This is a genomic window from Kribbella sp. NPDC051952 (assembly GCF_040680855.1).
Classification (GTDB): domain Bacteria; phylum Actinomycetota; class Actinomycetes; order Propionibacteriales; family Kribbellaceae; genus Kribbella.
This window is the reverse complement of sequence record NZ_JBFAXQ010000012.1, coordinates 1-56,416: the sequence shown is the minus strand read 5'-3', so window position 1 is coordinate 56,416 and position 56,416 is coordinate 1. Positions and strand designations below refer to the sequence as shown.

Annotated in this window: 55 protein-coding genes, 1 tRNA gene and 1 riboswitch (1 of these 57 cut by a window edge); of the genes, 32 read left to right on the top strand and 24 right to left on the bottom strand. The window is 67.7% G+C overall.

Going from position 1 to position 56,416, the window contains the following annotated elements; all coding sequences use genetic code 11:
* On the bottom strand, nucleotides 1–784 hold the 5' portion of the coding sequence (locus AB0L70_RS22360) for a hypothetical protein (protein ID WP_363687025.1). The gene continues 113 nt to the left of window position 1, outside the view; 784 of the gene's 897 nt are visible here — the first part of the coding sequence; its start codon is at nucleotides 782–784; its stop codon lies beyond the left edge, outside the window.
* A 126-nt stretch (nucleotides 785–910) separates the two neighbouring features.
* Nucleotides 911–1,327 (bottom strand): MarR family transcriptional regulator, encoded by a 417-nt coding sequence (locus AB0L70_RS22355; RefSeq protein WP_363687023.1) that lies wholly within the window; start codon nucleotides 1,325–1,327, stop codon nucleotides 911–913.
* Nucleotides 1,328–1,379: 52 nt separating this feature from the next.
* Between AB0L70_RS22355 and AB0L70_RS22350 the strand changes: the two genes are divergently transcribed.
* Nucleotides 1,380–1,973: a TIGR03086 family metal-binding protein gene (locus AB0L70_RS22350; RefSeq protein WP_363687021.1), complete on the top strand. Its 594-nt coding sequence runs from the start codon at nucleotides 1,380–1,382 to the stop codon at nucleotides 1,971–1,973.
* Nucleotides 1,974–2,010: 37 nt separating this feature from the next.
* On the top strand, nucleotides 2,011–2,499 hold the full coding sequence (locus AB0L70_RS22345; RefSeq protein ID WP_363687020.1) for a GyrI-like domain-containing protein: 489 nt from the start codon (nucleotides 2,011–2,013) through the stop codon (nucleotides 2,497–2,499).
* A 4-nt stretch (nucleotides 2,500–2,503) separates the two neighbouring features.
* On the opposite strand, the gene AB0L70_RS22340 is transcribed toward AB0L70_RS22345, so the two are convergent.
* The 3 genes from AB0L70_RS22340 to AB0L70_RS22330 form a co-directional block, all read right to left on the bottom strand.
* The gene (locus AB0L70_RS22340) at nucleotides 2,504–2,998 is read right to left on the bottom strand and encodes a hypothetical protein (RefSeq protein WP_363687018.1); all 495 of its coding nucleotides are present in this window, start codon (nucleotides 2,996–2,998) and stop codon (nucleotides 2,504–2,506) included.
* Nucleotides 2,999–3,093: 95 nt separating this feature from the next.
* On the bottom strand, nucleotides 3,094–4,497 hold the full coding sequence (locus tag AB0L70_RS22335) for a PLP-dependent aminotransferase family protein (RefSeq protein WP_363687016.1): 1,404 nt from the start codon (nucleotides 4,495–4,497) through the stop codon (nucleotides 3,094–3,096).
* Nucleotides 4,498–4,509: 12 nt separating this feature from the next.
* A complete protein-coding gene (locus AB0L70_RS22330; RefSeq protein WP_363687014.1) occupies nucleotides 4,510–5,778 on the bottom strand; it encodes a PQQ-binding-like beta-propeller repeat protein in 1,269 nt (422 codons plus the stop codon).
* A gap of 162 nt (nucleotides 5,779–5,940) precedes the next feature.
* On the opposite strand from AB0L70_RS22330, the gene AB0L70_RS22325 reads away from it, so the two are divergent.
* Entirely contained in the window at nucleotides 5,941–6,846 is a 906-nt protein-coding gene (locus AB0L70_RS22325; RefSeq protein WP_363687012.1) for a hypothetical protein, read from the top strand.
* A gap of 65 nt (nucleotides 6,847–6,911) precedes the next feature.
* On the opposite strand, the gene AB0L70_RS22320 is transcribed toward AB0L70_RS22325, so the two are convergent.
* Nucleotides 6,912–6,984, bottom strand: a tRNA-Lys gene (locus AB0L70_RS22320).
* A gap of 140 nt (nucleotides 6,985–7,124) precedes the next feature.
* On the opposite strand from AB0L70_RS22320, the gene AB0L70_RS22315 reads away from it, so the two are divergent.
* Complete coding sequence (locus AB0L70_RS22315; protein WP_363687010.1) at nucleotides 7,125–7,766, top strand: hypothetical protein; 642 nt, start codon at nucleotides 7,125–7,127, stop codon at nucleotides 7,764–7,766.
* Nucleotides 7,767–8,142: 376 nt separating this feature from the next.
* On the top strand, nucleotides 8,143–8,808 hold the full coding sequence (locus tag AB0L70_RS22310; protein ID WP_363687008.1) for a G5 domain-containing protein: 666 nt from the start codon (nucleotides 8,143–8,145) through the stop codon (nucleotides 8,806–8,808).
* Here the strand turns inward: AB0L70_RS22310 and AB0L70_RS22305 are convergent.
* A complete protein-coding gene (locus tag AB0L70_RS22305) occupies nucleotides 8,805–9,323 on the bottom strand; it encodes a YceI family protein (protein WP_363687006.1) in 519 nt (172 codons plus the stop codon). The genes AB0L70_RS22310 and AB0L70_RS22305 overlap by 4 nt on opposite strands.
* Before the next feature lie 83 nt (nucleotides 9,324–9,406).
* On the opposite strand from AB0L70_RS22305, the gene AB0L70_RS22300 reads away from it, so the two are divergent.
* Nucleotides 9,407–10,351 carry a DUF5937 family protein gene (locus tag AB0L70_RS22300; RefSeq protein WP_363687004.1) on the top strand — a complete coding sequence of 315 codons (945 nt, stop codon included), beginning with the start codon at nucleotides 9,407–9,409 and terminating at the stop codon, nucleotides 10,349–10,351.
* Here the strand turns inward: AB0L70_RS22300 and AB0L70_RS22295 are convergent.
* On the bottom strand, nucleotides 10,348–11,334 hold the full coding sequence (locus AB0L70_RS22295) for a hypothetical protein (RefSeq protein ID WP_363687002.1): 987 nt from the start codon (nucleotides 11,332–11,334) through the stop codon (nucleotides 10,348–10,350). The genes AB0L70_RS22300 and AB0L70_RS22295 overlap by 4 nt on opposite strands.
* 97 nt (nucleotides 11,335–11,431) lie before the next feature.
* A riboswitch (TPP riboswitch) is annotated at nucleotides 11,432–11,542 on the top strand.
* Between AB0L70_RS22295 and thiS the strand changes: the two genes are divergently transcribed.
* Nucleotides 11,533–11,736 carry a sulfur carrier protein ThiS gene (gene thiS / locus AB0L70_RS22290; RefSeq protein WP_363687000.1) on the top strand — a complete coding sequence of 68 codons (204 nt, stop codon included), beginning with the start codon at nucleotides 11,533–11,535 and terminating at the stop codon, nucleotides 11,734–11,736. (Overlaps the previous riboswitch by 10 nt.)
* Nucleotide 11,737: 1 nt before the next feature.
* Nucleotides 11,738–12,511, top strand: coding sequence for a thiazole synthase (locus tag AB0L70_RS22285; RefSeq protein ID WP_363686998.1), 774 nt, complete (start codon nucleotides 11,738–11,740; stop codon nucleotides 12,509–12,511).
* Nucleotides 12,512–12,589: 78 nt separating this feature from the next.
* Here the strand turns inward: AB0L70_RS22285 and AB0L70_RS22280 are convergent, their stop codons facing one another.
* Nucleotides 12,590–14,446 (bottom strand): DUF6807 family protein, encoded by a 1,857-nt coding sequence (locus AB0L70_RS22280; RefSeq protein ID WP_363686996.1) that lies wholly within the window; start codon nucleotides 14,444–14,446, stop codon nucleotides 12,590–12,592.
* 91 nt (nucleotides 14,447–14,537) lie between these two features.
* On the opposite strand from AB0L70_RS22280, the gene AB0L70_RS22275 reads away from it, so the two are divergent.
* Nucleotides 14,538–14,927, top strand: coding sequence for a RidA family protein (locus AB0L70_RS22275; protein ID WP_363686994.1), 390 nt, complete (start codon nucleotides 14,538–14,540; stop codon nucleotides 14,925–14,927).
* Here the strand turns inward: AB0L70_RS22275 and AB0L70_RS22270 are convergent.
* Nucleotides 14,924–15,796: a serine hydrolase gene (locus AB0L70_RS22270; RefSeq protein WP_363686992.1), complete on the bottom strand. Its 873-nt coding sequence runs from the start codon at nucleotides 15,794–15,796 to the stop codon at nucleotides 14,924–14,926. The genes AB0L70_RS22275 and AB0L70_RS22270 overlap by 4 nt on opposite strands.
* Nucleotides 15,793–16,674, bottom strand: a complete 882-nt coding sequence (locus AB0L70_RS22265) for a LysR family transcriptional regulator (RefSeq protein ID WP_363686990.1) — start codon at nucleotides 16,672–16,674, stop codon at nucleotides 15,793–15,795. Before AB0L70_RS22265 ends, AB0L70_RS22270 begins: the two co-directional genes overlap by 4 nt.
* 117 nt (nucleotides 16,675–16,791) lie before the next feature.
* On the opposite strand from AB0L70_RS22265, the gene AB0L70_RS22260 reads away from it, so the two are divergent.
* Complete coding sequence (locus AB0L70_RS22260; RefSeq protein ID WP_363686988.1) at nucleotides 16,792–17,736, top strand: MBL fold metallo-hydrolase; 945 nt, start codon at nucleotides 16,792–16,794, stop codon at nucleotides 17,734–17,736.
* On the opposite strand, the gene AB0L70_RS22255 is transcribed toward AB0L70_RS22260, so the two are convergent.
* Both AB0L70_RS22255 and AB0L70_RS22250 read right to left on the bottom strand, forming a co-directional pair.
* Complete coding sequence (locus AB0L70_RS22255) at nucleotides 17,726–18,463, bottom strand: GNAT family N-acetyltransferase (RefSeq protein WP_363686986.1); 738 nt, start codon at nucleotides 18,461–18,463, stop codon at nucleotides 17,726–17,728. The genes AB0L70_RS22260 and AB0L70_RS22255 overlap by 11 nt on opposite strands.
* A gap of 61 nt (nucleotides 18,464–18,524) precedes the next feature.
* Nucleotides 18,525–19,934 carry a PLP-dependent aminotransferase family protein gene (locus tag AB0L70_RS22250; protein WP_363686984.1) on the bottom strand — a complete coding sequence of 470 codons (1,410 nt, stop codon included), beginning with the start codon at nucleotides 19,932–19,934 and terminating at the stop codon, nucleotides 18,525–18,527.
* Nucleotides 19,935–19,981: 47 nt separating this feature from the next.
* Between AB0L70_RS22250 and AB0L70_RS22245 the strand changes: the two genes are divergently transcribed.
* From AB0L70_RS22245 to AB0L70_RS22235, 3 genes are read left to right on the top strand one after another with little or no spacing between them, the layout of a single operon-like run.
* Entirely contained in the window at nucleotides 19,982–21,268 is a 1,287-nt protein-coding gene (locus AB0L70_RS22245; RefSeq protein ID WP_363686982.1) for an FAD-binding oxidoreductase, read from the top strand.
* Nucleotides 21,269–21,284: 16 nt separating this feature from the next.
* Nucleotides 21,285–21,629, top strand: coding sequence for a DUF1622 domain-containing protein (locus AB0L70_RS22240; RefSeq protein ID WP_363686980.1), 345 nt, complete (start codon nucleotides 21,285–21,287; stop codon nucleotides 21,627–21,629).
* A gap of 34 nt (nucleotides 21,630–21,663) precedes the next feature.
* Complete coding sequence (locus AB0L70_RS22235) at nucleotides 21,664–22,164, top strand: tetratricopeptide repeat protein (protein WP_363686978.1); 501 nt, start codon at nucleotides 21,664–21,666, stop codon at nucleotides 22,162–22,164.
* Here AB0L70_RS22235 and AB0L70_RS22230 read toward each other — a convergent pair whose 3' ends face one another.
* The 3 genes from AB0L70_RS22230 to nhaA form a co-directional block, all read right to left on the bottom strand.
* A complete protein-coding gene (locus tag AB0L70_RS22230; RefSeq protein ID WP_363686976.1) occupies nucleotides 22,165–23,013 on the bottom strand; it encodes an SAM-dependent methyltransferase in 849 nt (282 codons plus the stop codon).
* Nucleotides 23,014–23,116: 103 nt separating this feature from the next.
* Entirely contained in the window at nucleotides 23,117–23,554 is a 438-nt protein-coding gene (locus AB0L70_RS22225; RefSeq protein WP_363686974.1) for a rhodanese-like domain-containing protein, read from the bottom strand.
* A 65-nt stretch (nucleotides 23,555–23,619) separates the two neighbouring features.
* Nucleotides 23,620–25,506, bottom strand: a complete 1,887-nt coding sequence (gene nhaA, locus AB0L70_RS22220; RefSeq protein WP_363686972.1) for a Na+/H+ antiporter NhaA — start codon at nucleotides 25,504–25,506, stop codon at nucleotides 23,620–23,622.
* Between the two features lie 229 nt (nucleotides 25,507–25,735).
* On the opposite strand from nhaA, the gene AB0L70_RS22215 reads away from it, so the two are divergent.
* Together AB0L70_RS22215 and AB0L70_RS22210 are read left to right on the top strand one after the other, a co-directional pair.
* Nucleotides 25,736–26,881: an ROK family transcriptional regulator gene (locus AB0L70_RS22215; RefSeq protein WP_363686969.1), complete on the top strand. Its 1,146-nt coding sequence runs from the start codon at nucleotides 25,736–25,738 to the stop codon at nucleotides 26,879–26,881.
* A 36-nt stretch (nucleotides 26,882–26,917) separates the two neighbouring features.
* Nucleotides 26,918–27,586 carry a GNAT family N-acetyltransferase gene (locus AB0L70_RS22210; protein WP_363686967.1) on the top strand — a complete coding sequence of 223 codons (669 nt, stop codon included), beginning with the start codon at nucleotides 26,918–26,920 and terminating at the stop codon, nucleotides 27,584–27,586.
* On the opposite strand, the gene AB0L70_RS22205 is transcribed toward AB0L70_RS22210, so the two are convergent.
* On the bottom strand, nucleotides 27,530–28,051 hold the full coding sequence (locus tag AB0L70_RS22205) for a CGNR zinc finger domain-containing protein (RefSeq protein ID WP_363686965.1): 522 nt from the start codon (nucleotides 28,049–28,051) through the stop codon (nucleotides 27,530–27,532). The genes AB0L70_RS22210 and AB0L70_RS22205 overlap by 57 nt on opposite strands.
* A 110-nt stretch (nucleotides 28,052–28,161) precedes the next feature.
* On the opposite strand from AB0L70_RS22205, the gene AB0L70_RS22200 reads away from it, so the two are divergent.
* The 7 genes from AB0L70_RS22200 (at nucleotide 28,162) to AB0L70_RS22170 (ending at nucleotide 35,622) form a co-directional block, all read left to right on the top strand.
* Nucleotides 28,162–28,830 (top strand): hypothetical protein, encoded by a 669-nt coding sequence (locus AB0L70_RS22200; RefSeq protein WP_363686963.1) that lies wholly within the window; start codon nucleotides 28,162–28,164, stop codon nucleotides 28,828–28,830.
* A gap of 71 nt (nucleotides 28,831–28,901) precedes the next feature.
* Entirely contained in the window at nucleotides 28,902–29,396 is a 495-nt protein-coding gene (locus tag AB0L70_RS22195; protein ID WP_363686961.1) for an NAD(P)H-dependent oxidoreductase subunit E, read from the top strand.
* Complete coding sequence (locus tag AB0L70_RS22190) at nucleotides 29,393–30,895, top strand: NADH-quinone oxidoreductase subunit NuoF (protein ID WP_363686959.1); 1,503 nt, start codon at nucleotides 29,393–29,395, stop codon at nucleotides 30,893–30,895. The genes AB0L70_RS22195 and AB0L70_RS22190 overlap by 4 nt, the downstream gene beginning before the upstream one ends.
* Nucleotides 30,892–33,714 (top strand): formate dehydrogenase subunit alpha, encoded by a 2,823-nt coding sequence (gene fdhF, locus AB0L70_RS22185; protein ID WP_363686957.1) that lies wholly within the window; start codon nucleotides 30,892–30,894, stop codon nucleotides 33,712–33,714. The genes AB0L70_RS22190 and fdhF overlap by 4 nt, the downstream gene beginning before the upstream one ends.
* On the top strand, nucleotides 33,711–33,938 hold the full coding sequence (locus AB0L70_RS22180) for a formate dehydrogenase subunit delta (RefSeq protein ID WP_363686955.1): 228 nt from the start codon (nucleotides 33,711–33,713) through the stop codon (nucleotides 33,936–33,938). Before fdhF ends, AB0L70_RS22180 begins: the two co-directional genes overlap by 4 nt.
* Entirely contained in the window at nucleotides 33,935–35,137 is a 1,203-nt protein-coding gene (locus AB0L70_RS22175) for a molybdopterin molybdotransferase MoeA (protein ID WP_363686953.1), read from the top strand. The genes AB0L70_RS22180 and AB0L70_RS22175 overlap by 4 nt, the downstream gene beginning before the upstream one ends.
* A gap of 5 nt (nucleotides 35,138–35,142) precedes the next feature.
* Entirely contained in the window at nucleotides 35,143–35,622 is a 480-nt protein-coding gene (locus AB0L70_RS22170; RefSeq protein WP_363686951.1) for an SRPBCC family protein, read from the top strand.
* Nucleotides 35,623–35,859: 237 nt separating this feature from the next.
* On the opposite strand, the gene AB0L70_RS22165 is transcribed toward AB0L70_RS22170, so the two are convergent.
* The 3 genes from AB0L70_RS22165 to AB0L70_RS22155 are packed head-to-tail and all read right to left on the bottom strand — an operon-like array spanning nucleotide 35,860 to nucleotide 37,909.
* The gene (locus AB0L70_RS22165) at nucleotides 35,860–36,288 is read right to left on the bottom strand and encodes a MerR family transcriptional regulator (RefSeq protein WP_363686949.1); all 429 of its coding nucleotides are present in this window, start codon (nucleotides 36,286–36,288) and stop codon (nucleotides 35,860–35,862) included.
* 28 nt (nucleotides 36,289–36,316) lie between these two features.
* Nucleotides 36,317–37,351, bottom strand: a complete 1,035-nt coding sequence (locus AB0L70_RS22160; RefSeq protein WP_363686947.1) for an aminotransferase class V-fold PLP-dependent enzyme — start codon at nucleotides 37,349–37,351, stop codon at nucleotides 36,317–36,319.
* Between the two features lie 9 nt (nucleotides 37,352–37,360).
* On the bottom strand, nucleotides 37,361–37,909 hold the full coding sequence (locus tag AB0L70_RS22155) for a sigma-70 family RNA polymerase sigma factor (protein ID WP_363686945.1): 549 nt from the start codon (nucleotides 37,907–37,909) through the stop codon (nucleotides 37,361–37,363).
* Between the two features lie 150 nt (nucleotides 37,910–38,059).
* On the opposite strand from AB0L70_RS22155, the gene AB0L70_RS22150 reads away from it, so the two are divergent.
* From AB0L70_RS22150 to sthA, 9 genes are all read left to right on the top strand, one after another.
* The gene (locus AB0L70_RS22150; RefSeq protein ID WP_363686943.1) at nucleotides 38,060–39,103 is read left to right on the top strand and encodes an aldo/keto reductase; all 1,044 of its coding nucleotides are present in this window, start codon (nucleotides 38,060–38,062) and stop codon (nucleotides 39,101–39,103) included.
* A 61-nt stretch (nucleotides 39,104–39,164) separates the two neighbouring features.
* Entirely contained in the window at nucleotides 39,165–39,359 is a 195-nt protein-coding gene (locus AB0L70_RS22145; protein WP_363686941.1) for a hypothetical protein, read from the top strand.
* 63 nt (nucleotides 39,360–39,422) lie between these two features.
* Complete coding sequence (locus AB0L70_RS22140) at nucleotides 39,423–40,433, top strand: LacI family DNA-binding transcriptional regulator (RefSeq protein WP_363686939.1); 1,011 nt, start codon at nucleotides 39,423–39,425, stop codon at nucleotides 40,431–40,433.
* Nucleotides 40,434–40,506: 73 nt separating this feature from the next.
* A complete protein-coding gene (locus AB0L70_RS22135) occupies nucleotides 40,507–41,793 on the top strand; it encodes an extracellular solute-binding protein (RefSeq protein ID WP_363686937.1) in 1,287 nt (428 codons plus the stop codon).
* 13 nt (nucleotides 41,794–41,806) lie between these two features.
* On the top strand, nucleotides 41,807–42,751 hold the full coding sequence (locus AB0L70_RS22130) for a sugar ABC transporter permease (protein WP_363686935.1): 945 nt from the start codon (nucleotides 41,807–41,809) through the stop codon (nucleotides 42,749–42,751).
* Nucleotides 42,748–43,575: a carbohydrate ABC transporter permease gene (locus AB0L70_RS22125; RefSeq protein ID WP_363686933.1), complete on the top strand. Its 828-nt coding sequence runs from the start codon at nucleotides 42,748–42,750 to the stop codon at nucleotides 43,573–43,575. The genes AB0L70_RS22130 and AB0L70_RS22125 overlap by 4 nt, the downstream gene beginning before the upstream one ends.
* Before the next feature lie 27 nt (nucleotides 43,576–43,602).
* Nucleotides 43,603–45,105, top strand: coding sequence for an alpha-N-arabinofuranosidase (locus tag AB0L70_RS22120; RefSeq protein ID WP_363686931.1), 1,503 nt, complete (start codon nucleotides 43,603–43,605; stop codon nucleotides 45,103–45,105).
* A gap of 25 nt (nucleotides 45,106–45,130) precedes the next feature.
* Nucleotides 45,131–45,748, top strand: coding sequence for a TMEM175 family protein (locus AB0L70_RS22115; protein WP_363686929.1), 618 nt, complete (start codon nucleotides 45,131–45,133; stop codon nucleotides 45,746–45,748).
* Nucleotides 45,749–45,759: 11 nt separating this feature from the next.
* Nucleotides 45,760–47,169 (top strand): Si-specific NAD(P)(+) transhydrogenase, encoded by a 1,410-nt coding sequence (sthA, locus tag AB0L70_RS22110; RefSeq protein ID WP_363686927.1) that lies wholly within the window; start codon nucleotides 45,760–45,762, stop codon nucleotides 47,167–47,169.
* Here the strand turns inward: sthA and AB0L70_RS22105 are convergent.
* Together AB0L70_RS22105 and AB0L70_RS22100 are read right to left on the bottom strand one after the other, a co-directional pair.
* Complete coding sequence (locus AB0L70_RS22105; protein ID WP_363686925.1) at nucleotides 47,138–47,596, bottom strand: GNAT family N-acetyltransferase; 459 nt, start codon at nucleotides 47,594–47,596, stop codon at nucleotides 47,138–47,140. The genes sthA and AB0L70_RS22105 overlap by 32 nt on opposite strands.
* 15 nt (nucleotides 47,597–47,611) lie before the next feature.
* A complete protein-coding gene (locus AB0L70_RS22100) occupies nucleotides 47,612–48,292 on the bottom strand; it encodes a siderophore-interacting protein (protein ID WP_363686923.1) in 681 nt (226 codons plus the stop codon).
* 113 nt (nucleotides 48,293–48,405) lie between these two features.
* On the opposite strand from AB0L70_RS22100, the gene AB0L70_RS22095 reads away from it, so the two are divergent.
* Complete coding sequence (locus AB0L70_RS22095) at nucleotides 48,406–50,991, top strand: GNAT family N-acetyltransferase (RefSeq protein WP_363686921.1); 2,586 nt, start codon at nucleotides 48,406–48,408, stop codon at nucleotides 50,989–50,991.
* 1 nt (nucleotide 50,992) lies between these two features.
* Here AB0L70_RS22095 and AB0L70_RS22090 read toward each other — a convergent pair whose 3' ends face one another.
* Both AB0L70_RS22090 and AB0L70_RS22085 read right to left on the bottom strand, forming a co-directional pair.
* The gene (locus AB0L70_RS22090; protein ID WP_363687427.1) at nucleotides 50,993–51,499 is read right to left on the bottom strand and encodes a hypothetical protein; all 507 of its coding nucleotides are present in this window, start codon (nucleotides 51,497–51,499) and stop codon (nucleotides 50,993–50,995) included.
* On the bottom strand, nucleotides 51,496–56,145 hold the full coding sequence (locus AB0L70_RS22085; RefSeq protein WP_363686919.1) for a hypothetical protein: 4,650 nt from the start codon (nucleotides 56,143–56,145) through the stop codon (nucleotides 51,496–51,498). The genes AB0L70_RS22090 and AB0L70_RS22085 overlap by 4 nt, the downstream gene beginning before the upstream one ends.
* Between the last annotated feature and the right edge of the window lie 271 nt (nucleotides 56,146–56,416).

Below are 56,416 nucleotides of genomic sequence, written 5' to 3'. Positions count from 1 at the left end.
CCTGCGGCAGGCCGATATCGTCGTACCCAGGCTTGCCCTGGAGCACGTTGGCGGTCATCTGGAGCAGACCGACACCGAAGTACGCCGTGATCCCCGCGCCCAGGCCGACGCCCGGCACGAGCAGCATCCAGCGGGGGAAGATCCGGCCGGCGCGATAGACCAAGAGCAGCGGTAGAGCGATTCCGGCCAGCACGAAGCCGCCTTCGAAGATGATCCGCGCGAGGTTTCTGTCGGCCGGCATGGTGCCGGAGCCGACCACCGCCTGTGCGGCCAGCCTGGTCAGACAGCCGCCAACAGCGAGCCAGGCGGGCCAGTGCGGCGTCGTCGCGGGACGCGGCAGGCCGGTGCAGCGCAAGCAGGTCGGGTCGAGCCTGCGTTGGTAGCTCAGGGCGGTCGCACCGAGCAGTGCGGCGCCTCCCAGCGCGGCGAACCGGCTGAGCATGCCGAGTGGATCGAACGGGATCCCCATGCCGGGGAGAACGCCGGCGACCAGATCGAGCAGGGCGAAGGCGGCCGCTGCGACCCAGCCGGCCGCGAGCACCCACAGCGATCGGATCAGCAGCCGAGAGCGAGGTAGCCGGCTGAGGGCGATCACTGCGGCGACGGTCACGACGCATCCGAGTACTGCGATCCAGTCGGGGACCAGGAGGTCGCGGCCGGGGAGCTTCCACTGCGGTGCGTGGCCGGTGGCGAACCAGAGGCGCAGGCAGCCGTACGACACCGCCCAGGTCAGGGCGGGTCGGTTGGGTTTCGTTCTTGCGGGTGTGTCGACGGCCGTTGCCATGTGGCCAGTTTGTGTGGCGGTGCCCGGCGGGTGGATCACTCTTGCGGGTGAACCGCCTCCATCGGAGGCGTGACGTCAGCGAGCTTCGGGGAGGGCGTGTCAGCGGGCTTCGCGGAGGGCGTGAGGTCAGCGGGCTTCGTGGAGGGTGCGGAGGGCGCGGAGGAAGGCCTCGCGTTCGATCCGGGTGAGTTTGGCGAGCAGCCGGTCTTCCTGGAGGTGGATGGCTCTGCGGACGGAGCGGCGGATGCGGCGGCCCTGGGTGGTGATCGAGAGCAGGCGGACCCGGCGGTCGGCGGGGTCAGGCGTGCGCTCGATCAGGCCGGCGTCCTGGAGCTCGTCGAGGGTGCCGATGATCCGCGACTTGTCCGCGCCGATCGCCTCGGCGAGGGCGGCCTGCGTACGCACGGGGGTCTCGTCGAGTGCGGTGAGCACGGAGTATCCCCACATCGAGACCTCGTGCTCGGCGAGCACGGGCAGCTCGAGCGCGATGAGCGTCCGCACCAGCGGATACAACATCGCGGCCAGGTCGGGGCGATCACTCATAAGCGCGAAGATAGCACTGGCGCAATCATATGCGTGCGCCTATGATCTACGCATGCCTACAGTTGATTACGTATCCCTGGATGCTCATGCGGTGCGGACGAGCATCGATGTCGTCTTGCGCGCCACCTCTGAGGACCTTTCCAAGCCGACCCCATGCCGGGCCTGGACCCTGTACGGTCTGCTCGCCCACATGGCCACCCAGCACTACGGCTTCGCGGCCGCCTCCCGGGGCGAGGGCGAGCCGGAGATCTGGAAACTCCGCGACCTGGGCGACGACCCGGTGAAGGCCTACATCACCTCCGCCGAGCACGTGCTGGCCGCGTTCGCCGAGGAGGGCGTGACCGAGCGCGAGTTCCCGCTCCCGGAGTTCGGCGCCGGCCTGTCCTTCCCCGGTCACCAGGCGATCAGCTTCCACTTCATCGACTACGTCGTACACACCTGGGACGTCGCCAAGTCGCTCGGCACGACGGTCGCGTTCCCCCCGGAGGTCCTGGAAGCCGCCCAGTCGGTAGCCCAGGTAGTCCCCACCGGCCCCGTCCGCCTGGCCCCCGGTGCCGCCTTCGCCGCCGACATCCCCTGGTCCACCGACAACCCCCTGGACAACATCGTCGCCCACCTCGGCCGCTCCCCCCACTGGCCGAACTGATCGCCTAGAGTCGGATCACCGCAGAGGAGGGTTCCGCTTGGAGATCCTGACTCCACCGCACGTCGACGACCGGCCTGACGTCGCCACCCTCGGCATCACCGTGGTCACGCCGTTCCGCGGGATGCTCGGGGTGCGCGACCAACTGCTGACCGAACTGATCGACTGGCTGGACCGGTCACAGGTCGAACCGCGCGGGCATTTCTTCCTCCGGCTGCACACGATCGACATGAACGGGCCGATGGAGCTCGAGGTCGGGGTGAGCGACGCCGTACACGACGGTGACAACCGGGTCCGGCCTGGTGTGCTGCCGGCCGGACGATATGTGTCCCTCACCTATCGAGACCACTCCCTGCGAGCCAACCGCGCCTTGCTGGACTGGGCATCCGACCAGGGACTCACCCTCGACCGGGACACGGTTCCGGCCGGGGATCGCTTCGGTTGCCGGTGCGAGACCTACCTCACCGATCCACGAACCCAGCCCCGCAAGACGCTGTGGGATGTGCAGTTGTCGATTCGGCTGGCCTGACTGTTCAGCTCTTGGAGCGGCAGACCTCGCCCTGGATGCGGGTGACGAAGTGGTCGGTTTGCCAGTGCTGGCCGAGGTAGGCGTAGCCGGTTGCGCCGGCGTACCGGCCGGTGCCGCCGGTGAACTCCTGGGTGCCGCCGGCGTGGCCTGCGCCCGTGGTGGTGTCGACGTTGCCGATGCTCGTCTCGAGTGCGGTCAGCGTCGACCCGTCCTTGAAGGTGTACGTGAGCGTCCCGCTGACCGGGCGGTAGGTGGGTGCCGTCGCCGGTGGTTCGCCGCGGGAGCCGAGGATGAACACGGTCGTCCCGTCGAACCCGTGCTTGCCGCGGACGGTCCCGGCCACACAGACCTGGGTCGGCGGCGGGCAGCCCACGTCGACGACCTTGTCGTAGATCGTCGCGTCGATCTGCTCGCAGCGGGGTGACGCGTTGGCCAGGGACGAGCCGGCCACCGTGCCGACCACGGCGACGGCGATTGCGGCGATGCGCAGGGATCTCATCGAACCTCCTCGTAGCGATGTCCGCGGCAGCCTAGGAACGTGGCCGACCCGGTGGAGGTACCGATTTCGGTATTCCTGCGCCAGTCCAATCTCGATCAGATAACGCGCCGCAGTACGGCGAGCGCGGCCGGGATCCGGTCCACCGGGATAGCGCCGTACCCGAAGACGAAACCGTTCGGGCTCCGGCGTTCTATGCCCCAGCGCGAGATCGTGCCGAGGTTCACGCCGGCTTTGAGCGCGCGGGCGGCGAGCTCGGTGTCCGACGGTTGGGCGGGGGTGAGGAGCGCGGCCAGATGAGTGCCGCCACTGGACTCGATCGGGTCGAGTACGTCGGTGAAGTTCTCACGCAATGTGTTGATGAGCAGATCATGGCGGCGTTCATACGATCGCCGCATGCGCCGGAGGTGGTGGGCCAGGTCGCCTTCCTCGATGAAAGCGGCGAGGGCGGCCTGTAGGTGACCGGCCGTGCCGTAGTCGGCGACGAACTTCGCGCGACGAGCGGCTTCACCCAGCGTCGCCGGGATGCCGAGGAACCCGACCCGCAGCGCAGGCAAGAGCGTCTTGGAGAAGGAGCCGACGTACAGGACGCGTCCCTCCGAGTCGATGGCCTGCAGCGGCGTGAGCGGCCGCCCGGTGAACCGGAACTCCGAGTCGTAGTCGTCCTCGACAATCGCCGCGTCGTGCTCGGCTGCCCAGGCGAGCAACGCCGTACGACGTGCTTCGGACATCGGCATGCCGAGCGGGAATTGGTGCGACGGCGTCACGTACACCAGCCGGGTGCGGTCCGGGATCTGGTCGACCACCAGGCCCTCGCTGTCCACGGGCACTCCGACGACGTTGGCGCCGTACGCGAGGAAGCTTCGGTAGGCGGGCAGATACCCGGGATCCTCGACCGCAACGGTGTCCCCCGGCTCGAGCAGCACGCGCGCGGCGATGTCGAACGCCTGCTGCGCACCGGTCGTGATCACGAGCTGCTCCGGTGCGATTCGTACGCCGCGACTGACCACGAGGTGCCGCGCCAGTGCATCCCTCAGCCGGGGCGATCCGGCTGGGTCGGCGTAATTGGCCTCAGTACGGGTCCGCAGCTGATCGTTGAGCAACGCCCGCCACCGAGCGAACGGAAACTCCGTCCGCGCCGGCACGCCGACCGCAAAGTTGAACTCGGCAACCGGTGCCGTGAGCTCCGGCACGGCCAGCACCTCAGCATCCCAAATCCGCCGAGCCCGCAGCGGCGAATCCCCTTCTGTGGCGGCGATCGGGCTCTGCTCCCCGACGACCAGCGTCCCAACCCCGGGCCGCGACCGAATCAGCCCACGAGCACCCAATCGCTCGTACGCCGCCACGACGGTCGCCCGAGACACCCCCAACCTCGCCGCCAATTCCCGCGAAGACGGCAACACTGTCCCCACCGGCAAGACCCCACGACCGATTTGCTCAGCCACCTGCCCAAAGATCTGCTCGACCAGCCCACCCTCCCCCAACCGCACATGCAGATCCATGCCGCGAACCCCTCAAGCGGTTGTGATGCGGTGGACCTCGATGGAGTCGTTCCAGCCGATCACCAGTGACGTCTCGGAGACGTCGGCGAGGTAGCCGTACTTGATGTTCGGCGAGCACGGTGCGCCGGTGCGGTCCACCGCGATCGTCCCGGCGAGGTTGTCGTTCTTGTTGCTCTCCTGCGTGGTGCGGTAGTCGCCCCAGATGTACGGCCCGACGCCGTACGCCGCTCTGAACTCCAGGCCCTTGGGCCGGTGCTTTCCCTTGGTCGGCGGGCCTTTGGGCAAGGTACGGGTGACGAAGCCGTTCGGACCCTTGGCCCACCAGGCGACCCCGTTGTCCCACACGAGCAACGGCGGATTGCTCGCCACCACGTCTGGCGTGGTGTCGGTGTCGAACTCGAGTGGCTTGCCGTCGGACAACCGGACCACGTCGACGTCCGTACGGTCCGCGTGCTGCAGCACGGTGTGGTCCGCGGCCGTGTCCTGGTGTTCGTACGGTCCGCGCGATTGATGCGTACCCGTCCAGCGCGCCTTTCCGGTCCGCGCATCACGGACCTCCATGTGCCAGGATCCCGCCGTACGCCTCACGACGACGACCGAGTTCCCATCCCCGGAGACGCCGATGACTTCGGCTTCACGCCACAGTTCCTCGCCGGTCTTGGCGTCGAGCGCGATCGTGGTCGGTGACTGGGTCGGGCCAGGCCAGCCCGGGCCGAACGACGCACTGACAGTTGCGAGTACGACGGACTCGGCCACCGCAGTGACCATCGTGCGCTTGGTGGACGGGGTCGCCACGGCGCGAAAACCCCAGACCGGCTCACCCGTACGAACGTCGACGCCGACGACGCCGCTCGTCGTCGTACCCTTCGGCGCGGACGCGAAGGACACCGGCAGGATGTCGCCGGCAGTGCGGACCGCGGGCCGCTGAACCAACGTCGTCGTGTTGCCCAGATACCCCGGACCAACAACACACAGCCAGGCGGACCCCACACCCGGCACCGAGATCGGTCCCTTGCCGTCGATAACCCACTTCTTCGCCCCGTCCGCCGCGGTGAAGCTACAGACCCGAGCGCCCTCCGTCCCCGTCCCGTCAACCACCACCAGGGCATCCCCCACCAACCGCACCCGCCCCGGCATGGCCGCCCAAGGCGTAACCACCCGCTCCTGCCAAACCTTCTCGAGCCTCAACTTGGGCGCGACCTTGTCGGCCGTCTTGGTACACCCCACCAACAACGGCCCAGCAACAACAGCAACCAAAACAGCCCGACGACGCACAGTCACCGCCCGACCGTAACAACCCACCGGCCCACCCACCCCGTCCCACAGCCCAGACGTCAATGACGGCCAGTACGCTGACGCGGTCGCCTGCGTCGATGGGCCGACGTCTTGGTCGCACCTCGGGGGGACCGGGGTGGTCTGGGGTTCTCTGGAGGGGACTGCTCGATGAAGCTACGGCGTCTTGCGCTCATACTGACTGGTTTCGGTCTACTGGCCGCCAGTGCCACCACGGCTGCCACCGCTGCGCCGGGCTCAGCCACCGCTGCAGCCGAGACCTGCTGGAACTCGGTCGTCTGGCCGACGAAGGCGAACGTCGTGGACACCGTCGACATCACCGCGCACAAGCCGCCGGCTCCCGTGTCACCGCCGTACGTGTACTCGAAGTTCTTCGCCACCCGCTTCATGGACAGGTGGTACCTGGCATGGAACGCCGCGGGCACCCAGTACTACGCCTTCGGCCTGTTCCTGCTGGGCTCGAACCTGTACCGGCAGACGACCGCCCTCTCGGGGAGAAGCCCGGCGCAGTCCACGGCGGTCAGGGTCGGCACCGGCTGGGCGAGCTTCAAGTCCATCGCCACCTCGAACTATCCCCTCAAGGGATCCCGGCCCGCGTACCTGTACGGCCTGAACAGCAACGGCAACCTGTACCGCTACGCCCCGAACGGCACTGGGTACCGGTCGGCCGGCTCGTTCGCCGGTTTCCGGGGTTTCAAGACGATGACCATGATCAGCGAGGAAAGGGCGTACGACACCCTGCTGATGACCACGACAGCCGGTGCGCTCTACACCATCCACATCCCCACCACGGCCGCAGCGAAGCCGGTGGTGAAACTGATCCGCAAGTCCGGCTGGGCGGCGTACGAGTCGCTGGTAGTCAACAAATGCGGCGTCAACGGCCCCACGGTCATCACCGCCGTCGACCACGACACCAAGTCCGGCTACCAATACGGCTTCACCAAGTTCAACGGCCCAACCACCGCAATAACGCCCTACGGCAAAACCCCAACCACCTTCAACGGCCAAAACCACACATCCCAAACCGGCTTCCAGTCCCTCCTCCTGGGCGAGTAGCAACCCCCTCCCCCAGAACGCCGAAAGCCCCCTGATCCCGCAGCAGCCGCACGAGAAACAACCGGTAGGCCCCGTGGGACTCGAACCCACAACCCGCGGATTAAAAGTCCGCTGCTCTGCCAATTGAGCTAGAGGCCCTCACGCGAGGTGAGGTGAACAGTGTGTCAGGTTTGTCGAGGGGTTTGGGGGTGGGGGTGCGTACGGCGGGAGGTTGATCGCTGTTCGTGACGGGATCGGCGGCGTACTCTCGGCCGGAGGGGGAGCTGAGGGGGCACGAGATGGGGGTAGTCGAGCGGGCGGCGATCATCGGGATGCATCGCGAGGTGGTTGACGCCTGGAGAGAGATCGTCGGTGAGGCGGTCACGCTGGGGCTGGCCGACCGGATCGTGATCGGGGTCAAGCTGAAGGCACGGGCGGAGGCGTTGGCGGCGTCCGAGGGGCTGGTCCGGGACGCGGGGGATCTGGCCAGGGACGCCCGGGCGTTTGCGGCGGCGGTGAAGACGCAGAATCCGTTGACCGCCGTGGGCTGGGGTATCGGGCTCGCGGCCGGGGTGCTGGGGTTCTTCGGGGTGTGGGTGTTCGAGGCGGTGCGGCGGGCGTTCTCCCCGTCGGCGGAGGCGTCGATCGCGCAGACGACCGCGGCGCTCGTCGGGGTGCTGATCGTTGCCGCGGGCGCGGTAATCATCGGCGTACTGCGGGCCGCTGTCGTTGCCGCACACACCGGACTGGAGCTCCTCGGCGCGAAGCAGCATCCGTCGGCCGAGTTGCTGCGGGAGGTGCGGCCGGCCGAGGAACGATTGTTCGCGGTGTTCCAGCGGCAGGTGCCGGAGCCGCGGATCAGCGCGGGCCCGTTGATCGTGATGGGAGTCGCGGGCCTGGTTGCCGGCGTCGCCGTCGCATCCCTGACCAGACTGGGCTGACAGGCAACTCGCCTGCAGTTGCGCGGGCGCGGGGATTCGATTGGTGCCGTCGTTCTTTGCTGGCGGCATCCGATCATGCCGGCCGATTCCGAGCTTCCGCCGGTGCTCGTCCATCCGGTGCAGCATGAGCCGGCCTCGTCCGAGCCGGCGGGCGGGCGGGCGGGGAACGCTGTACGACACACGATCAGTCTGATCGGGGCGCATGTGCTCGCCGGATCAAACGGCTGATCAGGTCACGAAAACGCGGCTGTTCGCGTTTGAATCCCGCCGATCTCTCGCGTGACGCGGAGTTACGGTGTAGATCGGAATTCGCCCGGGAGGTCCGGGTGCTGACAATCCCGCCGCGGGGGGAACCGACGGCGGGTTGGGGGGAAACGTGCACTCCATTCGTGCTGCGCTGGTACCGGTCGCTCTGCTGGCCGTCGGCGCACTCGCCACCGGCTGCGGATCATCGACCCCGACGGACGTCGGTGAACCGGCCAAACTCGCAAGCATCGCACCCGCGACCACTCCGGCCGCGGTCTCTACACCGACGCCGACGCCGACACCGGTTGCCACGCCAAGCGCCACGTCGGAGCCGAGCGCCACGACAGCGCCGGTGAAGCAGCCGACGACCACCAAGCGGAGGGTCTTCGAGTACAAGAGCATCCCGTTCAAGAAGAAGACGGTCACGGACGACTCGATCCCGAAGGGCGAGAAGAGCGTCCGGACGAAGGGCGCGAACGGGATGCGCAAGCTGACCTACGAGGTCACGTATGTGGACGGGGTCCAGACGACGAAACGCCTGCTCAGGCAGGACGTTTCCAAGCAACCGCGGACCCAGGTGACGGTCGTCGGCACCAAGGTCGAGGAGGAGACGGAGTCGTCCGGGTGCGACCCGAACTACAGCGGGGCGTGCGTACCGATCGCCAGTGACGTGGACTGTTCAGGTGGCAGTGGCAACGGTCCTGAGTACGTGCGCGGTCCGGTCTACATCATCGGCGACGACATCTACGGGCTCGACGGCAACGACAACGACGGAATCGGCTGCGAGAAGAGCTAGCTGCTTCGGGTCGCGGTGACCTGGAGGTCGAGAACGACATCCGGGCTGACAAGCGCTGACGTCAGAGCGTTCATATTCACCTGCCACACATGGCGATCGATCGTCAGGCGGGCGGCGAAGGTCAGGTCGCCGTCCGTACCGGTCAGCTCGAACGGCACCGTCACCACCTGCGTGACACCGCGGATGGTCAGCTCACCAGTGACGTCGTACGTCGTCTTCGTAGCCTGCGCGACCTTCGTCGACACGAAGGTGATCACCGGGTACGCCTCAACCTCGAGAAAGGCCTTGCTCAGGTGGGCATTCCGGCGCTTGTCCCCCGTCTCGATACTGGCCGCGCGGATCGTCAACCATGCCCTCGAGGCCGACGGATCAGCACCGTCCAGCACCGCAGCACCTTCGAACTCCCCGAACCGCCCCCGCACCCGGGGACCGATCCGATGCCGGGCAACAAATCCAACCGTCGTCCGCCCACCATCCACCAAGTAGTCCCCAGAAAGGTCCGTCAAAGTCATCATGCCGACTACGACGAGGCGCGCCGCCGAACTGTCAGGTGCAGATGACGATTTAGGATGGGGCTTCATTGTGGGAGGTTGCTGGGGTGTTGACTTATGAGCTGACTTCGGGGGATCTGGCGGAGGTTCGGTTTGCGGTTTCGCCGGCGGCGGAGATGGTGTTGTCGTTGCGGGCGTTGCGGGATCCGGGGCGGTTTCCTCTGCAGTTGCAGTGGGTTCAGGCTGTGCAGCCGAAGCTCGAGCGGCTGGATTGGGACGTGTTGCGGTGGTTGGTCAACGACACGATGGGGAGTCCCGATTTTCTGACGCCGCGGCCTACCTCGCCGTTGACGCAGCTCGAGGATGAGCTGGAGATCATTGCGGCTGTTGATCGGGATACGTTCGAGCGGCAGGTGACGGCGGTCAATCAGGAGCTGCCCGACCAGCTGAGTGTGGCGCGGGTGGTTGAGGTGTTGCGCGAGTACTGGCAGGCGGTGATGGCGCCGTACTGGGATCGGATGCGGACGATTCTGTCGGCGGACATCAGTTATCGCGGGCACGTGCTGACCCAGCACGGGACCGGGGCGATGCTCAACGGGCTGGGGCCGGCGATCTCTTATGCGGACGGTCTGCTGCGGATCGATCGGGTGAGTGATCCGAGCCGAGAGGAGAAGGTGGACGGGCGGGGGCTGGTGCTGCAGCCGACGTTGTTCGGGCCGCATGCGGTGATTCCGTTCGACATCGGAGCTGAGCCGCTGCTGGGGTATCCGCCGCGTGGTCAGGCGCATTTGTGGTCGGTGGTCGAGCCGCCGTCGCGGGACGATCTGGCTCAATTGATCGGTACGCCGCGGGCGCACATCCTCACGTTGCTTACGCATCCTCGGACCACGACCGACCTGGCCGGGGAGTTGAAGGTCACGCCCTCGGCGGTTAGCCAGCATCTGCAGTTGCTTCGTCGTACTGGGTTGGTCGAGGCGCAGCGGACCGGGAAGCAGGTGCTCTATCGCCCGACCGAACTCGCGGCTCTCCTGACCGGATCTGACCCCGACTAAGGGCCTTTCCCATTCGGTGCAGGGTTGCCCGCCGGCGTACCGTTCGCAACCGGCACCGGCACATCCGGCGCAACGCCCGGAGCGGCGTGCGGGCCAGCGCCCGGAGCCGCCGCCGCGCCCGGAGCAACGTCCGGGGGCGGAGCCGCGTCCGGAGCACCATCTGGAGGATCTTCTGCGGCTGCCTCCTCTTCGGCTTTTCGGCGTAGCCACCAGACTCGGGCGAGTTTGGCGGATCCCAGGATCGCGGCGATGACGAGCGCGGTCACCACCCCCGGGAGATCGAGCAGCCCTCGGGCACGCTCGTACCAGGGCGCCTTCTTCTTGACCTCGACCTGGACCGTACGGTCGAAGGTGCGGTTGCTGAGTGGAAGGTCGTTCAGCTCCACCACCAGCGTCAGCCGGAGCGTCCGTGAACCATCGGCCTGCGGTGTCACCCGCCAGGTCCACTCGCTCACCCGGTCAATGAGCTGGAGCGGGTCGCTGAGCGGCTCGATGCCGAAACCGGAGCCGCGCAACTCGGCCCGCATGTAGGTGCCGACAGGCAGGTTCTCGATGACGACCGGGGCCTTGCCGGGCAGCGTTTTCAGGGACGGGGACACCGTCGCGGTGCCGCGCTGCACTCGCACCGTGACGTCGAAACCCTCGTCGACCCGAGCCTGAGCCGGCAGGTTGTAGGCAACCAGCCCCTGCTCGAGCTCGTCCTTCGCCGCCTGCTCGTACTTCTCCCGCGACGTCGGCTGCCGGGACGAAGCCGGACCCGTCGGCCGCACCGTCGGCATACTGCTCTGCGTCGGCTCTGGCGTTGTCACCGGATCGGTCGTCGTCGGACGGACCGTCGTCGGCGGACCGGTCGAGCCTGGGTCGGTCCCGGACAGGACAGTACTCAGCGCGACGACGACCACCGCGGCGGCAGCAACCACTCCACCTGCGGCGATCAGCAGGCTCCGTCTTCTGCCCCCGTGAGCCTGATCGTTCTTCCCCATGACAGCTCACCCTCCCCAATACACACGGTAGCGGTTTCCGGTGCTGGTGTAAGTGGCTGCGAGACGCATTAGTGTCGCCGGTCGGCGTGAGCTAGAGTCGAAACGCCGCGGGAGCTCGCAGGAGTGGGCTGAGAGGGTGACTACGCCGTCACCGACCGCTGAACCTGAATCGGGTAATTCCGGCGTAGGGAGGAAGCGATGGAAGAGTCTGTGTGGGTCAACGGTACGGCGACCGACGTCGCCGGGAAGTCCGTCGCGGAGTTGGTACGGGCGTTCTCCGACAAACAGACCGGGATCGCGGTCGCGGTCAATCAGAGCGTGCTGACCCGGGCCGAATGGGCTGCCACGACAGTGAAACCAGGCGATCGGGTCGAGATCGTCAGTGCGGTGCAGGGAGGCTGAGATGGACGATCCACTGGAGCTCGGCGGGCGGACGTACACGTCTCGCCTGATCATGGGGACGGGCGGTTCGGCCAACCTGGAAGTGATGGAGGAGGCATTGATTGCCTCCGGCACCCAATTGACCACGGTCGCGATGCGCCGGCTCGGCACGGGTCACGAGGGCTCGGTGCTCGACGTACTGAAGAAGCACAACATCGACGTACTGCCGAACACGGCCGGTTGTCACACTGCCGCCGAGGCGGTGCTGACGGCCAAACTCGCCCGCGAGGCGCTGGGCACGGACCTGATCAAGGTCGAGGTCGTGGCCGACGATCACCTGCTGCTGCCTGATCCGTTCGAGTTGCTCGATGCCGTGGAAGCCCTGGTGGCGGACGGATTCACCGTGCTGCCCTACACGAATGACGACCCGATCCTCGCGCGCCGGCTGGAGCAGGCGGGCTGTGCGGCGGTGATGCCGTTGGCGGCACCCATCGGTTCCGCCCTCGGCATCCGCAACCCCCACAACATCGCGCTGATCGCCGAGGCCGCGAACGTTCCGGTGATCGTTGACGCAGGCATCGGTACGGCGAGTGACGCGGCGCTGGCCATGGAGCTCGGGTGTGCCGCGGTCATGCTCGCCACTCCGGTGACGCGCGCCGAGAAGCCTGCCCTGATGGCCGCCGCGATGCGCGACGCCGTCTCCGCTGGACGGGCCGCCCGCCTGGCCGGACGAGTCCCCCGCCGCTGGCAGTCGGCCCACGCATCGTCACCGACGACAGGCCTACCGACGTCCTGAGTCACCGACGACGGGTCTACCGACGTCCTGAGTCACCGACGACGGGTCTACCGACGTCCTGAGTCACCGACGACGGGTCTACCGACGTCCTGAGTCAGCGAGCCGAGCCGCCTCGGAGGCATCCAGCGAACGATCCAGCAAGTACGCCGTGAGGGTCAGCGACAACTCCTGGTTGGGTTGAAGATCCAGCGGCTCGGACCAGGCCAGCGCCGGCCCGGCACCGACGTACCCGGTGGAGCGGACGAACCACGGCCGGATCTCGTCAGGCTGGACGAGCAGCAGCGTGGTGACCGCATCACCACGACGTTGAACGAACGCGAGCCACGGGCTCATCGAACCGTAGGCATCCTCGGCCGCGCTGAGCACGGTCGTGGATTCGGCGGACGGGAGTCGCCAGAAGATCCCGCCGTACCCGGCCTTCGGACGGCCTGTAGTGGCCGGGCTGTCGATGCGGACTGGCCCGTAGCGCGCGGTCAGCACGCTCTCCCAGTCGAGCCGCCAGCCGCCCTCGGCGAGTTCACCGTGCAGTCGCCGGCGCTCGACCAGTTGCGGTCGGCCCTGTTCGTCGTACCAGACGATGTCGTCGATCAAGCTGTCGTCGACCGTGACACCACGGCTGCGCTGCTGGCCGTGATTGCGCAGCAGCGTCGGACCGTGGCCCTCGACAAAGGTCCGGCCGCCCCAATGGGACGTGCCGTTCACCCCAGCTACAGCAAGGGAAACGCCGTACTGGTGCCGGTGGTCAACTGGACTGGCCTCCGTCAGCGGCTGCCCGCCCAACGTCCGCACGGGGTGCAGATACGGTCGCGGCGCATGCACTCCCGGCATCCGCCGACCGAACTCGTACCGCGCGAGCAACCCGGAATCACTCCCCAACTCGAAGAGGTCCCCTTGCCGCTGCCAACCAACCCGACCAGTGGCAGCCCGCCGCTCCGCCGGAACCGGCCCGGTGCTCGCCCGCACCGCCAGCCGCAACTCCGGCACCCCATCGGCCGAGGCCTCCGCCCCCGAGATCGCAGCGTGCAACCGCTGCCACGCCAACTCCCCCAGCCACTTCTGCGGCACCCACACAGTCGTCAACGACGGTACGGCGAACCGCGACAACCCGATGTCGTCCATCCCCGTCACCGAGAGGTCCGCGGGTACGGCGACGCCCACCTCGTTGAGCCGGGCAAGCAAACCGAACGCGACGAGATCGTTGAACGCGACCACCGCGGTCACGTCCGACTCCAGCACGCGCTCGACCGAGGCATACCCGTCCTCGATCGACCACCCACAGTCGAGCCGCACGAGCTGCAGCCCCGGGATCTCCCGCTCGGCCACCTCAAGGGCGCGCAGCCTGGCCAGGTTGGACGCACTCGCGGGCGGTCCGGACAGGAATGCCAGCCGCCGATGCCCCAAGCCGACCAGGTGATCCACGACGATCCGCACGGCCCGCCCGTAATCGACCACCACCGACGAGACGCCCGGTGGACCCTGCCGATTGACCAGGACCACGGGCTGCACCTCGGGCAGCAGCTCGAGCAGGCTCTCCTCCGGCAGCCGCGGGGCGACCATGATCAACGCGTCGCAGCGCCGCCGGGCCTCCAACGCGATGGCCGCTTCGGCGCTCGGGTCCTCGGCGGTCTCCGCGACGAGCACGCGGTAGCCCGCCGTGCCGGAGGCGTTGGTGATGCCGCGCAGGACCTGCTGGAAGAGCGGGTTGCCGAGATCCGGCACGACCAACGCGACCATGTTCGTCCGGCCGAGGGACAGGCTGCGGGCCAGGTCGCTGGGCCGGTAGTTCAGCCGATCGATGGCGGCCCGGACCCGTTCGGCGATGTCCGGCGCTACGCTGAGGCGGCCGTTCATCACCCGGGAGACGGTCGCTCGCGACACCTCCGCCGCGCGTGCGACATCGGCGATCGTGATCGTGTCCTTCGGTGTCCTGCCCATCCTGCCGTCTCCCGCTCTCTGGCCAGCCTGGGACCGCGGTAGCTATCCTCTCGCGAAGGAAACCGGTTTCTCAACTCTGTAGAGTGGGCCGGTGAGCAAACTCGAGTTTCCGCAACCGGAAGGTGTTGCCGCAGGCAACGGTTATAGCCACGTCGTGACCGGACCAGGACAGTGGGTGGCGATCGCCGGCCAGGTGTCGCTGGACAAAGACGGGAAGTTGGTCGGCGTCGGTGATCCGGCCGCGCAGGCACAGCAGGTCTTCGCGAACCTGGACGCCTGTCTGAAGGCCGCCGGTGCCACCTTCGCCAACGTGGTCAAACTGAACCTCTTCGTCACCGACATCGCGTATCTCCCGGCGATCCGGGCCACCCGCGACCAGTACGTCGACACCGCCAACCCGCCCGCCAGCACGGCCGTACAGGTCGTCTCCTTGTTCAGCCCCGACGCCCTGCTGGAGATCGAGGCGTACGCGATCGTCTAGCGCAGCAGATCGACCGCCACCCGCGCGGCCTCGCCGATCGCGGCGTCGACGCGCGGTTGGCGAAGGTCGCCGCGGGCGGCGTGGGTGAAGACCGCGACCGCGAAGGCCGCGCCGCCCGGCAAGGTGACCACGCCGACTTCGTGCCGCAGCGCGCCGTACGTCCCGGTCTTGCCGGCGAGGCGCACCTCGTCGTGCGGGAAGCCGGACCCGAGCCGGTGCAGGAACAACTGCCGGCCCATCGTTGCCCGGACGAACGTGGTCTGCTCGGGTGACAGCACCTCCCCGGTCCACAACCGTCGCAAGAGCAAGGTCATGTCCCGCGGACTGCTCGCCGACGCGTTGGCCGCGTCGTAGACCCCGGCCGGGTCGGTCCGGTCGTTGTCGGCGAGGACAGCGAGTGCCTCATCCGCACTCGTCAGCCCGGTCTGGCGTTGCAGGTGGCGCAGTTGCTCCGCGGTCCCCCGCCGTACCCAGGTCCGTTGCAGGCCGAAGGATTCGAGGATCTCCGCCAACCGCCGGACGCCGACGACATCGATCAACGCGTCCGCCGAGGCGTTGTCCGACACGGTCATCATCGACACCGCCAGATCCCGCAGCGACGCGGTCACCGGATCCGCGAACAGCGACAACCCGGTCGGCCCGCCCGTTCGCGTCGACGGATCCAGCGTCACCCGCTCGCGCGGATCCACCGCCCCGAGATCCACCAACCGGCAGAACCCGGCGAGCAGCGGCAGCTTGTAGACAGAAGCCATCGGTACGACGTCATCCGCGTCCACCTCGACCGTCGACTCCGGCTCGTCGAGCGCGACCGCGTGCAACCAGCCACGGACGCCGGCGTCCTCGAAGACCGCGCGAATCCGGGCGTTCACGAGACCACCAAGGCTTCGGTGAGCTGCGCCATCACGTCGGCCGGCCGGAGGAACGGCGTACGCGTCCTGGACCAGACGAGCCGCAGCCGCACCGGCAGTGGGTCGTCGACCAGTCGATGCCGGCCGATCCCCGGCGCCGCCAGCATCGGATCCGCGGTCACCACGATCGCCTGGCTCGCAGCTGCCATCGCCAGCCCGGCCCGCTCGTCCGTGACCACGACAGTCCCGCCGTCGGGCCGGTGCAACCCCAACGTGTCCAGGAACAGATCCCGCGCCGCCGGAGCCTCGGCCCGCGGCCGCACCGCGACCGGCAGCCGACCCAACTGCCGCAACTTGAGCTCAGACCCGTCGTCCGGAACCAACGACGTCGGTACGAGCGCCCACGTCGGCAACAACGTCACCGATCCCGCCTCGAGCCCGTCCAGTACGGCGGGATGCTGTACGGCGGCCAACGTCAGCCGGCCCGTACTCACCTGACCGATGAGCGAACTGGTCGGCGCGGACACCACCGTCACCCGACTCCCCGGGATCACCGCACCGGCGGCCGCCGCCACCGCGGCCCCGACCGACGGCGGAACCTCCGGCGCGAGCCCGACCCGGATCTCCGGCCCCTCCGGATCGCGTCCGACCGCAGCATGATGCAGCTCCTCGAGCGAGGTCAGCGCCCGCCGCGCGTAGGGCAGCAACGCGGCGCCGGCCGAGGTCAGCTCGACCCCGCCCTGACCGCGCTCGAACAGCTTCGCGCCGACCAAGGCCTCCAGCCTGCGCAGGCCCTGGGAGAGCGGCGGCTGGGTGATGCCGACGACCCGGGCCGCGTCGCCGAAGTGCTGCTCGTCGGCGAGCGCGATGAAGATCTGCAGATGCCGTTCGGTCAGCATAGACCCGGCTGACCTGCGGCGATATCTCCAGACAATCGATTCATATGTCATAGCATATTCGACATGGCCACCCGCGCTCACCTTGACTGAAGCTCCGGTACGGCGAGAGGAGACAGCGTGAAGGTGAGTCGTAGAGGCATGTTGGCGGGCGCGGCGGCGGCAGGTGCGGCCGGCGTGGTCGGAACGGTCGGCGTGGCCGCCCGCGGTGAGGCCGCCGCGGTGGAGACGAGCGCGGAGACGACGACAGCGAGGACACCAGTGGAGATCACCTGGTTCGGCACGCACGCGTGGGAGATCCGGTGCGGCAAGAGCGTCGTACTGACTGATCCGTGGCTGACGCGCTTCAAGACCGGCACGTTTACGCCCGAGGGTGCGGACCCGAAGACGAAGCTCGTGATCAAGCCGGATGTGATCGATCGGCACCTGACCACGGCCGACGCGATCCTGGTTCACCACGGGCACTACGACCACATGGCCGACGTACCGTACGTCGCGAAGAAGACGCAGGCGACCGTCCTCGGCACGCAGACCCACGTCAACCTGCTCAAGGCGATGCGGACCCAGGAGGACCTGCTGTCACCGGTGCGTGGTGGCGAGTACTTCCCGTTCGACGGGTTCAGCATCGAGGTGTACCCGTCGCTGCATTCGTGCAGCGGGAAGCGGCACACCTATGCGTACCCGGGCTACTACCTGGAGTCCGTCCCGCCACGCCCGCGGGTGATCGAGGACCTGGTCGAGGGCGGCACGCTCGCCTACGTGATCACGATCGGCGGCCTGCGCATCCTCAGTCTGAGTACGGCGAACTTCGACCCGAACGCACTGCGCGGCCTCCAGGTCGACGTCGCGTTCGCAGCGCCGGGCGGTGAGCCGGGCATCACCGATCGGCTGCTGCAGACGATCAAGCCGGTGAAGAAGGTGATCGCGACCCACTGGGACGACTTCGACAAGCCGCTCGACCAGCCGAGTGTCCCGTGGACCGACATCGCCCCGCTGCGTGCGTCGGTCGAGAAGACCGGCGCGGAGTTCATCGTGCTGGATCACCTGCAGAAGATCACGCTTTGACCCGGTAGTGGTAGCGCGAGACGGTCCGGAAGCCCAGCCGTTCGTACAGGGCCCGGGCCGGCTCGTTCGCCTCGACGACCGCCAGCCAGACCCAGCGCGCGCCGCTGGTCGTTGCCGCCTGCAACAAAGAGCCGATGACCGCTTGCGCGAGCCCCTGGCGGCGAAAGCGTTCATCGACGGCGAGGCAGTACAACCCGGCGGTGTCGTCGACGAGGGCCAGCCGGCCGATCGCAGTGGCCGGCTGGCCGTTGACGGCGTACAAGGCCCGGCTGCGGGCAAGGATCTGGCGGGCGGCCGACCGCTCGGCGGCTCCGCCGCGGCCGTCGATGCTCCACCAGAGATCCATCCAGTCATCGGAGGGCGTGGCGTGAATATTCATGCCCGCCGCTGTCGGCGGCAGTTTCGCGAGGACGTCGGAGATCTCGGCGGCCTGCACCAGGGTCGGATTGTTGACCGTGTACCCACGCGCCTCGAGGTGGGCGTCCAGGTCGGACGGCTGGACCGCCGGGCTGATCTGGAAGGACGGCGTGATGTTGTGCGCCAGGTACAGGTTCTCGACGTACTCCAAGGCCTTGTCGAGGTCGAACGGCGCCTTCGTGGGCAGCACCGAGTTCGCTCGCAGCGTCACGCCGGCGTTGCGTCGGACCAGCCAGCCATCGAGCTCGGTCTTGGCCGCGGCCGGCCAGCCTTGGTTCATCAGGGCATCGATGTTGGCTTCGCTGATCACTCCACCAAGCGTAGAACTCTGCGGATCAACTTGCAAGGAAATGGATACTTATTCACTGGCGTCACCGAGCCCGGAGCGACCCGATCACGTCGGCCAGGAGATCGATGCCCTCGACAACGTCCTGCTGGCTGAGCGATCCGTACCCGAAGACCAGCCCGGCCGGCCCCGGCGCCGACACCCAGTACGGCGCCAATCCGTAGACGCCCAACCCGCGCTCCCGGGCCGCGGCCTCCACCGATTCCTCACTCAGATCCGGCGGCAGCAACGCCATCACGTGCAACCCGGCGGACACCCCGACCGGTTCGAACTCCGGCAGTCGCGCCGCCAGCCGCTCGACCAAGGTGTCCCGCAGCAGCCGGTACCGCGGCCGCATTCGGCGCAGATGCCGGTCGAACTCACCCCGCGCCACGAAGTCCGCGAAGGCCAGCTGGTCGAACACGGGCGACCCGCGATCATCCATCAGCTTCGCCCGCGACATCGGCTCGACCAGCCGGTCCGGCAGGATCATCCACCCCAGTCGCAGCCCGGGCGCGAGCGTCTTGCTCGCCGTACCCGCGTAGGCGACTCGATCCGGCGCTAGGCCCTGCATCGCGCCGATCGGCTCCCGGTCGTACCGGTACTCCGCGTCGTAGTCGTCCTCGAACACCAGCCGGTTGGACCCGGCCGCCCACGCCACCAGCGCAGCCCGCGTCTCCGCCGACGCAACCGCCCCGGTCGGGAACTGGTGTGCCGCGGTCACCAGTACGACGTCCGCCCCGGACCGCTCGAGTGCGTCGACATCGATCCCGGACTCCAGCACGGGTACGCCGACAGTCTCCAGGCCGGCCGCGGCTGCGACGTCTCGCAGGTCGTTGTCGGACGGGTCCTCGACCGCGAGGCATCGATAGCCCTCAGCAGCGAGGACCTGCAGGAGTAACCGCGATCCCTGGGCGAACCCGTTGCAGATCAGCATGTTCTCCGGGCGGGCCGCCGTACCCCGGACCCGGTTGAGGTAGTCGGCGAGCGACGTACGGAGCTCGATGGTCCCGCGACCGTCGAGGTAGGCGAGGCTGTGGAACGGCGTCTCGTTCAATACTCGGCGGATGGACCGCAACCAGGCCGCGCGTGGGAACTGGGAGACGTCCGGCCGGCTGTAGCGGAAGTCGATCCGCGGCGGGCCGGTCACCGACGGCTTCACCGCCGCCGCTTCGACCAGAGCGATGTCGGCGACCTGCGTATAGCCGCCGCCCCGGCTGACCAGGTACCCCTCCGCGACCAACTGCTGGTAGGCCTCGACGACCACTCCGCGGGACAGGCCGAGGTCCTGCGCGAGCGCCCGGGTGGACGGCATCACCGTGTCCGCCCGGAGCAGGCCGGACCGGATCCGGGTCCGGATGCCGCTCTCCAACTGCTGATGCAGCGGTACGCCGGTATCGCGCCGGAGCTCGACCAGCAACTCACCGGTCCCCGAACTGGTCCTGATTCGGCTCACGCAACTGGACCTTATCGGAGTACCGCAGCGCTGTCAGGGTTGTACCCATGACCAAGATGCTGCACCCCGGCGACGCGGGGTACGACGAAGCCCGGACCGTGTGGAACGCCATGATCGACCGCCGGCCGGCGGTGATCGCCCGCTGTGAGAGCACCTCGGACGTGGTGGCAGCCGTCGCCTTCGCCCGGTCCTCCGGTCTGGAGATCGCAGTCCGTTGCGGCGGCCACAACATCGCGGGTCAGGCCGTCCCGGAGGGCGGGATGATGATCGACCTGACGCCGATGAACGCGGTCCGGGTCGATCCGGAGCGGCAGCTGGCGTGGGTTCGGGGTGGGGCTTTGCTGGGTGAGCTGGACAAGGCGGCGCAGGAGTACGGCCTCGCGACGACCGCGGGCAACGTCTCCCACACCGGCGTCGGCGGGCTCACGCTCGGCGGCGGGATGGGCTGGCTGGCCCGGCGGTTCGGGCTCGCCTGCGACAACGTGGCGTCGTACGAGGTGGTCACGGCGGCCGGTGACGTCGTACGGGCGAGTGCCGACAAGAACCCCGAGCTGTTCTGGGGGCTGCGGGGCGGTGGCGGGAACTTCGGGATCGTCACGGGGTTCGAGTTTCGGCTGCATCAGGTGGGGACGCGGGCGCTGAGCGTCGAGTTCACCTATCCGACGTCGGTGGGTTTCCAGGTCCTGCGCGGATGGCGGGAGCTGAACGCAACCGCGCCGCGGGAGGCGACGTTCACCGCGAACATCAACGCGGACTCGGTCACGGTCGGGTACGTGTGGGTCGGCGAGGGCGGACACGACTTGCTGCCGGCGTTCCGGGCGCTGGGTCCGGTCGCCGACGAGAAGATCGAGGAGACGACATACCTGGAGCTGCAGACGCGGGACGACAGCCTGCAGGGGCACCGGTTCCGCCGGTACTGGAAGGGGCACTACTTCAAGTCGCTGCCGGACAACGCGATCCGCGCGCTGCTGAAGACGCCGGGGGTAGCGGCCAGCCTGCAGGCGTACGGCGGTGCGATCGCCGACGTAGCCGATGACGACGCGGCCTTCAGCCACCGGGACACGCAGTTCGAGTTCGTCACCGCGACCCGCTGGGACGACCCGGCCGAGGACGAGACCAGGATCGCCGAACTCCGTGCGTACGCCGCGACCCTGGAGCAGTACGCCGGTGGCGCCTACCTCAACACGCTCAACGGCGACGCGATCAGCCGCGCCTTCCCGCCGGCCAAGCTGGCCCGGCTGACCGCGCTGAAGACGGCGTACGACCCGGCCAATGTCTTCCACCTCAACCAGAACATCCGCCCCGGCGAGGCAACGACGGAGTCCGCGGCCTGACTGGTACTTGTGGACGGTGGACTGGGACGCACTGTTCGCGAACGTCGCTCGGGTGATCGAGGGCGCCGGCGTGATCATCATGGCCATCGGGCTCGCCGTCGTCCTGCTCCGCTACCTGCACGACGCCCTCCGCAAGGGCACCGAGAACTACCGGCGGCTACGGGTGAACCTCGGCCGGGTGATCCTGCTCGGCCTGGAGATCCTGATCGTCGGGGACATCATCCGGACGATCATCGTCGAGACCTCGGTGCAGAGCGTGCTCGTCCTCGGCCTGATCGTGGTGATCCGGACCGTGCTCAGCTTCGCCCTCGAGGTCGAGATCTCCGGGTCCTGGCCCTGGCAGCAACGCCCGGCCGACTGAAGGTTCCGGGACAGCGGCGCGGCATGATGGGGTTGTGACGACCGAACTGACCCCAGAACTGGCGGCGACGATCGAGGAAGCGTTCGCACGGCGGGACCGGGCGAACATGCAACCGACGATCGACTTCTTCGAGAAGCTGCTCACCGAGCACCCGGACAACCCGTACGTGCTCTACGAGGTCGGCGGTTCGTACGACACCGACGGCCAGGAGGAGAAGGCGGTCGCGTACTACGAGCGTGCTCTACCGCACCTGACCGGGGAGACGCGGCGGAAGTGCCTCCTGCAGTACGGCAGCACGCTGCGCAACCTCGACCGGTTCGACGACTCGCTGGACGTGTTCAAGAAGGCGTGCGCGGAGTTCCCGGAGTCGGACTCGCTGCGGGTGTTCAAGTCGCTGAGCCTGCACGCGGCCGGGCACAAGGACAAAGCCCTCGCCACGTTGCTGCTCGTCATCGCGGATCGCGTCGACAATGCCGAGATCAAACGCTACGAGGCCGCGATCCGCGGTAACGCTGAGTACCTCGCCGGGCTCTGATCAGGCCTTCTTGGCGAGCCCGCCGTACAGGACGTCGCGGGCGCCGGGGATCGTCCCGGCATCCTTCGGCGACTCCGTGCCCGGCGCCTGCCACTCGACCAGCCGGACCACGCCGGGGTCGAGGAGCTCCAGGCCGTCGAAGAACGAGCTGATCTCCTCGACGGTCCGGAAGGCCAGCGTGGGGAACGAGGACTGGACCTTGTCCACCAGCTCCGTCACCAGTTGATTCAGCTCACCGCCGTCGCGCGGGTTGCAGGCGTGGCTGATCGCCACATACGACCCCGACGGCAGCGCCTCGACGTACTGCTTGACGATCGCGCGGGTCTCCTCGAGGTCCGCGAGGTGGTGCAGCATCAGCGCCATCACCAGCGCGACCGGCTCGCCGGCCGCGAGCATCTCGGCCACCGCGGGATCAGCGAGCACCTCGTCGGGCCGGGTCAGATCCGCGGCGGCGAAGTGGGTCCGGTCGTTGTCCAGCAGGAGCGCGCGCCCGTGGGCGATCACCGATGGGTCGTTATCGATGTAGACCACGGACGCGAGCTGGTTGCGGGACTGCGCGATCTGATGGGTGTTCTGCGCGGTCGGCAGGCCTGAGCCGGCGTCCAGGAACCGGGTCACCCCGGCCTCCGCGGCCAGCCAGCCGATCACCCGGCCGAGCCAGGCGCGATTCGCCTTGGCCCACTCCGGTGTCTCCGGCGCGATCTTCATGATCTGCCGGTACAGCTCGCGGTCGGTTTCGTAGTTGTCCTTGCCGCCGAGTGCGTAGTCGTACACCCGGGCCACGCTCGGGCGAGTGGTGTCGATCCCGTGCGCGATGAACCCGCCGTCACTGGTCGGCTGGTTCGTCACGCTGTCTCCTCGCCGTCGGCGGTTCGGATGCCGCTACGAGGTTATCGCACAGACAGTTATCGAAACACCACGAGGAGTTCAATCCTTTGTAAAAACAGGTGTTTCAGCAGGCACACGCGACCCCGCGTGGCGCGGTCAGCGGATCGGGCAATCGACGGTCGATCCCGTCGGTCGTTTCCACCGGCAATCCTTCCCGCGCCCAGTATTCGAAGCCGCCGAGCATTTCCTGCACCGGATAACCCAGTTTGGCGAACTCCAGTGCCGCCTTTGTCGCACCATTGCAGCCAGGACCCCAGCAATACGTCACCACCGGAACACCCGCCGGTACGACGGAATCCGCACGCGCCGCGATCTCCCGGGTCGGCAGGTGGATCGCGCCCGGTACGTGGCCCTGGTCCCAGCTCTCCTGACTCCGGCTGTCGATCAGCACCCAGCCGGTCACGCCGGCACCGATGTTGGCAGCCACATCCGACACGTCCGTCTCGTACGCGAGCCGCCGGGCGAAGTGCGCGACGGCGGCCTCAAGGTTCTGTTCGGTCATGCGCCTAGATTCAGGCTTGGGACCCGGGTGACAACAGTGGCAGAAATGTCCTAGTGCAACAAGATTCAGCCACGCCGGGAGACGATCTTGGCGCGCGCCCGGGCGACCTTGATCGCGGCCTTCAGCGTCTCGACGTCGTACGCGCCGTAGTGGCGCTGCCCGTTGACGAAGAAGGTCGGCGTACCGGAGACGCCACTGGTGTCCGCGGACTCGACGTCCTGGGCGACCCGGGCCGCGGCCACGTGCCGCTTCACGTCGTCGTGGAGTTTGGCGGTGTCCAGGCCGAGCTGGTCGGAGTACCGCATCAGGTCCGTCGGCTGCAGACTGTCCTGGTTCGCGAGCAGCAGGTCGTGCATCTCCCAGAACGCCCCTTGGACGGCGGCCGCTTCGGCCACCTCGGCGGCGATCTGCGCGCGGGGATGGACGTCGCTGAGCGGTAGGTGCCGCCATACGTAACGCAGGTCGTCGTCGGTCAGCAGATCACGGACGACCGGCTCGGCGAGCCCGCAGTACGGGCACTCGAAGTCGCCGTACTCGACCAGGGTCACCGACGCGTTCTCCGGGCCGCGGATGTGGTCGCGCTCGGGGTCGACGGGGTCGGTCAGGTCCACCAACTGCTCCGCTTCGCCGAGCAGCGCGAGCGCCTTCTTCGGCGGCGAGAGCAGGAAGGCCGCCCGGAACACCAGCCACGTCAGCGCCGACGCGATCACCACCGCCGACAGCAGCCCCACCTTGGCCTCGGCCAACTGCGGACCCTCGAACGCGATCGTTGCTATCAGCAAGGAAACGGTGAACCCGATCCCGGCGATGGTGCCACTGCCGAGGACCGCGGCCCAGCCGACGGTCGGCCCGAACCGGCCGCGGGTGAACCGGTCCAGCAGCCAGGACACCGTCGTCACCGCGACCGGCTTGCCGACCACGTAGCCGATGATGATGCCGAGCGTGATCGGCGCCGTGTACGCGCGGCCGAGGAAGTCCGCGTCGATCGTGACGCCGGCGTTGGCCAGGCCGAACAACGGGACGATCAGGTAGCTGGTCCACGGGTGGTAGAGGTACTGCAGCCGCTCGTTCGGCGAGATCGTCGCGGTCAGCCCGACCGTCGCCGACCGGGCCAGCTCGGGCGTCGGCTGCTCGCGGAACAGCCGGAACAACCCGGTCGCCTCCTCCAGCTCCTCCCGCCCCGGCGAGTACGCCGAAGCCGTCAGCCCGATCGCGAGTCCGGCGACCACCGGGTCCACGCCACTGGTCAGCAGCGCTGCCCACATCCCGACGCCGAGGACGACGTACATCCAGGCCTTGCGGACACGGAAGAAGGCGAGGACGAGCACGACGCCGAGAGCGGCGATCGCCAGCATCAGCGGCATCAGCTTGATGTGCTCGCTGTAGACGACGGCGATGACGACGAGCGCGAGCAGGTCGTCGACCACGAACACCGTGAGCAGAAAGACCCGGACCCGATCCGGTACGCCGCGGCCCACCAGCGCGAGCAGGCCGAGCGCGAGCGCAGTGTCCGTGGACATCGCGACACCCCAGCCGTGCGCGCCTTCGCCGCCGGCGTTGAAGGCGAGGTAGATCAGGACGGGCAGGGCCATGCCGGTGATGCCGGCCACCATGGGGAGCACGAACCGGCCGCGGTCGCGCAGATCACCGAGGTCGAACTCGCGCCGCGCCTCCAGGCCGACGACCAGGAAGAACAGGGTCATCAGGCCGCTGTTGATCCACTCGCGCAGATCCAGGCTGAGGACGTCGTGACCGAGCCCGATCGACAACTCGGTCCGCCAGAACTCGTCGTACATCCCGGGTGCGAGGTTGGCCCACAGCAACGCGACCACAATGGCCGCGGCCAGGACGCCCGAACTGCCCGCCTCGGTGCGCAAGAAGGCCCGCACCGGTGCCGCGAACTCCCGCCGCCAATTCGTCCGGCCACTCAGCAGAGCGGGCAGGTCCGTCATACCCACACCTTAATCCGGTGCGGAGCAGAATCTGACACCGTTGTCGGCGCTACATTCCGTGAGAACGGGGGCATAATGCGTAAAGAATTGGGTAGCGCGCAGACAGGTTGTTCACCGATGTGCGGGGTGTGGTCATCCGCAGGTCGTGGGGTTGGGCTTGACGCCGGGATTTGTGCGGCCAGAACGGCGGACCGGGTCACGTCCCGGCGTCCTCAACTACGCTGACCGGATGGGTGAGTGGCGGCCTCTTGCGGGTCCGTCGCGGCAGGTCGCACTGGAGATCCTGCTCGACGGGCCCTTGTCGCGCGCCGAGCTCTCCCGCCGGGTCGGTCTGTCCCCGGGCAGCCTGACCCGATTGACCAAGCCGATGGTCGAATCCGGGCTGCTGGTCGAGGTGACCGGCGGGCCGACGGACGCGCGGGTCGGCCGGCCGTCGCAACCGCTTGATCTGGATTCGGGCGCGCATCATTTCGTCGGCATCAAACTCACCGGCGACACGGCGATCGGCGTACTGACGAACCTGCGGGCCGAGGTGATCGCCAGTGTCGAGCGTCCGCTGACCGATCCGACGCCGTCCGCGGTCGCCGAGCTCATCCTCGAGGTCACCGACGAGCTCGCGATCCAGGTCCCGGGCGGGGTCCCGATCACAGGCATCGGAGTGACCGTCGGCGGCCGGGTCGCGAACGACACCGAGGTTCGCTGGGGGCCTTATCTGAACTGGTTCGACGTACCGCTCGGCGAGCTCGTGGCGGCACACACCAGCACCCCGTTCGTGCTCGCGAACGACGTCACCGCACTCACCGAGGCGACACATTGGTTCGGCGCCGGCCGCAACGCCGACCGCTTCATCCTGCTGACGATCGGCGCGGGGGTCGGGTACGGGCTGGTCGTCCACAACCTGACCGTCGACAGCCCGGACACGAGTATCGGCACGATCGGCCACTACCCCTTATTGCCGGACGGTCCACGCTGCGACCGCGGTCACCGCGGTTGCTCGCTCAGCCTGCTCACCGTCAGCGCGATCAGCGACCACGTCAGTACAGCGGTCGGCCGGGAGGTCGGCTACGACGAGGCCCTCGACCTCGCCGCCAAGGGTGATCCCGCGGCCAGTGTGGTGATCGCCCGGGCCGGTCGCGCCCTGGGCAAGCTGATCGCGGCGGCGGCGAACTTCACCATGCCCGAGCTCGTCGTCCTCGGCGGCGAGGGTGTCCGGCTGGCCGAGGTCGCCCACGACGAGATGCTCGCCGCACTGCACGCCGACCGCCATCCATCGTCTGCGGAGCTCCCGATGGTGCTCCAGCCCGCCGACTTCACCGAGTGGGCCCGCGGAGCGGCCGTGGTCGCGATCCAGACCTTTGTTCTCGGAGTCGAGTAACTGACTATCCTTAGATAAACAGTTACACTCATCGCCATGGACTTGGTGAGGCGATGGGTTGAAGGGTGGCGGCTCTGCCGTGGGCTGGACCCGCTGATCGAGTACGACGATGCGCTGGCCGCCGTACTGGGGTTACCTGGGCGGGAGCGGGAGTTGTTCGCGCTGGATGACGATCCGCGGACCGTGGCGCGGCTCGCGGGGCAGGTGACCGGGGATACCTGGCTGACGGTGACTACGCAGGACGGGGACGAGATCGCGCGTCGGCTCGCGGCCGGCGGCGTACGGCCGTTCGAGGAGCAGAAGACGCTGATGTCGATCGAGCTGCGTGCGCATCCTCGGCCGGCGACCTCGTCTTATCGGGTTGAACTCTCGTCCGACGAACCGTTGGAGTACGTGCGGATCCTGGCGGCCGACGGGTCGGTTGCGGCGCGCGGGATGGTGGCGATGGTCGGCTCGGATGCGGTGATGCATGACATCCAGACCTATCCGGCGCATCGGCGGCGCGGGCTGGGAAGCGTGGTGATGGGAGCGCTCAGCGGGCGGGCTCTCGAACGCGGTGCGCGGACGGGATTGCTGATGGCCACCACGGACGGATTTCAGCTCTACCGGCGGCTCGGCTGGATGGCCGAGGCGATCATGGTGACCGGGTCAGGCCCCTCGCGCGCGGTGGGCGGCGACCTTGGTGCGGTTCTGACAGGCCGTTGAGCAGAACCGCTGCGTCCGGTTCCGGGTGGAATCGAGGAACAGGTCGTCGCAGCGGGTCGCCTCGCACCCGCGCAGTCGATTGACGTCGTCGCTGCCGAGCAGCATCGCCGCGGCGGTGGCGAACTCGGCGAGCCAGTTGCTCCCGAAATGCAGGTGCCACGGCTCGCCCTCGTGCCGGGTCAGCTGTGGTGCGGCTTTGGTGTCCCGGAGCAAGCCGTTCACCAGCTCCACGGCCCGGTCCACATCCGGCAGGGAGGTCAGAGCGGCGTACAGCGTCTTGCCGCCGTCGGCGTACTCGGTCACGTCGACGGCGCCGACGCGGTTGGTGGTCAGGCGCAGCACGGCCTCGACGGCGGCGGAATCGGGCGGAACCGCCGGCCGGCCTTGACGCGTGGCGGAGCCGAAGGTGTTCGCGAGCGCGATCGCCGCGACCAGCGACGCCTTCAGGTGATCCGTAGCCTCCACGCACCCAGTATCAGACCAGGGCATGCCACCGCGTGCTACCAGGGTCGTACGCCGAGGCAGGTCAACATCCGCCCGCGAACCGATGAACCCGATGGTGGCCAGAAACCACAATGACGACTGTGAAGGTCGCGGTGGTGATGGGCGGTGCGAGTCCCGAGCATCGGGTCTCGCTTGCCAGTGGCAAGGGCATCGTGAAGGCGATCGAATTGCTCGGTCAGACGGCGATCCCGATGGTGATCGATGCTGAGGGCAACTGGGTCGACGGGCAGCACGAGGCGATCGAGATCCTGCAGGCCTGTGACGTCACGATCCCCGCCTTGCACGGGGAGGGCGGGGCGCTGCAGGGATTCCTGACCCAACTGAAGATCCCGTACGTCGGCAGTGGGGTCGCGGCCAGCGCGGTCGGGCAGGACAGGCACCTGACCAAGGCGGTCCTGTCAGCGCACGGTATTCCGGTCAAGCCGGAGGAGCTGGCCGGCCGGGAGATCGGTGTGGCCCTGCTGGAGTGCCCGGATGGGCGGGTGAATACGGCACTCGAGAGCCACGGTGAGCCGGCTCAGCGGCTTCGCTGTATGGCGATCGAGGTATTCCAGGTCCTCGGCTGCCGGGGCTTGGCGCGGGTGGACTTCGTCCTCCCGGCGGACGGTCACCCAGTCGTCAACGAGATCAACACCTTCCCCGGTCTCACCCCCGGCTCGCAGTTCCCGCGGATGTGGGCCGCCGCCGGTCTGTCGTACGCCGAGGTCGTCGACAATCTGATCCGCACAGCGATGCGTTGATAGCTGCTGCCTATCGGTTGATAGGCAGCATTGCTTTGACCCTGGGGTCGTGGCGACGGAATGTTGTATACATGACGAGTGAGGTCGTGGCCGCCGCCCCCGTCCCGGTTCCCGGGCGTGCCCAGCGAGTGCGTGAGATCGCGATCGAGTTGCGGGGCTTGCGCGGAGCGCTGATCCCGATCCTGCATGCGGTGCAGGAGGAACTCGCGTACGTCGCTCAGGACGATGTGGCCGTGATCGCGGATGTGCTCAACCTGTCTGTGGCCGAGGTGCATGGCGTGGTCACCTTCTACAAGGACTTCCGTCGTACGTCGGCCGGACGGACGACTGTGGCGATCTGCCAGGCGGAGGCTTGCCGGTCGGTGGGCGCGGTTGAGCTGGGTGAGCACCTGAAACGCCAGGCGGGGTGCGGGTTCGGTGAGACGACGTACGACGGGCGGGTCACGCTCGAGGAGATCTACTGCTTCGGGAACTGCGCCCTCGGGCCGACGGTCCAGGTTGGCGAGAAGCTACACGGACGAGTCACACCCGCGCGGCTGGACGCACTCCTCGGGGAGGTGCGATGAAGGTCTACGTTCCGAGGGATTCCGCGGCCCGGTCGGTTGGAGCGGATGAGGTCGCGGAGCGGATCGCCGCACTTGGCGATGTCGAGGTCGTGCGGACCGGGTCGCGCGGGATGCTGTGGCTGGAACCGCTCGTTGAGGTGGAGACACCGCGCGGCCGCGTTGGCTATGGACCTGTTGCTCCGGAGGACGTGGACGGATTAGTTGCCGCCGGAATGCTGGAAGGTGGCGGCGATCAGCTCGGGCTGGTTGACGAACTGCCATGGATGAAACGGCAGCAGCGGTTGACGTTTGCGCGGGTCGGCGTGGTCGATCCACTCTCCGCCGACGACTACACGGCGTACGGCGGAATTGTGGGCCTGAGGCAAGCATTTGCGCTCGACCCGGCTGAGGTCGTCGAGACCGTGGTCGACTCAGGACTGCGTGGACGTGGTGGTGCCGGCTTCCCGACCGGGATCAAATGGCGGACCGTGCTCGGCGCCGAGGCTGACCTGAAGTTCGTGTGCTGTAACGCGGACGAGGGTGATTCCGGCACGTTCGCGGACCGGATGCTGATCGAGGGCGATCCGTTCACGTTGATCGAGGGGATGGCGATCGCGGCGTACGCCGTCGGGGCGTCGGAAGGGTACGTCTATCTGCGGTCGGAGTACCCGGACGCGGTCGCGACGCTGAAGGCCGCGATCGAGGTCGCTCGGGCGCGTGGCTGGTTGGGGCCGGACATCCTTGGCTCAGGGTTCGGCTTCGACCTGCACGTGCGGGTCGGTGCGGGTGCGTACATCTGCGGCGAAGAGACCTCGATGCTGGAGAGTCTCGAAGGCAAACGCGGCATGGTCCGTGCGAAGCCGCCGATCCCTGCCCTGGAGGGGCTTTTCGGCTGTCCGACCGTCGTCAACAACGTGTTGTCCTTGGCAACGGTCCCGACGATCCTTGCCCACGGCGCCGAGTCGTACGCGGCGTACGGGACCGGTAGGTCACTCGGTACGAGCGTCTTCCAGCTCGGCGGGAACGTCGCTCGCGGCGGCATCGTCGAGACCGCCTTCGGCATCAGCCTCGGTGAACTGGTGAACGACTTCGGCGGCGGAACGGCGTCCGGCCGCCCGGTCCGCGCGGTTCAGGTGGGTGGGCCACTGGGGGCTTACCTGCCGGTCGAGCAGTTCGACCTGCCGATGGACTACGAGGCGTTCGCGGCCACCGGTGCGATGGTCGGGCACGGCGGCATCGTCGTGTTCGACGACACCGTGGACATGGCCTCGATGGCCCGGTTCGCGTTCGAGTTCTGCGCGGCCGAGTCGTGCGGCAAGTGCACGCCGTGCCGGGTCGGCGCGGTCCGCGGCGTCGAGACCATCGACCGGATCGTGGCCGGCGAGGACCGGCAGCAGAACCTGGTCCTGCTCGAGGACCTGTGTGAACTCATGACCGACGGCTCGCTCTGCGCGATGGGCGGCCTCACCCCGATGCCAGTACGCAGCGCCGTCCGCCACTTCGGAAAGGACTTCGAGTGAGTCTCCTCAAGGAACCTGACTTCGGTACGCCGGCCCGCCCGGGCGAGGCCACCATCGGGCTGACGATCGACGGCGTGGACGTCACGGTCCCACCGGGTACGTCGGTGATGCGGGCCGCGAAGCATGCCGGGGTCGACGTACCGAAGCTGTGTGCGAGCGACAACCTGGAGGCGTTCGGGTCCTGCCGGTTGTGTGTGGTCGAGATCGACGGTGTCCGCGGTACGCCGGCTTCGTGTACGACGCCGGTCCGGGACGGCATGGTGGTGCACACGCAGAACGAGCGGCTCGGCAAGCTCCGGCGCGGGGTGATGGAGCTCTACATCTCCGATCACCCGCTCGACTGCCTGACCTGCTCGGCGAACGGCGACTGCGAACTGCAGGACATGGCCGGCGTCACCGGGTTACGCGAGGTGCGCTACGGCTCAGGTGTCGAGGCCGGTGCGAACCACATGGACGCACCGACGGACAGCTCGAACCCGTACTTCGATTTCGAGGCGTCGAAGTGCATTGCGTGCTCGCGCTGCGTCCGCGCGTGTGACGAAGTACAAGGAACGTTGGCGCTGACGATCGAAGGGCGTGGGTTCGACTCGAAGGTCGCGGCCGGTGCCGGGGTGTCGTTCTTCGAATCCGACTGTGTGTCGTGCGGAGCGTGCGTGCAGGCCTGCCCTACGGCGACGCTGCAGGAGAAGTCGGTCGTCGAGCTCGGGATGCCGACGCGGTCGGTGATCACGACGTGCGCGTACTGCGGGGTCGGGTGCTCGTTCAAGGCCGAGCTGCGCGGCGACGAGCTGGTCCGGATGGTGCCGTACAAGAACGGCGGCGCGAACGAGGGCCACTCGTGTGTGAAGGGCCGGTTCGCCTTCGGGTACGCCAGCCACCCGGACCGCGTGCTCGAACCGATGGTGCGGGACACGATCGCGGACGAGTGGCGGACGGTGTCGTGGGAGGAAGCGATCGGGTTCACCGCCCGCCGGCTGCGGGAGATCCAGGCTGAGCACGGGCAGGGGTCCATCGGTGCGATCACGTCGTCACGAACCACGAACGAAGAGGTGTACGCCGTTCAAAAGATGGTGCGCGCGGTCTTCGGGAACAACAACGTGGACACGTGTGCTCGGGTCTGCCACTCACCGACGGGCTACGGACTGAAGCAGACGTTCGGTGAATCGGCCGGGACCCAGGACTTCAAGTCGGTCGACGAGGCTGACGTCATCCTGGTGATCGGTGCGAACCCGACCGACGCGCATCCCGTGTTCGCCTCCCGGATGAAGAAGCGGTTGCGGCAGGGCGCGCGGCTGATCGTGATCGACCCGCGGACGATCGACCTGGTCCGCTCTCCGCACATCGAGGCCGCTCATCACCTGCGGCTGGCACCCGGTACGAACGTCGCGATCATCAATGCGATCGCCCATGTCGTGGTCACCGAGGGCCTTATCGATCGTCCTTTTGTCGACAATCGGTGTGAGGACTTCGGGACCTGGGAAGCGTTCATCTCGCAGCCCGAGCACAGCCCGGAGGCGGCAGCTGAGATCAGCGGCGTACCGGCGGAAGACATCCGCGCCGCGGCTCGGCTGTACGCTACCGGCGGGAATGCGGCGATCTACTACGGCCTCGGCGTCACCGAGCACAGCCAGGGCTCGACCATGGTGATGGGGATGGCGAACCTCGCGATGGCGACGGGGAACATCGGGCGGCGTGGCGTCGGGGTGAACCCGTTGCGTGGGCAGAACAACGTGCAGGGCTCGTGTGACATGGGTTCGTTCCCACACGAGTTGCCGGGATACCGGCATGTGTCGGATGACGGCGTACGGGCTGTTTATGAGCAGCTGTGGGGTACGCCGATCCTGAATGAGCCGGGGTTGCGGATCCCGAATATGTTCGACTCGGCGATCGACGGTTCGTTCAAGGCATTGTTCGTGCAGGGTGAGGACATCGCGCAGTCCGATCCGAATACGCAGCATGTGTTTGCGGCTCTCGGTGCTTTGGACCTGCTCGTCGTACAGGATCTGTTCGTGAACGAGACGGCGAAGTTCGCGCACGTTTTGTTGCCGGGGACATCGTTCCTGGAGAAGGACGGGACGTTCACGAACGCCGAGCGGCGGATCAACCGGGTCCGGCCGATCATGGCACCGCGGACCGGGAAGCAGGAGTGGGAGATCGTCTGCGAGCTCTCCCAGGCGATGGGCTACCCGATGCACTACGAGTCGGCGGCGCAGATCATGGACGAGATCGCACTGACAACGCCTACGTTCATGGGGGTTTCGTTCAAGCGGCTGGACGAGGCCGGCTCGATCCAGTGGCCGTGCAACCTCGAGCATCCGGACGGTACGCCGATCATGCACGAGGACGAGTTCACCCGGGGCAAGGGGCGGTTCATGGAGACCGTGTACGTGCCGACGTCGGAGCGGTCGACGCGGAAGTACCCGTTGATCCTGACCACCGGTCGAATCTTGTCGCAGTACAACGTGGGTGCACAGACCCGGCGTACGGCGAATGTCGCTTGGCATCCCGAGGACATCCTGGAGATCCATCCGCACGACGCGGAGGTGCGTGGGATCGAGGACGGGGATACGGTCGCGCTGATGAGCCGGGTGGGACGGACGACGCTGCACGCCAAGTGGTCGGAGCGGATGCCGGTCGGGGTTTGCTACACGACCTTCCACCACCCGGTCACCGGTGCGAACGTGATCACCACCGACAACTCCGACTGGGCGACGAACTGCCCCGAATACAAGGTGACCGCGGTCCAGGTCGACCTCCTCCCTTCGTCGGTGGCGGCGGATACCGAACGCGAGCCGGTTATCGCTGGTGGTGGACGGTGAGCCACACTACGATCCCGCCGTACGTCCGCCTGGCGAACGAGATCGCGGCCCAGTTCGCCCACCGCCCACCCGCCGAAGCCGCCACCGCCATAGCCACCCACCTCAAAGCCACCTGGGATCCCCGCATGAAACAAGCCCTGATAGCCCACGCAACAGCGGGCGCCGAGGACCTGGACCCAGTAGCCGCATTGGCAGCCCAACAACTCCAGGCCATGCGCACGTGAGCCAACCCACTACTCATTTCTGTTGGGACAGTGGACTTCCGTGGGATGTCGCGCGGGAACTCGCACATGCGGCGACTCGGCCGGGGCGAGGGGTTTCTCGGGGTTTGGTCGAGGGTGGGGTGTTGGCGACACCGTTGGTTTCGCCCGGGAACGTTCCGCCGGTGGATCGGGCAGCCATGGATGGGTTTGTGGTGCGAGGTGAAGGACCCTGGCGGGTTGTGGGGACGATTGGGGTTAGTTGCACGACGGCCGTGGCGCTCGCGGAGGGAGAAGCCTGCGGGATCGTGACGGGGGCTGCGGTCCCGGCGGGTGCGACGTCCGTGGTGCGTTCCGAGGATGCGGTGCTGGTGGGGAATCGGCTGGAAGGACCGGCCGACGAAGGCAAGCACATCCGCCGGGCCGGCGAGGAATGCAGAGCCGGCGAACAGCTTCTGCCAGCAGGTGTCGTGGTCGACTCAGCAGTCCTAGGGTTGGCGGCCGCCGTCGGGCTCGACCGCCTGACCGTCATCCCCCAACCAACGGTCGCCGCCTTCATCACCGGTGAGGAGCTTGTACCGCGAGGACCATCCGGCCCCGGCCGAGTGCGAGACGCAATCGGCCCGATGCTGCCCGGCCTGATCACCCGTGCAGGTGGAGTGGTGGGACAGATCAGACACCTGAGGGACTCCCGGGACGAGTTGGTCGCGGGACTGACAGCCACCGACGCCGAGCTGATCCTGGTCTCCGGCTCGTCCGCAGCCGGACCAGCCGACCACCTCCGCCCAGCCCTCAACGCGCTAGGCGCAGAGCTGATCGTCGACGGAGTGGCCTGCCGCCCCGGCCACCCCCAAGCCCTGGCCCAACTGGCCGACGGCCGCCTGATCCTCGGCCTCCCCGGCAACCCCTTCGCCGCCCTCGTCGCGTTCCTCACCCTCGGCGTCGCGACCATCAACCGGATGCGCGGCCTCGATCTCCCTCACCTGACCCGAGCCCCCGTCCCCGGCGGCCTCGCCTGCCACCCCACCAGCACCCGACTCGTCCCCGTCCGCGTCACCCCGCAAGGCGCCGTACCAGTCGGCCACAGCGGTTCCGCCATGCTCCGAGGTGTCGCCGCCGCCGACGCGCTCGCCGTCGTCGACCCCGGCCCAGCCGAAGCGATCGCGGCCCGCCTGATCCCGCTCAGCCAAAATGTCGAGAGTCGCAGCACCGTGCCGACGTGATCTGCATGGACGACTACGGAGTGACCGGTGCGACCACCGGGACAGAGGTGTTGATGGCCCTACCGATCGGCGTGGTGTGGTCGGGGATCACAGCTGTCGAGCGGTACGGCGAATGGAGCCCGGAGTGCTACTACGGCGCCTGGCTCGAGGACGGGAAGCGGTTCGAGGCCCGGAACCGGTTCGCGGACGGCCTGGAGACACACGTGACCTGCGTGGTCACGGTCGCCGACGAGCCGCGGCGCTTCGGCTGGGACGTGTACGGCGACGAGGACGTCCCGTTCGCGCACTGGGAGTACGAGCTGGAGCCCAAAGGCGCGGAGACTCTGGTCCGGCAGTGGTTCACCCACGGACCCGGAGACAGCGGGCTCCGACTCGGCGTACTCAAGCACCCGGAGCGCGCGGCCGAAACGATCCAAGGCCGCCTTGACCAGCTCTCCCACAACATGCGCACCACGCTCCGAGCCATGCAGCAGACCCTGGCCTGATACGCACCCGAAGGGTCACCTCTCACCCGGGGGTTGCCCACAGACATGGCCGAGCGGCGTGCACCGGCTCGGGACACGCATGCGGCAGAGAGGCGGATATCCCTTGGTTTTGTGGGTTCTCTGGTGGTGTGGGAGCGGAGAACCCACAACTCGAACGGATATCCGGCGCTCCTGACGCATGTCTGGGTGATTCGCGACTTCCGACCCGGGCGTCCGAACCCCGCCCGGGGAGTGGGGTTAGGAGGCTTCGCTGGACTCGGCTGGGGCCGGCGGCACCCATAGGCAGTCGGCGGTGCCGTCGGCCAGGTGGGATTCGTAGATGGAGACCTTGTGGGAGATGACCCGCAGACACTCGGTGAGGTCCTCGATCTGGGTGGTGATGGAGTCCTGGTGGCTGCGTAGGAGAGCCAGCCGCTCCTGCTCGTTGCCAGATCCCTGCCGGACGAGCCCCGTGTACTTGCGGATCGTCTCCAGCGGCATCCCGGACGACCGGAACTTGATGCACATGTCCAGCCACTCGACGTCGTCCTCGGTGTAGACCCGCCGCCCGTTCGACTCCCGCCGTACGGCGTCCGCGAGCAAACCTTCCCGCTCGTAGAACCGCAGCGCGTGCACACTCAACCCGGTCCGCTCAGCCACCTGCCCGATACTCAGCCCAGCATCCATATGGGCACCCTAGATCACGCACAGCCCCCTACAGCAAGGGTTTCAACGCTTCCAACGCCTGATGTACGTCGGCCTCGGTCGAGTAGATGTGGAACGACGCCCGCAGTTTCCCGTCCCGGACAGCCGCCCGGATCCCGGCTGAAGCGAAGGCCTTGTCCGCTCCGGCGAGCGACGTACTGACGATCGCGGAGTCGCCCGGTGGGAGGCCGAGGCCGGCGCGGAACTCGTTGGCCAGGGCGAGGTTGTGGGCGTGGATCGTGTCGACGCCGATCTGTTCGACGAGCTCCAGGGCCGGGGCCGCGCCGACGAAGGAGAACCAGGCCGGGGACTGGTCGAACCTGCGGGCGTCGCCGGCCAGGATCATCTCGGTGCCGTAGTACGAGCCGTGGACCTCTCGTCCGGCGTACCAACCGGCTGCGGAGGGCCGGCAGAGCTCCTGCAACCGGGGTGACAGGTACCCGATCGTCGCGCCGCGTGGGGACATCAACCACTTGTAGGTATGTGCGATCAGCGCATCGACACCATCGACGCGCAGCGGCAACCAACCGACGGCCTGGCTCGCGTCGATCACCACGAGCGCGTCGATCTCCTTGCTGGCAGCAACCACCGCGGCGAGATCGAGTACGGCGCCGGTCGCCGACTGGACCGCGCTCACCGCGACCACGTCGATCCCCGGCCGGATCGCCGCGACCAGCTCAGCCCCGGGTACGCCGATCACTTCGACGCCACGGTCCGCGTGCACCTGCCACGGGTAGACGTTCGACGTGAATTCGACGTCGTCGGTCAAGACCTTCGCGCCGTCCGGCAACGCGGCCGCGATCGGCGCCACCGCCGCGGAGACCGTGCTGCCCACGAACACATCGGCCGCGTCGGCACCGACCAGCCGCGCGAAGGACTCCCGGGACCGGGTCGTCGACTCGTCCCACGGTTCCCAGCTCGTCGCACCGACCCGCCAGTCGGCGAGCGCGGCCTGCAACGCCTCCCAGCCGGGCCGCGGCGGCAAGCCGTACGACGCGGTGTTCAGCCAGCCCGGCTCCGGATCCCATAGCTCGGCGAAATCCATTGCTCCACCCTACGACTCCCGCAAATGCGCGAGCAGGATGGCCAACCGCCGCTGCGCCCGCGCGGTCCGGCTCTTCACCGTGCCGAGCGGTACGCCGAGCCGCTCGGCGATCTCGGTCTGGGTCAGGCCGTCGTAGTACGCGAGCCGCAGCACCTGGCGCTCCCGCGGCCGCAACTGCTCCAGCGCCTCCCGGACCTGCCAGGCCTGCCAGACCGCCACGATGCTCGGTGGCTCGGCGATCACGGTCTCGACCGCGTCGTCGAAGGTCAACTGCTGCTGGGTACGCCGTTCCCGCCGGTAGATGTCCACCGCGGCCCGGCGGGTGATCGCGTACAACCACGGCTTCAGCTCCCGCGCCGGGTCGAACCGGTCGGCCGCCCGCCACGCCTGCACGAAGGCCCGCTGTACGGCGTCGGCCGCATGCTCCCGGTTGCCGAGCAGGTTGAGCGCGGTCGCGTACATCGGCGCCGAGTAGCGCTCGTACATCTCGTCCAACGCCGACCCGTCACCCACCCGAAAGCGCTCGCCGAGCGTCTCCTGTTCCATCAAGGTCGTCATGGAACCCCATGCTCGGCGCGCCCACCCGGTGCCTACATCGGTGGCGATCACCTATCTCCTGGGCGTGATTGCCTACCGGACTTGACCTAGACAGCGCTCTAGCTCCTAGCGTTCCGGGCATCAGGACCGGAACGTCAGGAGGCTGCTGCAATGCGTTATCGCACGCTGGGTGGGACCGGGATCGAGGTCAGTGCGTACTGCCTCGGCTCGATGATGTTCGGCGCGATCGGGAACCCCGATCACGAGGACTGTGTCCGGATCATCCACGCCGCCCTCGATCAGGGCATCAACTTCGTCGACACCGCCGACATGTACTCGTCCGGGGAGTCCGAGGAGATCGTCGGGAAGGCGCTGAAGGGTCGCCGGGACGACGTCGTACTCGCGACCAAGGTGCACTTCCCGCTCGATGACGAGAGCCGCAACCGGAGCGGGAACTCGCGGCGCTGGATCACCCGCGCGGTCGAGGACAGCCTGCGCCGGCTCGACACCGACTGGATCGATCTCTACCAGGTCCATCGGCCCGATCACAGCACGGACATCGAGGAGACACTCTGGGTGCTGAGCGATCTCGTCAGCGCCGGGAAGATCCGCGCGTTCGGGTGCTCGTCGTTCCCGGTCGAGGACCTGGTGGAGGCGTACCACGTGTCCGATCGACGGGGGTACGGGCGGTTCCGGACGGAGCAACCGCCGTACTCGATGGTCAGTCGTGGGATCGAGCGGTCGGTGCTGCCGACGTGTCAGCGGCTCGGCATGGGCGTGCTCACCTGGAGCCCGCTCGCGTGGGGCTTCCTGTCCGGCAAGATCCGCAAGGACCAGCCGGTCGACCTCACCTCCGGCCGGGCCGCACTGGCACCCCATCGCTTCGACCAGTCGCTGCCCGCGAACGCGCCGAAGTACGACGCCCTCGAGCGTCTGATCGAGGTTGCCGAGGGGATCGGAGTGACGCTCCCCGAACTGGCCATGGCCTTCGTCACCGCCCACCCGGCGGTCACGTCGGTCATCACCGGCCCTCGCACGATGGACCAGCTGGACAGCCTGGTCAAAGCGGCCGACCTGACTCTCGACGACCCCACTCTCGACCAAATCGACGAGATCGTCCCCCCGGGCACCGACCTCTGGGACATCGATGCCGCCTGGCGCCCCGAGTCCCTCACCAATCCGTCCGTACGCCGCCGTCCCCTCGCCGACCGCTGACGGTGACCTCCCGGGGGAATCCGACGTACCTTGGTGAAGCTGACCCACCAGGGAGGGTGTTATGAGTTTTGACAGGCCCGGTCTGCCGCATCCCGGTCATGAACTGGACCCGGAGGTCGACGAGACGCTGCACGAGGAAGGCGTCGAGCTGACCGATCACGAAGCCGACGTCCCCGAGCACCCGGGCGGCCCGTCCGCCGGCCCGCAGCCGTACGTGCCCCGACACCCGGCCCCCGAGGCACCACCGGAGGACTGACGCCGTCGAAGCCGCCACGTGCATTACCGTATTTCCCCATGAGCGGTGATTGGGGGTGATGCCGTGGCGGTGACGATGCGGGACGTCGCGCGCCGGGCCGGGGTGTCGCCGAAGACGGTCTCCAACGTGATGAACGGGTATCCGTACATCCGCGCGGAGACGCGGACCAAGGTGCTCGCCGCGATCGATGCCCTCGGCTACCAGATGAACATCTCGGCCCGGAACCTGAAGTCGGGCCGGACCGGCATCATCGGCCTGGCCGTGCCCGAGCTGAGCCTGCCGTACTTCGGCGAGCTCGCCGACCAGGTCATCGTCGCGGCCGACGACCACGGCCTGACCGTGATGATCGAGCAGACCGGCGCCGACCGGGACCGCGAGCTGACCGTGCTCAGCCGACCGCGCGGCCACCTGGTCGACGGCCTGCTGTACAGCCCGCTCGGCCTCGGCCAGGAGGACATCGGCCAACTGAAGACGTCCACCCCGATGGTGCTGCTCGGCGAGCGGATCTTCCACAGCCCGGTCGACCACGTGATGATCGACAACGTCCCCGGCACCAAGGCCGCGGTCGAGCACCTGCTCTCCCTCGGCCGCCGCCGGATCGCCGTACTCGGCATCCACCCCGGCGAGAAGGTCGGTACGGCGGCCATCCGGTACGGCGCCTACGCCGACGCGCTCACCGAACACGGCCTCCCGGTGCCGTCCGAGCTGGCCTTCCCGGCCGGCCGCTGGCATCGCTCCACCGGCGCCGAGGCGACCGAACGGCTGCTCGCGTCCGGGCTGGAGTTCGACGCGATCCTCGGCCTGAACGACACCCTCGCGATGGGTGCACTGCGGGTGCTCTCCCAGCACGGAATCCGGGTCCCCGACGACGTCGCGGTGGCCGGCTTCGACAACATCGACGAGGCGCAGTACAGCACGCCGAGCCTGACCACGGTCGATCCCGGCCGCGCCCAGATCGCCCGGAAGGCGGTCGAACTCCTGGTCCGCCGGATGGCGGGCGACGACTCCGAACACGAGGAGATCGCGGCGCCGTACAAGCTCCACACGCGCGAATCCACCCTCGGCATCAGCTGACGTCTTGACGGCCCCGATCGCCGCGGGCATCATCTCTACACCGATGTAGTACACCGATGTAAAGCAGGCTCTCATGCTTGACGAATCCGCTCCTCGTCCACGGCGCAGAGCAGTACTTGGTGGCATGCTCGGCGCGCTCGCGCTCACCGGTTGCGGCACTCTCGGCAGCAAGCCGCGGGTCCGTGAATGGAACCTCTTCGGCGGCGGCGACGGCGCCCGGCTGCTGCAGATCCACCAGCAGTACGTCGCCGAACATCCCGACGTACGGTTCGAGGCGACCACCCTCGCCTGGGGCCCGCCGTTCTACACCAAACTCGCGATGTCGGCGGCCGGCGGCCGGGCACCCGAGGTCGCGACCATGCACATGTCCCGGCTGAAGGGATTCAGTCCGACGACGATGCTCGACCCGATCCCGGTCGAGCTACTGTCCGCGGCCGGCGTGCACCAGTCCGACTTCCTGCCGGCGACCTGGGACCGCTGCGTCATCGACGGCAAGCTGTACGCCGTTCCGCTGGACCAGCACCCGTTCGTCCTCTACTACAACCTCGAGATCTGCAAGAAGGCCGGCCTGCTCGGCCCGGACAACAAGATCAAGACCGTCAAGGGCGTGACCGAGTTCCTCGACATGCTCCGGGCGGTCAAGGAGACCACCGGCAAGTACGCCGTCTCCGTCGACACCACCAGCCCGTGGCGGCTGTGGTGGACGCTGTACGGCCAGCTCGAGGGCGAGCTCTTCAGTCCGGACGGCAAAGAGCTGGTGATCGACGACGCCAAGGCGCTCGAGGCCCTGGACCTGATCGCGAAGCTCGCGACCGAGGGACTCACGCCGCGGTCGGCGAACTACGCCGCCCTGGTCGCGCAGTTCAGCAACGGCGAGGCCGGGTTGAGCTTCAACGGTGAGTGGGAGGTCACGACGTACCAGACCGCGAAGCTGCCGTTCAGCATGGCGCCGTTCCCGGTCGTGTACGACGTACCGAAGTTCCAGGGCGACTCGCACACCTTCGTATTGCCGCACCAGGCGCACCGCAACGCCGACGACACGAAGGCGACGATCGAGTACATCGCCTGGATGCTCAAGCACAGCGTCGAATGGGCCGCCGGCGGCCACATCCCGGCGTACCAGCCGGTGGTGACGAGCCAGGCGTATCTGGACCTCAAGCCGCAGGCGGAGTACCGCAGCGTGGCACCGAACGTTCTGTACGACCCGGATGCGTGGTTCAGCGGTTCGGGAGCCCAGCTGGAGAACGAGTCCGCCGCGGCCTTCAACGGGATCGCGACCGGACAGGCCACTCCGAAGGCCGCGCTCGCCCAGTTCAAGGCCGCCACCCAGAAGCTCCTCGACACCCCGTCCCCGGTCTGAAAGGAGGCCCATCATGGCTGTGCAGACACCACCTCGTGCCCTCGGTAGCACTCGACCGGCCGCACCCAGGCCGGGCACTGGCCGCCCGTGGATGGAGCGTTGGGGCGGGCTGTTCTTCGTGGCGCCGTTCCTGCTGCTGTTCGCGGTCTTCCTGCTCTGGCCGATCGTGTCCGGGGTGTGGAACAGCTTCTTCAACACCAGCCTGGCCGGGGCCAAGCACGAGTTCCTCGGCCTGGAGAACTGGCGGGAGATGTTCGGTGACCCGGCGGTCTGGTCGTCGCTGAAGAACACCTTCGTCTTCACCGCGATGAGTACGCCGCCGCTGGTGATCATCGCGCTGCTGATGGCTCTGCTCGCCAACCGCAGAGGACTGCTCGGCTGGCTGTTGCGGTTCTCGTACTTCGCTCCGTTCGTCCTGCCGGCCACCGTCGTCACCCTGATCTGGGTGTGGATCTTCCAGCCCGGCTTCGGCCTGGTGAACGGGCTGCTGACATCCGGCGGGTTCGCCGAGATCGACTGGCTGAACACCGAGAACCGGGCCATGCTCGCGATCGTGATCACCACGGTCTGGTGGACCGTGGGATTCAACTTCCTGCTCTATCTGGCCGCCCTGCAAGGGATTCCGGCCCAGGTGTACGAGGCGGCCTCGATCGACGGCGCCAACGGGCGGCAGCAGCTGTTCCGGATCACGCTGCCGCTGCTGAGCCGGACCACCGGGCTGATCGTCGTACTGCAACTGGTGGCGTCGCTGAAGATCTTCGACCAGGTGTACCTGATGACCGACGGCGGGCCGAACTTCGCGACCCGGCCGATCATCCAGTACATCTACGAGAACGGCTTCACCAACTACCGGATCGGTTACGCGTCGGCGATCTCGTACATGTTCTTCGCGGTCATCGTGGTGGTCGCGCTGCTGCAGTTCAAACTGTTCTCCGGCCGGAAGGAGGCCGGCGAATGAAGACGACCTGGACCTTCCCGAAGGTGGCGACGATCGTCGGCGCCGTACTCCTGGCCGCGCTCTGGCTGGTTCCGTTGCTGTGGGCATTGGACACCGCACTCAAACCGGAACCGGAGACGACTCGGTCGCCGATCACCTGGTTGCCTGCGGCACCGACCATCGAGGCGTTCCGGAGCGTGCTCGACCAGGGGGACCTGATCCGCTGGTTCCTGAACAGCACGGTCGTGTCGGTCCTGGTGACCGGCCTGACCCTGCTGGTCTCGGTGCTGGCGGCGTACGGATTCTCGCGTACGACGTTCCCCGGCCGGCGGGTGCTGTTCGGGCTGATCATCGCCGGCATCCTGGTCCCGCCGCAGGTACTGATCGTGCCGCTGTTCCAGGAGATGACCGGGCTCGGCCTGGTCGACACCTACTGGGGCATCGTGCTGCCGCAGGTGGTCGCGCCGGTGATGGTGTTCGTGCTGAAGAAGTTCTTCGACGGCATCTCCCGCGACTACGAGGACGCGGCCCGGGTCGACGGCGCGTCCCGGTGGCGGATCGTCTGGAGCGTGATGGTGCCGATGTCGCGGCCGATCCTCGTTGCCGTCGGCATCTTCACGTTCATCGGGGCCTGGAACAACTTCCTCTGGCCCTTCATCGTGACCACCGACCCGTCGATGATGACGATCCCGGTCGGCCTCGCCAATGTGCAGGGCTCGTACGGCCTGCGCTACGCCCAGATCATGGCCTCCGCCGTGCTGGGCGGCCTGCCCTTGCTGGTCGTCTACGCCCTGTTCCAGCGCCATGTGGTCCGGGGAGTCGGCGACGCAGGCATCAAGGGATAACGACCCCTCAAGACAGGAGCAAACCTGGTGCCCTCTGCCACTTTGACCATCGACCCTGCGTTCACGATCGCGCCGGTGAACCGCCGTACCTTCGGAACCTTCGTCGAACATATGGGCCGGTGCGTCTACACCGGCATCTACGAACCGGGCCACGCGACCGCCGACGAGGACGGGTTCCGCAAGGATGTCCTCGAGCTGACCCGCGAGCTCGGCGCCTCGCTCGTCCGCTACCCCGGCGGCAACTTCGTCTCCGGGTACCGCTGGGAGGACGGTGTCGGCCCGCGGGAAGGACGGCCGCGCCGGCTCGATCTGGCCTGGCACAGTATCGAGACGAACGAGTTCGGCCTGGACGAGTTCATCCGCTGGTGCGCCAAGGCCGGCGTCGAGCCGATGATGGCACTCAACCTCGGTACGCGCGGAGTCCAGGAGGCACTCGACCTGCAGGAGTACGCCAACCACGCGGGTGGTACGGCGTTGTCCGATCTCCGCGAGCAGCACGGCGCCTCGCCGTACGGGATCAAGTTGTGGTGCCTGGGCAACGAGTTGGACGGGCCGTGGCAGGTGGGCCACAAGACGCCGACGGAGTACGGACGGCTCGCCGCCGAGACGGCTCGGGCGATGCGGATGATCGAGAAGGACCTGCAACTGGTTGCCTGTGGCTCGTCGTCGTCCGCGATGCCGTTGTTCGGCACGTGGGAGCGGGACGTGCTGCGGGAGACGTACAACTTCGTCGACTACATCTCGTGTCACGCGTACTACGGCAACGACGACGGCGACACGGCGTCGTTCCTGGGGTCGGCGGTGAACATGGACCGCTTCATCGATGCGGTCGTGGCGACCGCGGACCATGTCGGCGCGGAGCTGAAGAGCAGTAAGAAGATCGGTATCTCGTTCGACGAGTGGAACGTCTGGTACAAGGAGCGGTCCCGGCTGACCGACGGACCGGGCGATCAGTGGGAGGTGGCGCCGCGACGGATCGAGGACGAGTACAACGTCACCGATGCCGTTGTCGTCGGCAACCTGCTGATCTCGCTGCTGCGGCACAGCGACCGGGTCGAGGTCGCTTGCCTCGCGCAACTGGCGAACGTGATCGCGCCGATCATGACCGAGCCCGGCGGCCCGGCCTGGCGGCAGCCGACGTTCCACCCGTTCGCGATCACCTCCCGGCTCGCGGCCGGCCAGGTCCTGCAGGTGAAGACCGATGCACCGAACGTGAGCACGGCCAAGCACGGCGAGATCGCGGCCGTCGACGCGGTGGCGACGTACGACGAGGGCAAGCTCGCGATCTTCGCCGTGAACCGCTCGACCGAGGGCCCGATCGAGGTCACGATCGACGTCAGCCGCTCGGGCGTCACGACGATCGACGAGGCCTTGATCGTGCACGAAGAGGATTCACTGGCCACCAACTCGGCGACGAATCCGGATCGCGTCACCGCACGGGCTTTCGACGAAGCCGCACTTCTCGATGGCCGGTTGACGATTACGCTGCCAGCGATCAGCTGGACAGCGCTTTCTCTGTCGACGGACTGACGGGCCTGGTTCAGACTGGGTGCCCGTGAGCACCCAGTCTGAAACCGCAGAGACCAACCGGCTGGAGGCCTTCAGCGATGGGGTCTTCGCCATCGCGATCACCCTGCTCGTCCTCGAACTGAAGAGCCCCGAACTCGAGGACGGCGAGCGGCTCTGGCCGGCGCTGCGGCACGAGTGGCCGCAGTTCGCCGCGTACCTGACCAGCTTCGCGATCCTTGGCATCATGTGGGTGAACCACCACTCGATGTTCCGGCAGATCAAGCGGGCCGACCGCGGGCTGATGTTCCTCAACCTGCTGTTGTTGCTCTGGACCACGTTGCTGCCGTTCCCGACCAGTCTGTTCGCCGAGCATCTGCGCGACGAATCGATCAACTCGAACGTCGCCGCGGCCGTCTACAGCGCCAACCTGACCCTGGCCGCGATCGCCTTCAGCGCGATCTGGTGGCACGTCCTGCGCAACCACCTGGTCGACCACGACATGACCAAGGCCCAGATGCGTACGTCGCTGCTGCGCTACTCGATCGGGACCGTGATCTACGGGGCATGCATTGGCCTGTCGTTCATCTCGGCTCAAATGACACTTCTGGTCGTCTTCTTGCTCGCCTTGTACTACGGTTTCGAACAAGTCAGGACCCGCGCCTGAGGGGAGATCCGATGTACGACTACGACCTCGTGGTGATCGGATCCGGACCGGGCGGTCAGAAGGCCGCGATCGCCGGTGCGAAGCTGGGCAAACGGGTGGCGGTGGTCGAGCGGATCTCGATGCTCGGTGGCGTCTGCGTCAACACCGGGACCATCCCGTCCAAGACCCTGCGCGAGGCCGTCCTCTACCTGACCGGGATGGCGCTGCGCGATCTGTACGGCGCCAGCTACCGGGTGAAGTCCGAGATCACCATCGCCGACCTGATGGCCCGGACCCAGCACGTCGTCGGCCGCGAGGTCGAGGTCGTTCGGTCCCAACTGCTCCGCAACCACGTCGAGCTTCTGCACGGTACGGCGAGCTTTGTCGACGCCAACACGATCCAGGTCACCGGTGCGGGGCGTGGCGAGACCAGCACGGTGACCGCGGCGAAGGTCGTGATCGCCACCGGGACCCGGCCGGCCCGGCCGCCGCAGATCGAGTTCGACAACCGGCATGTGCTCGACTCGGACGCGATCCTGCAGCTCGAGAAGGTCCCCGGTTCGATGGTCGTGGTCGGTGCGGGCGTGATCGGTATCGAGTACGCGTCGATGTTCGCCGCGCTCGGGACCCGGGTGACCGTGGTGGAGAAGCGCGACCGGATGCTGGAGTTCTGCGATCCCGAGGTGGTCGAGTCGCTCAAGTTCCACCTTCGCGACCAGGCCGTCACGTTCCGGTTCGGCGAGGAGGTCGAGCGGGTCGAGGTCTCCGAGCGTGGCACCGTCACTTCACTCGCGAGTGGCAAGCGGATCCCGGCCGAGATGGTGATGTACTCCGCCGGCCGGCAGGGCGTGACCGACGCGCTCAACCTGGCCGCGGCCGGGCTCGAGGCGGACTCGCGCGGCCGGATCAAGGTCGACGAGCACTACCGCACCGCAGTCGAGCACATCTACGCGGTCGGTGACGTGATCGGCTTCCCGGCGCTGGCGGCGAACAGCATGGATCAGGGCCGGTTGGCGGCGTACCACGCCTTCGGTGAGCCGGCCCGGGAGCTGGCCGGGCTGCAGCCGATCGGCATCTACACGATCCCCGAGGTGTCCTACTGCGGCGCGACCGAGGAGGAGCTGACCCGCTCGTCGGTCCCGTACGAGGTCGGCGTCTCCCGCTATCGCGAGCTCGCCCGCGGGCAGATCCTCGGCGACACCTACGGCATGCTCAAGCTGCTGGTTTCGACCGAGGATCGGACCCTGCTCGGCGTGCACGTGTTCGGCACCAACGCGACCGATCTGGTCCACATCGGCCAGGCGATCATGGGCTGCGGCGGAACCGTCGACTACCTGGTCGACACCGTGCTGAACTACCCGACGCTCTCCGAGGCCTACAAGGTCGCGGCCCTGGACGTCACCAACAAGATCAGAGCCCTCGAAGCCTTCGGAACCGCGTGATCCGTACGCCGGGCGCGACCTCGAGCTGATCGAGTTCGGTGTAGCCACGGGCCTTGTACAGCGTGGTCGCCGGAGTGTTGGCCGATCCGGTGGAGACGAGGCTCGTCGGCCGTGGCTCCAGCTGGTCAAGGTGGTCGAGGAGCGCCCGCCCGTGGCCCCGGCGGGCATGGGCCGGGTCGACGATCAGACGGCTGATCTCCACGGTCGCGTCGTCCGGGAACTCGTACGCAACCGCGCCGACAAGCGCGTCACCGTCGTACCGGCCGAGCCACTCCTCGGTGGAGGCCATCAGGCCGGCCAGGTCCTCCTGCAGGGGCGGGATGCCGTCGAATCCGATCAGTTCGGCTTCGACGGCGTACGCGGCGTGCTGGATGGTCAGCAATCGCTCGGCTAGCGCGCGGTCGGAGAGGTCGAGTGGTCTGATCACGCGCGCCAGGCTACGTCAGGCGGCTCTCCAGTAGCCGAGTGATTTCACCCGATGCTTCGGTACGGCGAGATCCTTGAGGACGTACGACGTGAGCGCGCGCGTGGTCGCGGTGTCACAGGCGATCCAGACGAACGCGTCCGGCCCGATGAACTCACGAAGATCCGTCTTCACGTTCTCGACCATCTCGTCGCGCGGAACGGTCCGGAGCTCGTGGTGGTCCTCGATCCGGAACGGCAACTCCTGGTCGGTCTCGTGCGTGGTCTCGAACCAGATCGTCGCGGGCAGCTTCGGCGCGACCGAAAGCAGCGAGTTGATCGCCGGCAACGAGGCCGGGTCGCCGATCACGAGCATCCGCTGCGGCAACGGGTCCGGCACCTCGAAGCCGGTCCCCTGCACGGTCGCCTCAATGGTGTCCCCCGGCTCGGCCTTACGGGACCAGTCGCTCGCGCAGCCGTCGTGCAGCGCGAACTCCAGGCTGAACGTGCCGGCGTCGATGTCTGGATCGACCAGGGTGTACGCACGCTGATGCGGCTTGCCCGCGTTGTCGAACCACAGTCGCACCCACATGGTCGGGTGCACCCCGATCGCCTGCAGCAGTCCGCCGTCGCTGAAATGGACTCGGCGATAGCGCTCGGTGACCTGTTCGGCCCCCGTCACGGTGAAGACGAAGTCCTTCCCGCGAAACAGCTTGAGCATCACGCCTTCCCAGCCATGCCCCACTGCGCACCTCCGGTGACAATAACCCTTGCGAGCACGATTGCTGCTTTGTAAGTTAGCGCAGCCTAACCTAACTGAAACGAGGGTGCGTTGTGAATGCGAGGGTGTTGCGGGACACGTACGGCGTACCGCACCTTGAGGCCGGAGACCCGCTCGCCCTCGTGTACCTGCAAGGCGTCACCACGGCGCGGGATCGCGCCTGGCAGATCGAGCTCGAGCGTCGGCGGTTCCTCGGGACGTCTGCGGCGTTCCTTGGTCCCGAGGCGGTCGCGTGGGACGTGTTCGCTCGGCAGGCGCGGTTGGCCGACACGGCTCAGCGATGCTTCGAGGCGCTGGACGACGAGACGCGCGAGTGGATCACGGCGTACGTCGAAGGGGTCAACCACGGGCTCCCCGGTGGGGCCATGCGGGCTCCGGAGTTTGCGGAGACCGGGTTGACGTTGGAGGCGTGGGAGCCTTGGGCGCCGCTGGGGATCTGGCTGGCGGTGCATGTGCTGTTCGCGGGGTTCCCGACGAAGTTGTGGCGGACTCATGTGGCTCGGCAGCTCGGTGACGAGTCCATCGACCTGTTTACGTCGGAGGGGCCGCATGGGGCCGGGAGCAACGGGTGGTTGATCCCTGGGCCTCGGACTGAGTCGGGGCAGGCTGTTCTTGCTGGTGATCCGCATCGGTACATCGAGAGTCCGGGGGTGTATCAGCAGATCGGGCTGCGGTGCCCCGAGTACGACGTGATCGGGCTCGCGGTGCCCGGGATCCCGGGGGTGGCGCATTTCGGCCACACGGGGAAGGTCGCCTGGGCGATCACGAACGCCATGGCCGACTACCAGGACCTGTACGCCGAACAACTCCGCCGAACGCCCTCCGGAGTCGAGGCCCTCGGGTTTGACGGCTGGAAGCCCTGCTCGACTCACCACGAGGTGGTTGAGGTGGCCGGCGCTGCGTCCGTCGAGGTCGAGGTGATCGAGACGGAACGCGGCCCGGTAATCATCCAGGGCGCAGACTCAACTCAAGCAACTTCTCTTCGGTATCCACCTCGGGTTGTAGGGCGGCTTGGGTTTGAGGTTTTGCCTAAGTTGCTTCGGGCGACGACTGTGGATGAGGTGGATGCTGCGGTTGAGGGGTGGGTGGAGCCGGTCAACGTGGTTCTGGCGGCTGATACGGCCGGCGGGTTGTTGCATCGGACTGCCGGGATCGTGCCGCGACGGCATCCTGACAACCGGATGCGAGTTGTGCCTGCGTGGAAAGTCGGGCATGAGTGGGACGGCTGGGAGCCGATGCCTCGGGCAACCGTCGACGGGCCGGCCGTGATGGCCAACGCGCGTGAGCTGGCGGCTCCACTCGGCGTCGAGTTCGCCTCGCCGCACCGATCCCGCCGGATCCGCGAGCTCATCAGCACTCGAGACCGCTGGACAGTCGATCAGATGCCGGAGATCCACACCGACACCCACCTCGGCTCAGCCCCAGCCATCCTGGATCTCCTGGCAGACCTGGAAGATCTCTCCCCCGAAGCCACCAAGCTCCGCACCGAGTTGCTGGAGTGGGATCGCCACATGGATGTCGCGAGTACGACAGCCTCGACCTACGCCGCGGTCCGCAAGGCCCTCGTCTCCCGCCTGACCGACCACTTCGGCGTACTCGAGAACGCCGAAGGCCCGGAAGTGTTCGCACCCTGGATGGACACCCTCACCCACGTGTCGTATGCCCTGCAGAACCTCCTCCACGCAAACCTGCCAGACATCAACGTGACCTGGCTGGCGCGCGAAGCCCTCGAAGAAGTTGCCCACCGCAAACCTCGCCCACCCTGGGGCGAGACCCACCAACTCTCCCCACTCCACGCCCTTCGCGGTCCGCTCTTCGCGCCGAACGAGGAGCCGATCGATCTCGGCCTCTCCGGCGATCACCACTGCGTGATGTCCACCGCGAGCCTGCCCGGTCTCACCGACGTCTGCATCCGCGGCTCCGCCGCCCGCTATGCCTTCGACCTGGCCGATCGCTCCGCCAGTGGGTGGATCGTCCCGCTCGGCGCATCCGGCGTACTCGGCGATCCGCATCACCATGACCAGCTCCCGCTCTGGTTGCGCGGCGAACTGGCACCGGTGGAGGGCCCGCTCACCCGCGAGGACCGCAGCTTCGCGGTCGAGATCAAGGGCTTCGGCACCGTCCGTCTCGACGAGGCCGACCTGGACCGCGAGCTCGATCTCATCTACGAGTGGGTATCGGCCGAGCGCGCGACGTACTGGGGCATGGGTGAGCTGTCGCGGGACGAGATCGCGGCGACCTACCGCTTCCTGGACTCGGTCCCGACGCATCACGTGTACGTCGTACGACTGGACGACGTACCGATCGCGCTGCTGCAAACCTACGACCCGCAAGCCGATCCGGCGGGTTCGGCGTACGACGTCCAGCCTGGCGATCTCGGCCTGCATCTGCTGATCGCGCCCGGCGATGCGCAACCCGGCTTCACCGGGAACCTGTTGAGCGCCGTCGGCCAGTTCGTCTTCCTCCGCCTCGGTCACCCACGCGTCGTGGTCGAACCCGACAGCCGCAACGCCGCCGCCATCGACCGCTTCCACCGCACCGGCTTCACCCTCGGCCCCAAAGCCGACATCGTCCTCCCCGACGGCACCACCAAATCCGCGCAGTTCGCCTTCCTCACCCGGGAGCAGTTCCTGGGCTGACCTACTGATCCTTGTAGGTCGCGAGAGTGATTTCGAGGCGGTCTCGATCGAAGCGGCCAGGCTCGGCTGCTCGCAGTTCGCGGCTTTCGGCGGTCCAGAAAGCTGTTGCAGGTACGGCGGTCTGCGTCGGGGGAATAAACTTGAGAACCTCAGCTACGGCCGCGGCTGCGATGGTGAGGGCCTGTTTCCTGGATTGCGGGTCGTCTGGAGGCAGGTGAGTGGTGAGGTGGTCGGCGAGGGATAGCCAGTGCGTCGGGTCCAGGAGTTGGGAGGGCTCGGGGCCGCCGAAGTTGGGGAAGTCGCCCGGGGTTTCCGTTGGTGGCAAGGCGAAGTTGTACTCGCGGTCTGTGCCGCAGGTGGGGCAGGTTGCGTCGTAGGAGGTCACTAGCTCGCCGTCGACCAGAGCTGAGCCGTGGTGCCAGTCGGCGTCGGTAGCGCCGCAGGTGCAGGGGGTGAGGTCGAGGTAGAGACGGGCTTCGTCGCGAGTTCTTGCTATTGGCAACGTCATGGCTTCCACTTCCTCATTTCAACGGCTGCCTTCTGAGCCCGCCGCTGCGCGGCCAACGCGGCGGCTCCGGTGTGAATCGGCACCCATCCACTGGTTGTAGGCGCGGCCGGCGGCGCGGGTGCTGGTGCTGGTGGGGTTGGAGTGAGGTTGTCCACGAGGGCTTGGTACTCGTGCTGATGCAGGGTCAAATACGCCTCGCCGGTGGCGGCATTCGGTACGGCGTGACTCGTGACGACTCGGGTGGCGCCGCTCGGGGCGAGCGACGTACGCGAGAAGTTCAGGTCGTAGTCGACGCGGACCCGTACCGTGACCAGGTCGCCCTTCTCGAAGCGGCTGCGTTCGGAGCGGGAACCCCACACGTCTGAGGTGGTCTCACCGATCTGCTCCCCGCCGGACATCGTCCCGCTGACCACGTCGGGCGCGCTGAGCGTCCCCGAGCCGTCGATCGGCAGCAGTCGTCCCGTGGTGGTGCTGCTTGTCACGTTGTGCTGGCTCCGATTCACCTCACCGAGTTCACCACCCTGCATCGGTCCGCTCACCAGCTCCACCTCCGACACCCGCGCCCGTACGTCGACCTCGACGGTCTGCTGCTTGGCACCGGTCACCTCGAACGGTTCGAGCTGGAACCCTTCCTCCGACGCCATCCGGCTGAACGCCGCGTTGTGCGCCGACGCGGCCAGCTTCGACTCCAGCTCGGCCTGATGCGCCACCACCCCATCCGGACCGAGGAGATCATTCCGTCCAAGGATCCGCCGTACGACGTCCACCAGCCGCCCGCCGGTCCCCTCGACGTAGTACGTCGCCGGCAGTTGGGTCGCGAACTGGCCCGCCGGAGTGGCCGCAGCTGAGGGGGATTTGCCGAGCATCCCCTTCGGGATCAGCTGAACCATCCGTCCGGTCAACGTCTTCGCCGGCGCGGTGATCCGGGTGACATTCGGCGTGAGCCGCCGTCCCAGCGGACCACGGGTCGGCGTGGCGGAGTCGTGGGTGACCTCGACCGTGAGCCGGAGCCCACGCCCGACCCGCGCCGTTCCGTCGAACGTGGCCATCCGCTCCAATCGGGTCAGCTGTCCGGCCTCGGTGGTCGACGTACCCTCGGTCCAATCCGAGCCGACCGAGCCGGAGTGGACAGCGTCGATCGACCCGTTCACATCGAGCCCAGTCGTGCGGCCGCTGGACTGGGTGTGGGTCTGCTCGGTGTACAGGTAGCGCTGGCCGATGCTGACCACATCGTCGGCGGTGCCCAGATCCTCCGCCGCATCGACGAATTCGGCGCGCACCCGCAGCGAGACCTGGTCCGCGGAAAGCTCACCAGGCTTGCCCAGCGGATAGGTACGGACGAATCCGGTCGCACCGAGCATGTCCTCGAGCCGCCCCCACCAGCGCTTGCCGGCGAGGTCCGCGAACAGGCTCTGCCTCAGCACCGGATCGCTCGCGAGATCGACGCCGAGCTGGTTGCTCAGTTGGGCGTGCACCTCGGCCAGCAGGTCGACACCATCCAGTTCCAGGCTCTCGATCAGGGTCGCGCCGAGGTGAACGAGGTAGTGATCAGGCAGGTCGATCTGCCGCGGCTGGAGGTTCTGCGTCAGGATGCGCTCTAGGCGCTCCTCCGCACTGTATGGCGACGGCCGCGGACTCGGCTGCAGTTTCCCGGCCAGGGCCTGGGCAGTGTGTTCTGCAGCGAGTGCCGGTACTGGCGCTCCCGCGGCCCGCGCGTCTGCGAGATCCGCACGGTAGCGGCGTACCAGGCTGGTGGCGGCTCGGCGGTCGAGGGGGAGGTTGCCGTGCAGGTACCGCTCGACGGCGTCTGCGACCTGGTGCAACGGCAGGGGGAGCTCGCCCTGGCTGTAGAACCGGAGGGCGTCCCGTTCGGCGAGCTGGAACACGGTTGACGAGGCGGTCGGTGCCGCAGCTCCGTTGCCGACGGCAAGCTCCAGATGCAGGCCGGCGGTGAACACGTAGTGGCGGCCCGTCTCGACGGTCAGGCGTTCGACGCCCCAGATCGTCTGGCTGGTGCGGGCCTCCGAAGTGTTGGTTCCGGTGGAGGCTGTGAATCCGCCGCCTTGAGAGCGCTCCGAGGCACCGGCGGACGCCTCCAGACTTCCACTGGTCGAGTGTCCGGACGACGAGCCGTGGTTGCCGAGGGCAAAGTTGATGTCGCCGGAGACGGCTTCGGTGACGGCGACCAGGGTCGGGTCCTGGATCCGGCCGGTGAGCGCGACCTGGATGCGGCGGGAGATTCCGTTCAGGCTGGGCACGAGGAGCGTGGTGCGGTACGGGGTCCGTGTCCACTCCGGATGGGCGAGCAGGTTGCGTGGATTGAGGAACGCCGCGAGTTGTTGCCGGACCGCGGGCAACTTGTTCATTGCTTCTGGCAATAGTTTGGTGAGGTCGCCGACGCCCAGTGCGAGCAGGGCGGCTCGGTTGAGCACCCGGCTCGGCACCGGGCCGGTGGTCCGGGTCCCTATCGGTTGGCCGTCGTACGGCAGGAGGTCGCTGTCGATCAGCAGTCGCGCGGACTCGTTCGGCGTACTGCGGTAGATCTCTGTGCCGTTCTCGGTCACCGTCAGGGTGTGGCTGACCTCGAACACCGCGAGTGGGGAGGTGCTCTCCAACAGCGTGACCTGGTTGACCGTGCCGCCGGTGAACCACGCCAGTACGCGGGAGAGTGCCTGCCGGCCGTAGGAGAGCGATGCCTTCCCGTCGAGGCCTTGGGTCGAACTCATCGCGAGCGGGTCGGCGCGCCATGGCCACGCCTTCGTTCGCGAGCCCGAGCGGCCGGCTGTGTCGGAGCCGATGTTCAGCAGTGCGACGGCCTCGTCCGTACTCACTCCGGCGAACTTGGCGGCGTGCTGCTCGATCCCGATTCGGAGACTGATCGTCTGGGTTGGCTGACCGGTCCGGGGGCGAGTCAGCGTGACCACGAGTCCGCCTCGCGCGGCGATGTCGTAGCCGGCCTCGAGGCGCTCGGTCGCGAGTTGGGCACGGAGTTCCTCGAGGTTGAGGAGCTGCGCGTGCCGCTCGATCGGGTCGGTGGAGAGCTTCGTCAGATCTGGGTTTCCGTTGGCATCCAACGGCGGGAGAAAGCCGCGCCTGGCGAGATTGTCGACAATCGCTCGGAGAGCCGGCTCGCCACCGGTCACGCCTTGGACGTTCCACGGGCCGGCCGCGTTGAGGTTGCCGTCGTCGTCCGTTGCCCAGGACGGGAGCTCGTGCTTCCGGCCTGGTACGAGGGCGTCGGGCTGGACGTCGCCGCGCAGTACCGGCCGGCCGTTTCTCGTGCTGCCGGTCAACGTGGCCCGATCGACCGGGAGGCCGTGCCGGTAGGCGTCGTTCGCGCGGATGCGGGTCAGGATGGTGGTCTTGCCTGCGACCGGCTTCGCGGTCTCGCCGTTGAGGACGACGGTGACCTTGTGGTCGAGCACCATCCGGTAGCCCTGGGTGGGTCCGACGAAACGGTGTACACCGACGTGGATCGTCGTACCGCCTCCGGACAGAGACTCGGCGCGGGACGCCGAGCGGCCGCCGCCCACGGACGGGCCGATGTCGGTGCCCGTGGGGTCGATGTCCTGGACGGCTTCACCGGCATACCCGCCAGTGGCCGAGACGGAGGTGCTTGCGCCGAAGGTCTGCTGAACGCTCGCGCTGCTGAACCCGACCCGGACCGATTCCTGCCAGTGCGACGTACTCTCGGAGCCCACCAACTCGACCGACTCGTAGCGGACCGTCGTCTCCACCTGCACGTAGCCGATCGGCTTGCCGTCTGCGGAGAGCGGGCGTACGACATCCTCGGCCGACAGGCGGGCGGGGAGGTCCTCGGCCAGGGCGGCGCGGATCTGGTCCTCGACCTGCTGCCTGGTGGCGCCGAGACGATGGAGCTGGTCGTTGTTCGCGGCAATCACGTCGTCGGTTAGTTGCTCTACGCCACTGATCGAGGAGAGGAGGTGCGCGGGGAGGCGGCCGGTGGCGAGGTCCGGGCGGTGTTCGAGTTGGTGGGCCGGCGGGACGGTGTAGGCGTGCGAGGCCCAGGCGCGGAGCTCGTCGATGTCTCGCTTGTTGCCCTCTGCAATGGTTTCGGTCGCGGTCCAGCCGGTGGTGCGGTCGGTGCGGAGGTCGAGGTACCAGGACGCCTTGCCGGTGAAGAGGGTCGACTCGCCGCGGTTGTCCTCGACTGCTCCTAGCTGTGCATATTCGGCTGCGTTGGCGGTCAGCGCGCGGGTCCGGCCGGCCGACAGGTCGCCCTTCAACGTGAGGTCGCCGATCCAGCTCTGTCCGGTCGCGTGGCCGAGGAGCTTGAGCAGCGCCGACATCGGCAGAGTGAACGCGGTCGTGAACCGACCGGTCGAGGTCGCGGCCAGCTTCCGGGCGGTCTGTGTGAACAACCCACTGATCGTCTCCGACGCTTTCACCTGCGGGTTGAGCACTTCCACCAGTTCATCCACACTCAGGCGAATCCGCAGGTCAGCCGTAGTCTTCCGCCCGACCCTCAGCACCAGCCCTTCGTCGGTCACGATCTTGCCGAACTCAGCACTCAACAACTGCTGCAGATTCCCTGCCCCGAACCGTTGATCAATCCCCCGCGCCTTCAACACCCCATTGATCCGCTCAGCCAACGCCGTCAGATGCGGCAACCGCTCCGCCGGCATCAAACTGCCCAACACCGCTTCCGGCGGAGCCAACTCCCTCAGAGCCTCCTCCAACGCCGCAACCTCCCCAACAACCCAAGCCGCTTCAACCGCGACCCGCGCGGCCTGGTGCGCCGCCGTGCCGGCGTTACCGGTCTCCGGGACGGTGCCCGGCGTCGTACGGGAGCTTGCGTGTTGCGTCGTACCGGCGCTTGCACGTTGCGTCGTGTCAGCGCTTGCGTGTTGCGTCGTGTCAGCGCTTGCGTGTTGCGTCGTGTCAGCGCTTGCGTGT

Coding starts and splice junctions, on each gene's coding strand:
- AB0L70_RS22355 (WP_363687023.1), bottom strand. CDS start 1,327: ATGAGTGATCGCCCCGACCTGGCCGCGATGTTGTATCCGCTGGTGCGG.
- AB0L70_RS22350 (WP_363687021.1), top strand. CDS start 1,380: ATGCCTACAGTTGATTACGTATCCCTGGATGCTCATGCGGTGCGGACG.
- AB0L70_RS22340 (WP_363687018.1), bottom strand. CDS start 2,998: ATGAGATCCCTGCGCATCGCCGCAATCGCCGTCGCCGTGGTCGGCACG.
- AB0L70_RS22335 (WP_363687016.1), bottom strand. CDS start 4,497: ATGGATCTGCATGTGCGGTTGGGGGAGGGTGGGCTGGTCGAGCAGATC.
- AB0L70_RS22325 (WP_363687012.1), top strand. CDS start 5,941: ATGAAGCTACGGCGTCTTGCGCTCATACTGACTGGTTTCGGTCTACTG.
- AB0L70_RS22315 (WP_363687010.1), top strand. CDS start 7,125: ATGGGGGTAGTCGAGCGGGCGGCGATCATCGGGATGCATCGCGAGGTG.
- AB0L70_RS22305 (WP_363687006.1), bottom strand. CDS start 9,323: ATGATGACTTTGACGGACCTTTCTGGGGACTACTTGGTGGATGGTGGG.
- AB0L70_RS22295 (WP_363687002.1), bottom strand. CDS start 11,334: ATGGGGAAGAACGATCAGGCTCACGGGGGCAGAAGACGGAGCCTGCTG.
- thiS (WP_363687000.1), top strand. CDS start 11,533: ATGGAAGAGTCTGTGTGGGTCAACGGTACGGCGACCGACGTCGCCGGG.
- AB0L70_RS22285 (WP_363686998.1), top strand. CDS start 11,738: ATGGACGATCCACTGGAGCTCGGCGGGCGGACGTACACGTCTCGCCTG.
- AB0L70_RS22280 (WP_363686996.1), bottom strand. CDS start 14,446: ATGGGCAGGACACCGAAGGACACGATCACGATCGCCGATGTCGCACGC.
- AB0L70_RS22265 (WP_363686990.1), bottom strand. CDS start 16,674: ATGCTGACCGAACGGCATCTGCAGATCTTCATCGCGCTCGCCGACGAG.
- AB0L70_RS22245 (WP_363686982.1), top strand. CDS start 19,982: ATGACCAAGATGCTGCACCCCGGCGACGCGGGGTACGACGAAGCCCGG.
- AB0L70_RS22225 (WP_363686974.1), bottom strand. CDS start 23,554: ATGACCGAACAGAACCTTGAGGCCGCCGTCGCGCACTTCGCCCGGCGG.
- nhaA (WP_363686972.1), bottom strand. CDS start 25,506: ATGACGGACCTGCCCGCTCTGCTGAGTGGCCGGACGAATTGGCGGCGG.
- AB0L70_RS22215 (WP_363686969.1), top strand. CDS start 25,736: ATGGGTGAGTGGCGGCCTCTTGCGGGTCCGTCGCGGCAGGTCGCACTG.
- AB0L70_RS22210 (WP_363686967.1), top strand. CDS start 26,918: ATGGACTTGGTGAGGCGATGGGTTGAAGGGTGGCGGCTCTGCCGTGGG.
- AB0L70_RS22200 (WP_363686963.1), top strand. CDS start 28,162: ATGACGACTGTGAAGGTCGCGGTGGTGATGGGCGGTGCGAGTCCCGAG.
- AB0L70_RS22195 (WP_363686961.1), top strand. CDS start 28,902: ATGACGAGTGAGGTCGTGGCCGCCGCCCCCGTCCCGGTTCCCGGGCGT.
- AB0L70_RS22190 (WP_363686959.1), top strand. CDS start 29,393: ATGAAGGTCTACGTTCCGAGGGATTCCGCGGCCCGGTCGGTTGGAGCG.
- AB0L70_RS22170 (WP_363686951.1), top strand. CDS start 35,143: ATGGACGACTACGGAGTGACCGGTGCGACCACCGGGACAGAGGTGTTG.
- AB0L70_RS22165 (WP_363686949.1), bottom strand. CDS start 36,288: ATGGATGCTGGGCTGAGTATCGGGCAGGTGGCTGAGCGGACCGGGTTG.
- AB0L70_RS22160 (WP_363686947.1), bottom strand. CDS start 37,351: ATGGATTTCGCCGAGCTATGGGATCCGGAGCCGGGCTGGCTGAACACC.
- AB0L70_RS22155 (WP_363686945.1), bottom strand. CDS start 37,909: ATGACGACCTTGATGGAACAGGAGACGCTCGGCGAGCGCTTTCGGGTG.
- AB0L70_RS22150 (WP_363686943.1), top strand. CDS start 38,060: ATGCGTTATCGCACGCTGGGTGGGACCGGGATCGAGGTCAGTGCGTAC.
- AB0L70_RS22145 (WP_363686941.1), top strand. CDS start 39,165: ATGAGTTTTGACAGGCCCGGTCTGCCGCATCCCGGTCATGAACTGGAC.
- AB0L70_RS22135 (WP_363686937.1), top strand. CDS start 40,507: ATGCTTGACGAATCCGCTCCTCGTCCACGGCGCAGAGCAGTACTTGGT.
- AB0L70_RS22130 (WP_363686935.1), top strand. CDS start 41,807: ATGGCTGTGCAGACACCACCTCGTGCCCTCGGTAGCACTCGACCGGCC.
- AB0L70_RS22125 (WP_363686933.1), top strand. CDS start 42,748: ATGAAGACGACCTGGACCTTCCCGAAGGTGGCGACGATCGTCGGCGCC.
- sthA (WP_363686927.1), top strand. CDS start 45,760: ATGTACGACTACGACCTCGTGGTGATCGGATCCGGACCGGGCGGTCAG.
- AB0L70_RS22100 (WP_363686923.1), bottom strand. CDS start 48,292: ATGCTCAAGCTGTTTCGCGGGAAGGACTTCGTCTTCACCGTGACGGGG.
- AB0L70_RS22090 (WP_363687427.1), bottom strand. CDS start 51,499: ATGACGTTGCCAATAGCAAGAACTCGCGACGAAGCCCGTCTCTACCTC.
- AB0L70_RS22085 (WP_363686919.1), bottom strand. CDS start 56,145: ATGCCGGCGGAGCGGTTGCCGCATCTGACGGCGTTGGCTGAGCGGATC.